The following is a 57,075-nucleotide window of genomic DNA, read 5'->3' on the forward strand; positions in this document are numbered from 1 at the left end:
ACGGACAGCAAACTGAATGCGATTCGCTACAAAAAGGCACTCGATGAAACGGGCCTGGTCACCAGTGCGATCGTCATCTCGCCGCCCGATACGCGCGAGGGCAATTCCGACGTGGATGAAGACACCTTGCCGGAAGTCCAAAAGTGGTGGAAGCAAAACATCGCCGAGTATGGCGCGGACCCAGAGGTTTATGAAAAGCAGATCATCAGCGACTTCGCTACCGATGGTGCGCCGGATTTGCTGATCGTGGTAGACAAATTGTTGACCGGATTTGACGAGCCGCGCAACGCGGTGCTTTACATCGACAAGCCGCTCAAGGGACACAATCTGATCCAAGCCGTGGCGCGCGTGAATCGCCTGCATGATGCCAAGCGCTATGGAGTGTTAGTCGATTACCGGGGCATACTGGAAGAACTGGACACCGCCATCCGTCACTATCAAGATTTGGAAATTACCACCCAAGGCGGCTTTGATATCGCGGACATCGAAGGTCTTTATCATCAATTCAGCACCGAGTACAAACGCTTGCCTGGCCTGTACGACAAGTTGTTCTCTTTTTTTAAGGGCGTCGCAAACCGGCTCGACAAAGAGCAGTACCGGCAGGTGTTGACGCCAAAGTTTGTTGTGGGGCCCGATGGCGATGAGTATGACGAGCGGCAAAAGTTGCGTGACGACTTTTATGCGGCAGTGACCGCGTTCGGTCTTTGTTTGCAGTTGGCTTTATCTTCGCGCAGTTTTTTTGAAGACAAAAACTTTTCCGAAAGCCTGATTGCGCGCTACAAATCTGATTTGCGATTCTTTACAGAACTGCGGCAAACTGCACGCCGCGATGCCATGGAAACGGTCGATTACAGTAGCTATGAAGAGCAAATTCGCAAGCTCGTCGACAAACAGGTCATAGGCATGGAAGTGCGTGAACCTGAAGGCGTGTATCTTGTGCACCAATTAGGTAGCATTGCAGATACTGAACAGTGGTCGGAAGAGAAGACGCGTAATGAAACGGACATCATCCGTACTCGTTTGCGTAAAACCATAGAGCAAGAACTGGCGGACGACCCTTATGCACAGAAGGTGTTTGGGGAACTGTTGAAACAGGCTATCGCCGAGGCAGAAGCCATGTTTGACCATCCTCTCAAGCAATACGCGCTATTTAAGGAGTTTGAGCAGAAACTCGAAGCGCGTCAGACAGAAGGCATACCTGATGTGCTGGCTGAAAAACCGCATGCCAAAGCTTACTTTGGTGTGATGCGTCTGGTTCTTGGAGAGTCCGTTTTTTCGGCACTTGGTCATGTGGCTCAGGAAACATTGATTCAACAGGCTATAGCCATGGATATTTTGGTACGCGATGCCGTTGCAGAGAATTCGCTGAATCCACAAAATATCGAGGCGGCCATACGCAAGGGATTATTGCCCTTGCTGTTTGGCACACTTGGACTGGACAAGACGCTGTTGGTTGTTGAGCAGATCATCCAGATTACTCGCGTAGGCTTGAATCGTTCTGGTGCATGATGACAGCCATGCAATTGACTCAACATAGCATCCATTACGGTGAAGAACTCATCCGTTTCAGCCTGCGCCGCCAGCCATTGCGCACAGCACAGCGTCTGGCGATTCATGTTGAACCGGATGGCAGTGTCTTAGTCGATGCGCCCGAGTCAAGCTCTCTTGAGTCAGTGTTAATTGCTGTGAAAAAACGTGTGCGTTGGATAAGTGAGCACGTTGCTGCAGCCAGAGAAAGATTAAATCATATTCTTCCCCGTGAGTATGTGAGTGGTGAGTCTCTGCATTATCTTGGCAGGCGTTATCGATTGAAAGTGCTTGTTCAAGCTGATGCAGTACCCGAGACGCGCATGCGTGGCGGCTTTATTGTGGTCACTGTACCAGAACCTTCATCAGTCATTATCCAACAAACTTTGGATGCATGGTTCAGGATAAGGGCTCGAGAGGTGTTTCGGATTCGATTGGCGGCAGTGGCGGCGCCTCTACATTGGGTCAAACACTCTCCTCCTACTCGTCTTCAGTGCATGAAAGTGCAATGGGGAAGCTGCTCTCCAGCCGGGCGAATTACGCTTAATCCAATGCTGGTGAAAGCTCCGCGTGAATGCATTGACTACGTTTTACTGCATGAGCTTTGTCACTTACTGCATCACAACCATGGCCCCAAGTTCTACAAAACGTTGGACCGCACCATGCCTGGCTGGCATAGTATTAAAGAAAAATTGGACAATATGGCTGAGGAGATACTGCGTGTTTGATAGGCCAGGTCTGACAACAATCAGATACGGCCTCAACCTTGCGAACTTGATACTAACCTGACAGTATCTGAGGTAACCTCACTTATATGGGCATCAACCAGTGGTCTAGCACGATAGTATCCCCAGGCGTGGTGCCTGAGATGTGATTCTCAAGCGGCTGGCTCGACGCGACCACGATACTCCCCCACCCACCTCACCGACTGCGCAATCCCACCAAATGGAAAGAAATGCAGGCTCACCTTGCCATGCGCTGCTGTCAGGCCGCTGGCCAGGCGGTCGACAAACAGATCCGGCCCCGCCGTGCCGAACAGCTTGCCGATGGAGACGCCGTACTTGGACCACATCGATGCGCATGCGCTGACGCCGCATAAGGCAGCATAACGGGCCAGCACCGCGATGCTCGCGGGGCCGGGCACTCCCACGCGCACCGGATGGTCAATGCCACGCTCGCGCAGCGCTTTCAACCACGCCAGCACGATGTCGGCATCAAAGGCAAACTGCGTGACGATCAAGGGTGTCATCCCGCGCTGGACTATGCTGTGGCACTTGCGTTCGAGCACATCCCACTGTGCTTCCGTGCTCATGACTGGATGGCCTTCCGGGTGACCACCCACGCCGATTACCTTGATGCCCGAGCGCTCGAACACGCCTGTTTCGATCAGCGAGGCACTGTCGGAAAATGGCCCCATCGGGGTCGATGGATCGCCAGCGATCACGAAGCAGCGCTTGACGCCGGCTTCAGCGACCGCGCGCTCGACGAACGACTCAAACTCGGCGAGCGAGGCGATACGGCGCGCAGAAAAGTGCGGCATGGGCTCAAAGCCGAGTCGGCGCACGGCCTGCACGGCGGCCAGCCGCGCCTCGTTGTCTTCGCGTGGCAAATAGGGAATCGAAATGGTGGACGCGGGCAATATCAGTGGCGCCGCTGCGCTCAAGGCAGCAATGTCCTTCGCACTGACTTCCAGGGAATAGGCGTCCGTGATGTGGCTGGCGGGCACCGGAAGCGCTTTGTATTCGACGCAGGCGTTCATCAGTTGGCTTCTTGTGCAGTGGCAATGGCGATCACAGGCTGGCGGGCCAGTGCGATGAAGGCCCGCACGTAGTCGATGGCGATATCCGTCTCGCGTGCGCCCAGGAAGATCTGCTTGGCGACGCCGCGCTCGCCCAGCCGCACAGGCACCACGTCCATCTTGGCCGCGTATTCATCGACCAGCCAGCGCGGCAGGGCGGCCACGCCGCGGCCGCTGGCCACCATCTGCAGCATGATGTCGGTGGTTTCGATGGCTTTGTGGCGCTTGGGCGTGACACCGGCCGGTAACAGGAATTGATTGTAGATGTCCAGGCGCTCGATATCCACCGGGTAGCTGATGAGCACTTCCTGGGTCAGTTGCTGGGGCTTCACATAGGCCGCCGACGCCAGGGCATGGCCCTTGGGCACGACCAGCACCTGCTCGTAGTCGAACACGGGTTCGAACTTCAGCCCCGGCTTGAACAGCGGATCGGGCGTGACCAGCAGGTCGATCTCGTAGCCGAACAGCGCGCCGATCCCGCCGAACTGGAACTTCTGCTTGACGTCCACTTCCACGTCCGGCCATGCGCTCAGATAGGGGGAAACCACTTTGAGCAGCCACTGGTAGCAAGGGTGGCATTCCATGCCGATGCGCAGCGCACCGCGCTCGCCCTGCGCGAACTGGCCCAGGCGTTCTTCGGCCAGGTCCAGTTGCGGCAGCACCCGGTTCGCCACCGCCAGCAGGTACTGGCCGGCCTGCGTCAGGCGCAGGTTGCGCCCTTCGCGCAGCCAGACGTCGGTGCCCAGTTGCTGCTCCAGTTTCTTCATGCTGTGGCTCAGGGCCGACTGGGTCAGGTTCAGCACGCCCGCGGCGGCCGTCAACGACCCTTGTTTTTCGACCTGCTGAACGATGCTGAGGTGGATGCGCTCAAGCATTGAGATGAACCCCATTCATGGATGTATGAAATAAAACCATTATACTTCATCGATTCCCACCGTTATCATCCCTTCCTTTGTTGTCGGCATTTTTCGGCCTTGGCGCATCCATCCATATGAAAGCAAAAATGACACGTCCACTGCGTTTAGTAGGGGTTTCCGGCGGGCTGCAACGCCCGTCCAAGGCTGCCGCCCTGACAGAGCACCTGATGGACCTGATCGCCGACCAAGTCCCGTGCGAACAACGGCTGGTCGAAATGGGGCAGCTGGTACCACAGCTGGCCGGCGCGAGCTGGCGCTCCCATTTGCCCGATACGGTGGAGCGCGAACTTTTAGCGGTCGAGCAAGCGGACATCCTGGTGGTGGCAAGCCCGGTCTTCCGCGGCTCCTACACGGGACTGTTCAAGCACTTCTTCGACTTCATTGATCAGGACGCCTTGATCGACAAGCCCGTCTTGCTGGCTGCCACCGGCGGCAGCGAGCGCCATGCCCTGATGATCGACCACCAGTTGCGGCCGCTGTTCAGCTTTTTCCAGGCACGCACCTTGCCGCTGGGCGTGTACGCGACCGACAAGGATTTCGTCGACTACCGTTTGCAGGACGAGGCCCTGATCCAGCGGGCCACACTGGCGGTGCAACGGGCATTGCCCCTGCTCGAATTGACGCGCCATGCAAGATTGGCCACCGCCGAGGAGGCGGTCGCGGCTTGAAAAGAGCAAAAATTCTACAGCACTGAATACGCAATCAAGCTATTCAGATTTTTTCGCAGAAATCAGGACACCGGATCACAATGAGCAAAGATTTTGAATTTAGCATCAAGAGCATTTCTTTCGATGAAAACTATCATCCATCAGAGAATACGCGCCTGACGACCAACTTTGCCAATTTGGCCAGGGGAACGAGTCGCCAGGAGAACCTGCGCAATACCCTGAAGATGATAGACAATCGCTTCAACAACCTGGCGCATTGGGATAATCCAAACGGAGATCGCTACTCTGTCGAGCTCGAAATCATTTCCGTTGAAATGAATATTGATGTCGAAGGCGGCAATAATCCGCTTCCATTGATCGAGATATTGAAACCGAATATCATCGACAAAAAAACCAAAGAACGCATTGATGGCATTGCGGGGAATAACTTCTCCTCTTACGTGCGCGATTACGACTTCAGCGTGGTGCTGCCGGAGCATAACAATAATAAATCCACCTTCAGCATCCCGGATAATTTTGGCGATTTTCATGGAAAGCTGTTCAAGCACTTTGTAAAATCAAATGCTTACAAAGAGCGCTTCAAGAAGCCGCCAGTGATCTGTATCAGTGCCTCGAGCAGCAAGACCTATCAGCGGACTGAAAATCGGCACCCGATATTGGGCGTCGAGTATCAACAAAATGAATTTTCCTCGACCGATCAATATTTCGAAAAAATGGGGATGCAAGTTCGCTATTTCATGCCGCCCAATAGTTTTGCGCCTCTGGCTTTCTATTTTATCGGCGATCTGCTGCGCGATTACACGAATCTTGAGCTTATCGGCACCATCAGCACGATGGAAACGTTTCAAAAGATTTATCGACCCGAGATTTACAACGCCAATTCCGCGGCGGGACAATTTTATCAGCCTAGCCTGAAGAATCAGGATTATTCATTGACGCAAATTGTCTATGATCGGGAAGAGCGCAGCCAGCTGGCTGTCAAGCAGGGAAAATATACCGAAGAGCATTTCATCAAGCCATATAAAAATGTTCTTGAACAATGGGCTGCCGATTACGCTTTCTAATTAACCAGAATACACGACATTATTTATCATGAAAAAATTATTGCCTACTTCAACTGCCGGCAGTTTGCCAAAACCTTCCTGGCTTGCACAACCTGAAAAACTGTGGTCGCCGTGGAAATTACAAGACGAGGAGTTAATCGAAGGCAAACAGGATGCCTTACGTTTGTCATTGCATGAACAACAGCAGGCAGGCATCGATATTGTCAGCGATGGCGAGCAAACCCGTCAGCATTTTGTCACCACGTTTATTGAACATCTGAGCGGCGTTGATTTTGAAAAACGCGAGACCGTCAGAATTCGCGACCGCTATGACGCGAGCGTGCCGACCGTCGTTGGTGCGGTGAGCCGTCCGAAGCCGGTGTTTGTGGAAGATGCCAAGTTTTTACGCCAGCAAACCAAGCAGCCGATTAAATGGGCGCTGCCAGGTCCGATGACGATGATTGATACGCTGTATGACAGCCACTACAAGAGCCGCGAAAAACTGGCCTGGGAATTCGCCAAGATCCTCAATCAGGAAGCCCGCGAATTAGAGGCGGCTGGCGTCGACATCATCCAATTTGACGAACCCGCATTCAATGTCTTCTTTGATGAAGTGAATGACTGGGGCGTTGCCACCCTGGAACGGGCGATCGAAGGGCTGAAATGCGAAACCGCCGTACATATTTGCTATGGCTACGGTATTAAAGCCAATACGGATTGGAAAAATACGCTGGGCTCCGAGTGGCGTCAATATGAGGAATCGTTCCCCAAGCTGCAGCAATCCAATATCGACATCATTTCGCTGGAATGCCACAACTCGCATGTGCCAATCGACCTGATTGAACTGATTCGCGGCAAAAAAGTGATGGTAGGCGCGATTGACGTGGCAAGCAATATCATTGAAACGCCGGAGGAAGTCGCCGACACCCTGCGCAAGGCGCTGCGGTTTGTCGATGCCGACAAGCTCTATCCTAGCACCAACTGTGGCATGGCGCCCCTGGCGCGTGCAGTCGCCAGAGGCAAACTGAATGCCCTCAGTGCAGGCGCGGAAATCATCCGCAGAGAACTCTCGGCCTGACAGGCTGGTGAAATAAGCTCTCGGCCCGTCGCCCAAGGCGATGGGCCGAATGCTCTCCGGATAGCGCCAATAGTAGTGGGGCGCTGCCATGTAGCTGAACAGGTCAGCGCGTCAATCCCCCATCATTTCCTGCCCAGTATCACCCCTTGACCTTAAACGCCGGCATCGCCTCCGCCAGCCGTCTCCCCATTTCCGCCCCCAGCGCCTGCAGTCCGCTCAGCGGGCGCACCATGACCTCGAAATCGACGATCCGGCCCTCGTCATTGAAGCGTATCAGGTCGATGCCTTTCAGCTGTTTGTCGCCGACGTTCGCACTGAACTCCAGCATCAGGTTCAGGCCGTCGTCGCTGGCGAGCTGCCGGTGATACGTAAAGTTTTCAAACACCTGGATGACCGTGCTCAGCGCCAGGATCAGCGCCGGGGCGGTGGCGTAGGCCGAGATCGACATCGGCGAGCGAAACACCGCGTCCGGATGGACGATCGTGTGGAGCTGGTCAAGATTTTTCTCGGCGACCATGTGGTGCCAGAGATCGAGCGATCTGGCGACTGCGGGATGGATGTTTTGCGGTGCTGGTGACATGCGGCTCTCCTCTGGATTGAACAATCGGGTCATGACGGGGCTTCAAATGCGGGCCGCCAGCGCGGTGCCCTGGCGAATCGCGCGCTTGGCGTCGAGTTCGGCCGCGACATCGGCGCCGCCGATCAAATGCACCGAGCAGCCTGCGCTGCGCAATGCCTCGTGCAGGTCGCGCAGCGGTTCCTGGCCGGCGCACACGACGACCGTATCGACATCGAGCACCTGGGGCTGGCCAGCCACGGTCAGGTGCAGGCCGGCATCGTCGATACGCTGGTAGGACACGCCGGACACCATCGCGACCCGGCGCGCCTTCAGTCCAGTGCGGTGTATCCAGCCGGTGGTCTTGCCCAGCTGCGCGCCGACCTTGGCGGACTTGCGCTGCAGCAGATGCACGCGGCGCGCGGGCGCGTCGACCCGCGGGCTGGCCAGGCCGCCTGCGTGGGCATAGGCCGGGTCGATGCCCCATTCCTGGTAAAACTTGGCGGGCGCCACGGCGCCGCTCTCGCCAGCGTGGGTCAGGTATTCGCTGACGTCGAAGCCGATGCCGCCGGCGCCAATCACCGCCACCCGTGGCCCGACCGGCCGGTCGTCGCGCAGCACGTCCAGGTAGTCCAGCACTTTCGCATGGCCGATGCCGTCGATCGCCGGGACGCGCGGCCGTACCCCGGTGGCCAGGATGATGTCGTCGAAGCCGGCGGCGGCCAGTTCATCGGCGCCGACTTGATGGTTCAGCTTGACCGTCACCTTGTGCAGTTCGAGCTGGCGCCGGAAATAGCGCAGGGTTTCATAAAACTCTTCCTTGCCCGGCACTTTCTTGGCGATGTTGAGCTGGCCGCCGGTCTCGCTGCCGGCGTCGAACAGCGTCACTTCATGGCCGCGTTGCGCCGCCGTGATCGCAAAACTGAGGCCGGCCGGACCGGCGCCGACCACCGCCAGGCGCTTGCGCGCGCTGGCCGGTGCTATCACCAGTTCGGTCTCGTTGCAGGCGCGCGGATTGACCACGCAGGACGTCAGCTTGCCGCCAAACGTATGGTCCAGGCACGCCTGGTTGCAGCCGATGCAGGTGTTAATTTCATCGGCGCGCCCCTGGCGGGCCTTGCGCACGAAGTCGGCATCGGCCAGCAGCGGCCTGGCCATCGACACCATGTCCGCATAGCCGTCCGCCAGCAAGCGCTCGGCGACTTCGGGTGTATTGATGCGGTTGGAGGTCACCAGCGGTATTCCCACCTTGCCCATCACACGCTGGGTGACCCAGGCGTAGGCGGCGCGCGGCACCTTGGTGGCGATGGTCGGAACGCGCGCTTCGTGCCAGCCGATGCCGGTGTTGAGTATGGTTGCCCCGGCCGCCTCGATCGCCTGCGCCAGCGCGATGACTTCGTCCAGCGTGGAGCCGCCCTCGACCAGGTCCAGCATCGACAGGCGGTAAATGATGATGAAGTCCGGCCCGACCCGCTGGCGCGTGCGGCGCACGATTTCGACCGGGAAGCGCATGCGGTTGGCGTAGCTGCCGCCCCATTCATCCTGGCGATGGTTGGTGCGCGCGGCGATGAATTCGTTGATCAGGTAACCCTCGGAACCCATGATTTCGACGCCGTCATAGCCGGCGTAGCGGGCCATGGCGGCACAATGCGCGAAATCGTCGATGGTCTGCTCGACTTCGTCGGCGCGCAGCGCATGCGGCACGAACCGGTTGATCGGGGCTTGCAGGGCGCTGGGGGCGACCAGCCCCGGGTGGTAGGCATAGCGTCCGAAATGCAGGATCTGCATCGCAATCTTGCCGCCCTCCTGATGCACGGCCTGGGTGACGATGCGGTGCTGTTCGGCCTGGTGTTCATTGACCAGCATGGCGCCGCTCTTAAGCGGCCGGGCCCGTTCGTTGGGGGCGATGCCGCCGGTGACGATCAGGCCGACTTCCCCGCGCGCGCGTTCCCGGTAGAAGGCCGCCATCCGCTCGAAGCCATCGGGGGCTTCTTCCAGCCCGATGTGCATCGAACCCATCAGCACGCGGTTTTTCAGGGTGGTAAAGCCCAGATCAAGCGGGGTATTCATGCGGGGGTAATGCGTCATGCGGTCTCCAGGTTATCGCTGATAAGATTTGGCTCAAAAAGGTTCGGGCAACGCTGATAAAAAAGCAAAATGATGGTACGAGGCTATCTTATCAGTGTCAAGATACTTATTTATGATAAGTTGTCTTTTTTCCTTTCATGTTTTTTATATGACAATGAACACCGTGCGCGCCCGTGACACTTACCATGTGGGAAATCTCGCACCACAGTTGCTGAGCGCGGCACGTGACATGCTGGAGCAAGTGGGCCCGACCAAGTTATCGCTGCGCGCCGTCGCCGAGCGCGTCAACGTCAGTTCCGCCGCCGCCTATCACCATTATGCCAACCGCGCGGAACTGATCGGCAATCTTGCCGCACAAGGATTCGACGAGCTGGCCGATGCGATGGCCCGGCGCGACAAGCGTGACAGCGGCATGCAGAAACTGCGCGCCGCCAGCCTGATCTACTTCCGTTTCGCGCGCGCCAATCCGGCCTTGTATCAACTGATGTTCGGTCCGGAATTCGCGACCGGCCAGACCATCGCCGCCTTGTTTACCGCGCGCGAACGGGCGTTCGGAGAACTGAAGAACTCGATCGCCGAGGTGCTGCAGTGCGACCCCCAGGCCGTCGAGGTGCGCCGGGCCGCCCGCGCCGCCTGGTCGTACACGCATGGCTTGGCGTCCCTGGTGATCCACGGCATGCTGCAGATCCCCGCGGGCGTCAGCGAAGAGCGCTTTCTTGACGGCACGTTACAAGGCTACGGCTATCTGTTCCAGCGTGGGGAGCACGAGTAAACGGATCCGCACAAGTCCGGCATTGACGACGCTATTGAACGAAAATATATCTCCCGGTCCCATGCGGTCCCTGGCTCCTGTCAAGCCGTCTTGATCGCAATCGATAGAGAGCGGATTACTGTTTCCAAGCGCGGTTGAGTCCGTTAATTGTGGACGATATGCCGGTCGGCGCATGGCGCGCCATGCGTCGACGAACCACGCAGGTCCACGTTGTCAGTGGGCGCTGTCCCTATCGGACAGGTTGTTAGCCAAAGTAAGTTTGTGTAAAGTATAATAATTTGGCCTGTTGTTTTCCAGCGTGCCTGCGGCTGAAATGTGCGGCGCTGCCTTGCCGTTGCCTCGGTGCGCTTTCCCAACATGATAAGGGGTACTATTTCATGCAAATATCAAACCGATCGAAAGCGGGCGAGCACGCCAAAGTGGGCAAGCTGCTCACCGCAGGCGCCGGCAGCGGCGGCGCCCTCGCCCAGCAGCTCCCCATCCATGCATTCGAGATCCGCGGCTTCCCATGAAAGCCGCCATCAGCCTCATCGAGGTGCCGCCGGAAAGCAGGCTGGGCGTGTTTTTGCCAAACGCGTATTTCTACGACGCCTATGAACTGGAGCGCGAATACGACGCCCGACCCGTGCTGGAAATATATCTGGACGGATTATCGCGCACGCCCGGCTGGGTCCATCTGCTGATGAATCTGCGCAACCGGATCGTGGCACTGGCGGGTTTGAAAAATCTCGGCGGCCTGGCTGCGTTCGATCGCGCAAAGCCGGCAAGCGCCTACCGCGAAGGGGACCGGGTCGGCATTTTCTCGATATTGTACCTGAGCGACGATGAAATCATTTTCGGCGATTCCGACCGCCATCTCGATGTCCGGGTCTCGGTATGCAAGCTGACGCGCCTGGATCGGCCCCGTATCGCGGTGTCCACCGTGGTGCACCTGAAAAATCTGTTGGGGCGCGTCTACATGGTGTTTGTGGCGCCATTACACAAGCGTATCGTTCCGGCGATACTCGCCCGGTTTTGATGGCACGCTCCATCAGCCTGCTTGAGCAGGCCGGGGAAACCATGGAAAACCGCGCGTGCCGAAGGCGTGTCGGTTTTCAATGGCTGTCGCACGGCGTGCAGCGCTGAAGCAGTCCGGGCCCTGCCAGTCCAAGCAGGGCCGCCGGGCTGCCGCCGGTTTGTTTAGCGCGCCGCTGCCGTGTCCCGCGCCGCATGCAATTTCTTGTAGCTGTCGAGCAGGCGGGCATGCCGGTCCAGTCCTTCCAGTTGCATGCTGGTCGGCGTCAGTCCGAAGAAGCGCACGCTGCCGTCGACCGAGCCCATTACCGCATCCATCCGGGCGTTGCCATACATGCGGCGGAAATTGACGATGTAGTCGTCCATGTCCAGCTCGTCGTCGAGCAGTACTTCCAGCGCCACGTTCAAGGCTTGATAAAACAGTCTGCGTTCGACCGTGTTGTCGTTGTATTGCAGGAAGGCGCCGACCAGTTCATGCGCCTCTTCAAATTGCTGCAAGGCGAGCTGGATCAGCAGCTTCAATTCCAGGGTTGTCAGCTGGCCCCAGACCGTGTTTTCATCAAATTCGATGCCGATCAGGGTGGCGATGTCGCCGTACTCGTCCAGCTCGCTGTTTTCCAGGCGATCAAGCAGCGCTTCCAGGCTGCTCTGGTCCAGGCGATGCAAGTTCAGGATATCGGCACGGAACAATAGCGCCTTGTTGGTGTTATCCCAGATCAAATCTTCGACCGGATACACTTCCGAATAACCGGGCACCAGGATACGGCAGGCGGTCGCGCCCAGCTGGTCGTACACCGCCATATAGGCTTCCTTGCCCATGTCCTTGAGGATGCCGAACAGGGCCGCGGCTTCTTCGGCATTGGCGTTGTCGCCGTCGCTGGAAAAATCCCACTCGACAAAATCGAAGTCCGCCCTGGCGCTGAAAAAGCGCCACGAGACGATGCCGCTGGAATCGATGAAGTGTTCGACGAAGTTATTCGGTTCGGTCACGGCTTCGCTGGCAAAGGTGGGCTGGGGCAGATCGTTCAAGCCTTCAAAACTGCGGCCCTGCAGCAATTCCGTCAGGCTGCGTTCCAGCGCCACCTCAAGGCTCGGGTGCGCGCCGAACGACGCGAACACGCCGCCGGTGCGCGGGTTCATCAAGGTGACGCACATCACCGGGTACGTCCCGCCCAACGACGCATCTTTCACCAGCACCGGAAAGCCCTGCTCTTCCAGGCCATGGATGCCGGCCAGGATGCCGGGGTATTTGGCCAGCACTTCCTGCGGCACATCGGGCAAGGCGATTTCGCCTTCCAGGATTTCGCGTTTGACCGCCCGTTCGAAAATTTCCGACAGACATTGCACCTGTGCTTCGGCCAGCGTATTGCCGGCACTCATGCCATTGCTGACGTACAGGTTTTCGATCAGGTTGGATGGGAAATACACGACTGCACCGTCCGACTGGCGCACATAGGGCAGTGAGCAGATGCCGCGCTGCGCATTGCCGGAGTTGGTGTCGATCAGGTGCGCGCCGCGCAACTCGTCATCGGGGTTGTAGATGTCCAGGCAGTAGTCATCGAGTATCTCCTTCGGCAGCGCATCCTTGCGGCCAGGCTTGAACCAGCGCTCGTTCGGGTAATGGACAAATGCCGCATTGGCGATGTCCTCTCCCCAGAACGCGCCGGCATAGAAATGGTTGTTGCTGATACGCTCGATGTACTCGCCCAAGGCCGACGCCAGCGCGCTTTCCTTGGTCGATCCCTTGCCATTGGTAAAACACATCGGCGAGTGCGCATCGCGGATATGCAGCGACCACACATGGGGAATGATATTGCGCCACGACGCGATTTCAATCTTGATGCCCAGGCTCGCCAACAGCCCGGACATATTGGCGATGGTTTGCTCCAGCGGCAAGTCTTTGCCCGCAATATAGGTGCTCGCGCCAGGCGCCGGACTCAAGGTCAGCAAGGCTTGCGCATCGGCATCCAGGTTCTCGACCTCTTCAATCACAAACTCGGGACCGGCTTGCACCACTTTTTTCACCGTACAACGGTCGATGGAGCGCAGGATGCCCTGGCGGTCCTTGGCGGATATATCCGCCGGCAACTCGACCTGGATCTTGAAAATCTGCTGGTAGCGGTTTTCCGGATCAACAATATTGTTTTGCGACAGGCGGATGTTTTCGGTCGGAATATTGCGAGTTTCACAATACAACTTCACAAAATAAGCCGCGCACAAGGCCGATGAAGCGAGAAAGTAATCGAACGGACCCGGCGCCGAGCCATCGCCCTTATAGCGGATAGGCTGGTCGGCGATGACGGTGAAATCATCGAACTTGGCTTCAAGACGTAGCTTATCGAGAAAGTTGACCTTAATTTCCATGAGAATATTCCAGACGAGTGCTTAAAATGAATTAGCCGCTATTATCCGTTCTTTTCGCTGGCAGCGGTTCGAATGATCAGGGAAGCAGGGCCGGGCGTGCGCAACGTCAGTGACGGCATAATGTCAAAGACATAGGGGCCGATACTGTACAACGCCGGCCTGCTCCCTGACGCGTGCGATCGGGCCAGCGGCCCGGCAAACAACTGCACCACGCTGGTCATATTCTGGCCGCCCAGCCCCCGCGCCATCGCTTGCCGGAAATTGCGCCTGTCTGGCGGGGCTGGGCATCGAGCAGTACCTGGCAGCGGGGCAACTGGTGCAGCTTTTTCCGGACTGGCCGGACCGGCGGCATTAGCGCCGGGCCGGACCCGCCGCGGCCGGCGCGAGCCGGTCCAGGAAGGCGCGGGTAAGCGCCGCCACGTCATCAAGCCTGGTATCCATTACAAAATGGCCGCCGTCGAGCACATGCACTTGCGCCGACGGGTTGTCGCGCCGGAACGCGTACGCGCCTTCCGGCGTGAAGGCCAGGTCGTGCTTGCCCCACACCACCAGCGTCGGCAACTGGCGCTGCTTCAGCCATGCTTGCCACTGCGGATACGCGGCCAGGTTATGCTGGTAGTCGTAGATCAGGTCGGCCTGGATGCGCGCCTGGCCCGGCCGGTTCAGGTAGGCATATTCGTCCATCCACAGGTCGGGGTCATACGCCTCGACATGCGGGTCGCTGCCGATGTGGCGCGCGCGTGTCGTCGCCACCGACTGGTGTCCCGCGACGACCTCTTTTTCGTGCGCCGCGCGGTCGGCCCAGAACGGCTTGCGCTTTTCCCAGATGGCGCCGAGTCCCTCGCTGTAGACGTTGGCGTTCTGGAATACCAGCGCCTGGATCGCATCGGGACGCTGCAGCGCCATGCGCATGCCGACCGGCGCGCCGTAATCCTGCATCAGCAGCACGTAGCGCTGCGCGCCGACGGCGTCGGTAAATTTCTGCATCACCTGGGCCAGGTGATCGAAGGTGTAGGCGAAGTTGGCCGGGTCCGGCGCATCGCTGTTGCCGAAACCGGGATAGTCGGGCGCCACCAGGTGATATTGATCGCCCAGCTTGCGCAGCAGGCCGTCGTACATGCGCGACGAGCTCGGCACGCCGTGCAGCAGCAGGAGCGTGGGTTTGCTGGCGTCGCCAGCCTCGCGGTAGGCGATGGTGATGTCGTCCACCTTGACCGTGCGGTAGGCAATGGGAGCGGCTTGCGCGGCACTGGCGAGGACGAGGGTTGCTGCGGCCAAGAGTTTCATTTTTTTCTCCGGTGAGTTGTGTATGGCATGACTGTATCGGGCATCGATCGATTCGGGAACGCCGCGCAGCGAAATGGTGTCTTGCGTTGCGCCGCCGTTGATCACAATTCCAGCACCAGCCGGCCGGGCGCGGCGGCCCAGGAAACGCAGGTGCACATGCCTTCGGCCCGCATCGCCGGCGTCAGGCAGATATCGCGGTGCACAGGCTGGCCGTGCAGCACCGGGGTGTAGCAATTGCCGCACTCGCCACGCTGGCAATCGTAGGAAACGAAGACGCCGGCGGCGATCAACGCGTCCAGTATCGGCGTGCCTGGCGCCACCTGCACGGTGATGTGCGACAACGAGAGTTCGACCGTCAGCATCGTATCTTGCTGCTGCGCGCGGGCGCCGAAGCTTTCGACATGCAGCGCGCCGGCCGGCCATCCCAGCCGGGCGCCGGCTTGCGCCAGTCCCTGCATCAGCAGACCCGGTCCGCATGCGTAACAGCTGTCGCCCGCGCCGTAGCCGCCGAGCAACTGGGCCAGGTCGGCGCGCCCGGCCTGCTGCGACAAGTGCACATGCAGCGTCGCGTGTGGCATGCCGCGCAGCTGGTCCATCAGCGCCAGCCGCCCGGCATTGCGGGCAAGGTAATGCAGTTCGAAGGGCAGGCTCCGGGCGTTCAGCGCATGCGCCATCGAGAGCAGCGGCGTGATGCCGATGCCGCCGGCGATCAGCAGCACGCGCGCGGCCGGCGAGCGCTGGACCAGGTCCGGCGGGAAGCTGTTGAAAGGGCCGCTCAAGCCGACTGCGCTGCCGGTGGCGATCTCGTCGTGCAGGCAGCGCGAGCCGCCGTTGCCGTGCTCTTCGCGCTGCACGGCGATGCGGTAGCGGTGATGGGCAGTCGCCGCTGGCGCCATCCCGATCAGCGAATAGTGGTTCTCGAAGGTGCGTCCATCGCGCGATGCAAAGTGCAGCACGATGTGCGCGCCGGGCAGCCAGCCGGCGACGGCGGCGCCGTCCTGGCGGGCGATATGGAATTCCTTGACGGCGCCGCCGTGCTCGATGATGTGGGTGATGACATGGCTCATGGTTTTGCCTCAGGAGCGCGCTGCGGGGTTGAAGGGGGAAGCGTCCAGGTATTCCCATGCGAGCGGCTGTGGCGTGTCGCGCAATATCCAGCGCTCGACCTTGAAGTCCCAGTAGCGCCGGGTGCCGCCGGTTTCATTGTCAGGATCGTCCTGGTCCCAGCGGATCACGGCGCTGCCGCTCAGTTGCAGCAATTGGCCGTGCACGAAATCCGGAATGCACAGGCCGGCGCGCGGATCGATTGCGAAGTTGCCCAGGGTGTTGAACAGGCTGTTGCCGCTGAAATCGGGAATCCGCAGCGTGCTGTCGTCCAGCACCTTGACGAAGCCGGCGGCACCGCCCCGGTGCGACGCATCGGCGCCGCTGCCGGCGTGGCGGCTGGCGACGAACATGGTATCGGCCAGCCGGACGATGCCGGCCACCGTTCCGCGCAGTACCGTGCCGTGCGCGACTTGCACCGGCAGTTTTGGTTCGCCAGACTGGCGCAGGTGACGCCGCTGGATGTATTTCGGACAGTTCGGATAGGCCTCGCGTATCGCCACCTCGACGCCCTGCGCGTCCAGCCGCCGTACCGTGCCGTTGACGCGATAGCGGCGCCGCGAGCCGAGCTCGATAAACAGCATGCCGAGCTCGGACTGCCTGCCGAGGTTGTCCCATAGCGGGTCGGACTGGTCGCGCTGATGGGCTGCCACATCGATCAGGATGGAACGGCCATCGCCGGTCTGCAGGAAGCCCGGTTTGCCGAACAGCAGCGAAGTCCACACATCACCGGCCGCATCGACGCTGGCAAGAGCGACCATGGACTGCTTGGCGATGAAGGGCCGGGCGCCGGCAATCACGGTATCGCTGAGCAGGCCGATATTCCGGTCCGCCATCGCCGTTTCACCGGCCAATTGCTGTACCGCGCGTTCGCCGGCATGGAAGCTGTTACTGTTGTTCATGGCACTCTCCTTGTCTGTGGCAGCGTGGCGGGCCGGGGCTGCCGGCATCGATTGCTGTTGACGCTATTTTGCGGAATAATGTCGCAAGCAAGAATAGGTGTTCAAAACAAGTCACTATTTCGCCAAGGGTAATAAATGGATCAGATCCACTTGATGCATGTCTTTGCCGCCGTCGGCGACGAGGAGAGTTTCGCCGCCGCCGCGCGGCGCCTGAACCTGTCGCCCGCCGCCGTGACGCGCGCCATTTCCGCACTGGAAGAGCAACTGGGCGTGAAGCTGTTGCTGCGCACCACCCGCAGCGTTCGGCTGACGGAAGCGGGACAGCGCTACCTGGACGATATCCGCAGCATCCTGGCCAGCATCGCGGAAGCGAATCAGGCGGCGGCGGGCGTGAACTCGACGCCCAAGGGGAATCTCTCGGTCACCGCGTCTGTACTTTTGGGCAAAAATTTCATCATGCCCAGCATCACCCGCTACCTGAAGGAATATCCGGAGGTCGATGTGTCGGCCTATTTCCTGGACCGGGTGGTCAATCTGGTCGACGAGGGCATCGACGTGGCGGTGCGCATCGGCCATTTGCCCGATTCCAGCCTGAAGGCGCTGCGCGTCGGCCAGGTGCGCCGGGTGGTGTGCGCGGCGCCGGAATACCTGGCGAAAAATGGCGTCCCGCAGCATCCGGCCGACCTGCTGCGCCATACGATCATTGCGGCCAGCGGGATTTCGCCGCGGGTCGAGTGGAAATTTGGCGGCGGGGACGATCCGACGATGGTGCGCATGAAGCCGCGCCTGACCGTCACCAGCAACGACGCGGCGATCGACGCGGCGATCTCCGGTCTCGGCATCTGCCGGCTGCTGTCGTATCAGATCGCCGACGAGGTCGCGCAGGGGCGCCTGAAAATCGTGCTGGCCGACTATGAGGAGGCGCCGTGGCCGGTCCATGTGCTGCACCGGGAAAGTAAATTCGGTTCATCCAAGGTGCGCAATTTTATCGACCTGCTGGCAGCGAATTTGCGTGCCCATCCCTCTTTGAATGAAGTCGTCAGTATTCCCCATGGCGAAACAATGAATTGAGTCAGGCGTCATTCCTATCCCCTTTCGCAATACCTAGAATGGCCTGATCCGCTGCATGACGCAGCGGCACACCGCACTGACCATCCACTGAAAGGGAATACCATGAAAGCAGCCATCATCATCCTGTCCGATCCAAAAGCCGGCGAAGAGGCGCTGGGCCGCATGTTTAACGGCCTGGCCGCCGCGTACGACTTCAAACAAAAAGGCGCCGACGTCGGCATTTATTTCCAGGGTACCGGCACGCGCTGGCCGGGCGTGCTGGCCGAGGCCTCGCATCCGGTGCACGCGCTGTACCAAGCGGTGCAGGATAACGTGGTGGGTATTTCCTGCGGTTGCGCCGACGTGTTCGGCGCCCGGGAAGACGCCGAAAAAGCGGGCTTCGACCTGATCACCGACAACAGCGTGCCCGGCACGTCCGGCCTGCCCAGCATCGCGCGGATGGCGGCCGACGGCTACGCGGTGTTCACGTTCTAGGGCGTGCTCATTTTCCAGCCTCTTGGCAGGTTCATCGCTGCAAGCGCGCCGCCACAAAGCGGCCTGGAATTGCCCGGCGTGAGCGCCGCCGAAGCGGACGATCCTGGCAAGTCGATACCAGCGGCCACCAACCAGGTGGTTCACCGCATTCTGCCGTTCTATATCGGCTCGGCCGGCATCCTGCTGGCGCTGCATCCATGGCACATGCTGGCCACCAACGGCAGTTCGCACCAGTTTCAACGGAGATTGAAGAACCGTCCGGCCCGGTTGATGGCGCGGGACGGCACCATCGTTAGCCGCCTGTTCGTCGGCATCTGCCAAGCTCTGCGCAGGAGTGACTGTCGGTACTGCCGGGCGATCTGTTTCTGGCGCTGTCTGGAATGACTTGCCCACTGCCGCCGGGGGCAGTGGGTTTCCGATTTATTGTGTTGCTAGTGCCACAATCAGTGACGTTGATGTCGTTGTAATAATGCAACGTTTAATAATCTTCATGCAAATAATCTTCATTTTCATGCCGCGATCTTCTTCGGGTTCTTTTTACTTGCAAATCGCGCTCATGACTTGATTGCATAAGTAATTGTTTTTAATGGAGGTCGGTGGCACTGCAGTATTGATCTATATCAAAATGTCCATAAGAAATCTCTCACAATCTCACTTTTTAAAATTATTGACATAATAAAAACTAATATGGACATGATTTTTTATTGAGGTTATGATTTTTATGCACTGATTCAGGTGCCTATTTTTTAAAAGGGAGAGAATATGGAAGCTGTTATTAGCCAAGAATTTGATTTTGAAATCCTCGAAATGAGCGAAGCTACTGCAATGGAAGAAATGGGCGCATCGTCGACCATTTGCGCTGGCTCGACTTGCACCAAGGCCGTAGAGCAAGAAAGTTCCTGCTAAGAACCTGTCTTCGCAGGCAATATATTCCTGCTGAATAGGTTTTAAGTGCTTTACTTCCTGCAACGCCGGTCATTTACCGGCCGGTTTGCAGGCAGGTGCCGCTCCCCGGCCTGGAGTTCGATGGCAGGGGAGCCTCATATTTTTCCCCGAAATAACGTGATGCCATGCCGAAAATATTATTAGACGATATATATAACGTTCGGCCCGATATATTTATAAAAGGTGCGGAAGACAGATTGCATGTGCAATACGCCGGTAAAAACTTTATTCTGCGTTTACAGCATGATGTTATTAATTCGTTATATGACTGTCTCGGCCTGGTCGATGGTATACGTCCGATGGGGGAAGTATTAACGGCGATACCGCCTCAGCACCATGCCAGCGCCCTGAAGTTTATGGATTTCCTGGCGAGCAAGCATGCCGCATTCCGCGTGACGAATGTCGATGACGAGCTTGAACTTGCCGCAGTGAAAGATACTCTGAACTATTTGCGTTTGTACAGCGACGATAGTTCCGCCACCTTCCGCCGCTTTGAACAGGGCCGCATTTTGATCGTCGCTGGCGGTTTTGCGCTAATGAGCGCGGTGAAAACCTTTGCCCGCCTCGGCACGCGCATGCTGACCGTGATCGATACCGCCGTCGACGGCCAGCCTCGCTGGAGCGTAGCCGAGCTGCAGCGGTGCTTTGCCGAATTGCGCCGCTGGCCCGATGCCGAGCTGCATGTCATATCGCCGGCGGGGCTGGCGCCGATGCCCTCTTTCGACCATGTGTTGCACGTGGTTCGGGACGCCGTCGCCGTGCACCAGCGCATATTGACGCAGTGCGCCGCTACCGAGCAATTGATCGCCGTCTACGTGAATGGCAATCTGTGCCTGCTGCGCAGTGACGATTACCTGCGTGTCGGGGGGCATCCTGGCGAGGGCGGCGCCGTGTCCCAGCCCGGTGAGCTGGTTGCTGGAGCGACCGCTTCGCTGTTTTTCTTCGATAACCTGTGCAATATTCGCCGCGTCGATGCCGGACGCTATCAGTATTACAAGCTGAACGGTGAAAATGCCACGCGCTTCGGCCACCTGTATCGCTTGCTGCCGCTACTGGATGGTCTGACCGGCGATGCTGCGCCCGCAGTGGCTCGCCCATCGTCCGCACCGGCGGTTGCGGTGGAATTGGAGCGCCTGCTGCATCAACCATTGTTCCCGCTACAGCCGTTGCTTGAACGCACCGATCCAGCGAGCCACATCAAGCTGTATTCCACGGTATTGTCCTGGCACGATGGGCGTACCCTGGTTGCGGCCGGCCGTCATAGACGGCAATGCGAGGCCAATCTGTTGGCGCAGCTAGTGTCACTGCATGGTCTCTGGTTCGATCAAGGCTGCGCCGTCGAGGCGCAAGCCGCATCCGAGTTGCGCGCCAAACAACTGCAGGCTGAGCAGGTGGTGCAGCCGCTGCGCTCCGGCCAAGCCGCGCAACGGCGGCCATGCACTGTGGAACTTGGGGCGTACGAAACGTATATCGAGTTCTGCATCAACGCCGTCTTTGGCCAGCGCGTGCGCTGGTTCGTGCTGCCGACCGCCGACGCACGGTTCAGCGCCTGCACCGTATTGTGCGCCGGTCACACGACGCTGTTCCTGCCGCATGGCGGTGAATTGCCGCCGGACTTGCGCGAGGCCGCCTTGCTGGCCTTGTACGCGGCGTTGTGGCAACAGCGCAATGGCATCGCGCCGATCCAGGATGTGCTGGTCGCTGCGAGCCCGTTCCTGGCGCTGACCGAACCTGTCGCCGCCGCATGAGCGCCGCGTTACCGTTAGCCGACTACCTTGCGCGCAGCCCGCTGCGCCGGCGGCTGGTGCTGGTGGCGAACCTGCAGGCCGCCGCTACGGCCGTCGCTCCGGAGCTGCCGCATATTGTCATCATCGCCACCGGCGATACGCTGGCGCTGTTGCCGCTGCGCGGGGCCCGCTTGCCCGAGTTGCAGGCGGTGCGCGCCTTTTCCAGCGATTTCGCCACATTCCCGCGCTTCCAACGCCGCTGGCGTTGGACTGCCGTGCTGCAGATCCAGCTTGACGTACTGTTGGGCGAGCTGCTGGCGGCGCTCGACAGCGGCGTTGGCGCTGGCATGTACCTGTATCTGAATGGCGCCTTCAGCCGCAAGTATTTTCCATCGTCCCAGCCAGCCACGACGGCGCACGCCGCGGCGTTGCCGGCGCCCGATAACGAATCGTGCCGCGCCGGCAATGCTCGCCTGGAAGACATCCTGGCAGCCTTCGGCAACGCCTCGCTGCACGGCACATCGCTGCATGCCACTCCGGGGCATGACAGTTACCACTGCTATTCGCAGCAGCATCGCATGCTGGGCATCGGGCGCGGCGGCACGGAGCGGCAGATGAGGTGCGGCGCGGTATTTGAATATTGCGAGCGCTGGGCCGGCCTGGCCAGGCCGGACAACTGCGTCACCGGCAGCCATGCCGGCTTGCGGCAGCAGGCGCTGGCGCCGGAGCAATTGCTGGGACTGAGCGAGGAGCAATGTCAGCGCCTGGTGCCGGGATTCCAGCGCGACCGTGCGATGGAATGGCTGCCCGCGCGCCTGGAAGACGATGGTGGTGCCGCGCTGGTGCCATTGGCCATGGTCAACTACTTGCTCGATCCTGGCGTACCGTTCAGCCGCTATCAGAACAGCAATGGCTGCGCGCTCGGCAACTCATTCGAAGAAGCCGCGCTGTTCGGGGCGCTCGAAGTGATCGAACGCGATGCGCTGCTCACTATGTGGTACAGCCGGTCGACGCCGCCGCGCATCGATGTGGTGGCCACCACGTGCCAGCATACCGCCGGCTTGTTGATGCTGCTCGGGCTGGCCGGTTACGACGTGTTGTGCTTTGACATCACGCTCGACTTGCCGGTGCCCAGTACGCTGGTGCTGATGCTCGGGCGCGACAGCGGCAGGTTGGCCGCGTTCGTTACGGCGGCCAGCCATCCGCATGCTGCCGTCGCGCTGCGTTCGGCGCTGGCGGAAGCGCAATCGCTGATCGGATCGGCGGAGCGTAATTTCGCCCGCCACCAGCGGCGCCTGGAGCGCGATCCGGCCGAGCTGCAGCGACTGCGCAACGACAGCCAGGCCTTGTACTACGGCCACGCGGCACAGCGCCATTGTTTCGACTTTCTCGGCGGCGCCACGCCGTCGCTGGACTATGCCGATTTTATCGCGCGTCACCTGATCGAGCCATGTGCCGCGCCGGCGGCGTACCGGCGGCTGTGCGGGCAGGCCGCCGACGCAGGCTATCGCCTGGTCTCGGTCGACAATACGCCGGCCATGCTGCAACCGCTGGGACTGGCCAGCGCGCGCGTGTTCATACCCGGCACGATACCGCTGGCCTTTGGAGACCATTGCGCCGCGGTGCCGGCGCAGCGGCTGCAACGCGCGGCGCGCCGCGCTCCCTGGGTGCGTCTCGACGCCGATTTGTCCGCTCCCCTGATCCACCCGCTAGGATAAGTATCCCATGATCACGCCGACCGGCCGCCTGGCCGAAGACGAATTCGCTTTCCGTTATTTGTCGCCCAGCGAGGCGATCACCCACGCCAGGGCGCCGGACCGGTTCGAGCAGAACCACCAGTTCGTTCGCGGCGCCGGCGGCCAGGGCCGCGACGTCGACTTGTCGGCCCTGTTCCGCGCGCTGGTGACCGGGCAGGAGGCGCCGCGGGGTGAATTGCGCCAGCGCTTGCTGACCGTGCTGCTGCAGGTACACTTGCCGGGCAGCGTGACGCCGCTGACCGGCTACGGCCTGCATGCGAGCTATCCTTCGCCGCGTGGCTACTATCCGATGCAGTTCCTGCTCGAGGAGCGGGCGCGGGAAGCGCTGTGGCATGTGGACATGGATGCGCTCAGCATGCGTCATCTCGGCGCCGCGCCGGCCGGCATCGGCGACGACGCGCCGTATGCCTTGTGTATTAAAACCGATTTCGACATCTACGCGCCGCTCTACAATTTGTTCCGCAAGTCGCTGTTTGCACTTGAATGCGGACATTTCTTGTCCGAATTCCTGCTGCTGGCGGGGCAACTGGGCATCGGCGTCGCTCCGCAGGTGGCCGCCGGCGCGATCAAGCTGCTGCTGCGCGAGGATGGCTCCACCGAGCCCGTGTCCGACCCGCTGGCGGCGCACCGCCACTTCGCGCGCGAGCGCAACAGCGGCCGCTTTTTCCGCGGCTTCTTTCCCGCGCCATCGACATTCTGCCAGCAGCATCTGGCACAGCTCACGGCCGCCATCGGTGACGCGGTGCGCGAGGCCGTGCGCCTCTTCCCCGGTGCGCAGCGGCTGAAGCTGACCGCCAAGCTGTGCCTGCGCGCCAGCCCGGGGGTAGCCGCAGGCATCTATCGGGTCGACCCGGACGGCCTGGCCTGCCTGACGCCGGACGATCCGATCGACCACTGCGAACGTCTGTATAACTATCCCTCATTCAACTTCCGCTTCGTCCCCGCGATGGTGTTCTGGTGTATCGATGAACTCGCCTATGCATGTGCCGACGACGCTTTCCTGGAAATGAACCTGGTGCTCGGCTTTCTTAACCAGCAGTTGATCCGCGTGATCCTGGACGGCGAAATGCTGGGCCGCCCCTTCCGCAGCTACGACCAGCTCGGCATCGACCGCTTGCTGCGCAACGCCGACGATGGGGTGCGCACCTACTATGGCTTGATGGTGGTGCGCAACCGCTGCGGCGACGCGCTCGGTGTGCTGCGATGAGTACATCCTCGACGCTGGTGCCGTACGTGGTGGTGCGCGCCAATAATCTGCCGCTCGACAGCCTGTCCGCGCTGATGGGGGCGCAGCAATCGGAACAGCGGCTGGCCGCGCTGCACACGGCCAGGGAGCGGCTCGACGCCATGCGCGGGCAGGTGTGCGCGCTGCTGTTCGAGCTGGCGTCCACCGGCTGCGCCGAGTATCGCCTGATGATCGCTGCCAAGCGCGCCATCTTCAGCCGCGCCGCCATCGCGTCGGTGCTGGCGCGCTTCGGCAAGTTACTGGCAAGCCATGACGCGCTGCTGCCCTGGCTGCGCCAGGCACAGGCGGTGCAGCAGCAGGAAGCGGCGCTGCTGGCGCTGTTCGATCGCGCCACGGAGGATGCGCGCGCCGCCGCGCGCGTCCTGGTGCGCCAGCCCAGCTTCCTGCAAGGACTGGCGATGACGCGCGGCCAGGTCTATCGCGCCGCGCTGGCCTACGCCGGCAGCGTCAGCGTGCAGGGCAAGAAAGCGCTGAACGACGAGGAAACGCTGTTTCGCTACCTGACCCGCGGCATTGCCAAGGTCAGTCCATTCTCGTCGTTCACCTCGGTGGGCTTCGCGCCCTTGCAGGCAGGTGCCGAGGAACGCGCCACGCTGCTTCGCTCGCGCCGCAGCGAGGATCGTTTCAGCCTGGATCGGGCGACCTTGATGAAGCTGTTCGAGCGGTTTCTGCTGCGCCATTACGCGCACTGGCGTTTCCGCCTGACAGAAAACTGCCGCGAGGTCGATGGCGAACAGCACTATTACCTGTTCGGTGATCGTGCCGATGTCTATCCTTACCGTACCTCGTTCAGCAAGACGCGCTTTCCGAACGTGGCCTTGTTCGCCGCCGAGGACGGCCAACCGGGCTGGCTGTCCTGGAATACCATTGCGCAGCGGCTGCCGGCGGGCGCCGATCCCGCCGCGGTGCTGCAAAAATGGCTGATGGCGGGGGTGTTGAACTTTCAGCCCCGCCTCGACGAGGAAAGTGCCCACCTGCTGCAGGACTTTCTGGCCATCGCCCGCAGCGTCGCCGCAACTGATGCGTCGGCGGCGCCGGTGGCAGAGGTACTGGCGGAGATGGACACGGCATACAGACAATTTCCAGGCGCCGATCCGGCCACGCTGTTCGAGCGGGTCGACGCCTTGCACGGCGGGCTGCAAACCCTGTCCGCGCTGCTCGGCTGGCCGCTGGTCAAAACCGGCGGCCTGGTATATCACGACAGCTACCTGCCCGAGCTGGCCCCGCTGTCGGAGGCGATGGTGGGCAATTACGGCGCGCAGATCCGCGAATTCGTCGCGCACTACCTCGGCTACAACTTCAACAGCGGCTATTCGGATGCGATGCTGGCCACGCTGCGCGCGGCGCTGGCCGGCGGCCGCACGATGAAGGTGTTCGACTTCTATGAACTGGTACAGCAGACCGTGGCGCGCCATGCTGCCGACCGGGTGCAACCCGAGAGCAAGACGCTGCGCCTGATCGGCTTGTACGAGCAGATCTGGGCGCGCCGCGGCGCCGCCGAGATCGTGCTCGACGCCGTGCCCGCCGCGCCGGCGCGCGGCATCTCCTTCGCCGCTTACGGCCACCTGATGGACGGCTGCTTTGTGCTCAATAATATCGATAGCGGCTACTTGCGCTGTTATTCGCGTTTCTTCACCTTCGGCGCGTCCGGCGACGTGCTGGAGCAGTGCCGCGCCGCCTATGGCGCCGAGCTCGAGGAGGCCTACGATATTTATGACACCTTCGGCTTCAACACCGCCTTCCGGCCGCGCATCTGCGGCCGCCGCATCTGGCTCGATGGCGCGCCGGACAGCGGCGGCGCCGATGTCCGGCTCTCCGAGCTAAGTGTGCACTGGCCCGAGCAAGCGGCTTATCCGGTGTTGAGCGCCGGGCCCGGCGGCCGGCCGGTACACCTGCGCCAGACCGGCCTGTTCGTCAAGGAACTGTACCCGCGCCTGCTGGAGATGCTGATGCGTTTCAGCATGGCCGACGCGCCGTGCTATTTCGCCTTCCGTTTCGGACTGCACAAGATGGTGGCCGATGCCGGCCAGCGCGGCGTCATCCGGATTCCGCGCATCCGCTACCGCGATGTGGTGCTGTCGCGCCAGCAGTGGTGGGTCGACCGGGACAGCCTGCCGCAGCGCGCCGCCGGCGAAGAGGCGGCCCGCTATCTGCTGCGCCTCGACGCCTGGCGCCGCGCGCATGGCTTGCCGCAGCGCGTGTTCCTGCGGCGTCACCTGGCCGCCAAGGTGCTCGACCGCGACGTTTCCAACGGCAAGAAACCGGTGCTGCTGGACTTCGCGGCGCCGATCATGGCGCGCATGACTGGCCGTATGTTCTCCAGCGCGTTCGACCTGGCCTCGCTCGAGGAAGTGCTGCCCGACAGCGACAACGCGTATGCATCCCATGGCGGCCAGCGCTACGCCAGCGAAATCATCTTTGAAGTAACCCCGGGTACGCCCACCTTGTGACAGAAACGCTATGACCAACATCGATTTCACCGACGACGACGTACGTAAATCCCTGCTCCGCTTTTCATTGCCGATGATGCTGTTGGCGTTGATGGATTACGCCGGCATGTTCATCAACCTGGGCTGGCTGATGGCGCTCACCGACGAGAGCGACTTGCCCGCGACCTTGCGCATCTCGGTGGCGGTGGTGGGCCTGCTCGAGGCGGTGCTTGGCGGCCTGCTGGCTGCGATATACATCTACGCTAACCAGGCATTCGGCCGTAAAGACCATGCCACGGCGCGCTACCTGATCAACTTCGGCTTCGGTTGCAGCCTGGTCATCTCCGTTCTGATCGCCGCCAGCGGCGGCGTTTGGGCTGCGGGCCTGATATCGATGTTCGGCGTCGACGCGGATATCAAGCAGCAGGTGCTGCGCTACCTGCAAGTCTACTGGTTCGGCTACGTCATCATCATGCTGCATATGTACGCAGGCCTGCTGGCGCGCATGGCGGGCGCGGTGGTGGTGATTCGCCGCTTCAAGATCACCAGTTTCATGAGCGCGCTGGTGCTGAGTCCGTGCCTGATCTGGCTGGCGGTGCGCCACGAATACGATCCGATGCAGGCTGCTGCCCTGGCGTTGATCGGCTCGCGCGCGTGCGGCCTGCTGGTATTGGCGTACGACATGGGCAAGCGCGCCGTCTTCCCTTTCCGGCTGGGCGTGGAATTGCGCGTGCTGCCGCTATTTAGCGAATGGAAGCCGATGATCAAGCTGGGCGGCGCCGAAACCCTGAACGCGTTTTCGCTCAAGCTGTCGTTCTACCTGCTGTACCTGATGCTGTCCTACTTCGAGGCCGGTACGCTGGAAGCGGTCACCATCTCGCAGTATTTCACCGGTTTTGTGCAGACCGTGCTGATGGGCGCGATCACGTCGATGATTCCGTTTGCCGCGCAAAACGGCGGTTGCGGCAAGATTGCCCATATCGGTACTGGCGTGCGCTGGATGGCGATGCGCGTGTTCGTGCTGTGCGTGCTCCTGATGCTGCCGTTCATCCTGCTGGCGCCGCTGTTCATGCATGTCTTTATTCCCGACCCTGCGGTGGCCGCCAAGGCGCTGGACTATATCCGCATCACCTCGCTGCCCTGGGCGTGCCTGATGGCGTCGTTCCCATTCCTGTTTGCCATTATCGGCCTGGGCGATACGCGCGGCACCCTGGCACTGACCATCTGGTCCATGTACATCTGCACGCTGCTGCCGGTGCTGGCGGTACGGCTGCTGATCGGCGGCAGCGTGCAGGCCGCGGCCTGGGCCGAGGCGGTGGCCGCGGTGCTGACCTTCCTTGGCTGCTATCTGTACTATGTCGGCAAGGAACGCCAATTGTTGCGACAGGCCCCGGCCGCCCCGGCCTCCAGCGGCGCTTCCGCACCGGTCTCCGCGGAGGCCGCGTGAAATGCTTCGTGGTGATGACGCCGCAAAGCGCCGGCCGGTTGCCGGTGCGCGAATCGTGCCGCAGCGTCATGCATGGCACGCCGGTTGACTTTGCCGTCATCGAGAAAGACGACATCGATTTCGACGCCGGCGACGAGCGGCATGCGCACCATGTGCTGATACGCGTGCATGCGTTTTCGTGCAACTACCGCGAGCAGGCGCGCTTCCTGAACGTGGCGCGCCAGGACGATGGCAAGGGCTACCTGGTGCTCGGCTCGGAGTTTGCCGCCACGGTAGTCAAGACGGGGCCGCTGGTGCAGGGCTTCAAGCCGGGCGACCGGGTGTTTGGCAACGGTTCGGTCGACGACAGCGCCGGCCATCTGGGGCTGACCACCCAGCGCGGTTCGGCCGAGCTGCAGATCTGCCATGAAGCCAAACTGATGCGTTTCCCCGATAGCATGCCGCTGGCCGAAGCCGCCGCCTTCAGCGTCGGCGCGCAGACCGCGTATGCGCTGGTGCGCCGGCTTGAGCTGCGTCCGGAGCACCATGTGCTGGTGACGGCCGCGGCATCGAATACCGCGCAGTTCGCGATCCACGCCTTGCTGGCCAAGGGGCACCGGGTGCACGCGCTGACCACTTCGCCGCACATGCGCGCCCACCTCGCCGAACTCGGCGTCGAGGGCTGCTGCGTGCTGGACCGCAAGCAGCCTCCCCATGATGCGCTGGCCGCCTACCTGGCGCAGCATGGCATGGCCAAGTTCGACGCGGTGATCGATCCGTTCATGGATGTCTATCTGCGCAAGCTGGTGCCGCATCTGCAGCGTGGCGGCAAGTACATTACCTGCGGCGTGTACGAACAGTTCAGCGCGCCCCATGACCCGTTCGCTTATCGCGGCCTGTCGCTGGACGAGATGTTCAGCCTGATCATCCGCAAGAACCTGCATGTAATCGGCAACAACCTCGGCGACCGCGCCGACCTAGAGGCGGCCTTGGCCGATTACAGCGCCGGGCGCCTGCCGGTGGCGCTGGACGCCGTATTCGGCGCCGGCCAGCTGGAGCCGTTTATTGCCCGTTCCTACCTGGCCGGCGACCGGCTCGGCAAAGTCGTCTTCGATTACCGCACCACCCACACAGGAATCCATTCATGATCAAAGCCCTCCTTACGCTGGCGCTCGGCGCCAGTACGGCCGCCGCCGCCGCCGCCCCGTCGCCGCTCCAGCATATCCGCATCGATGCCGGCGGCGTCGACGTGGAATTAATCGACGTGCCGCCTGATACGCCGCCTGAACTGAGCTACCGTGCCCAGGGAACCTGCCAGCCGGAAGTGGAAATCACCACCGTCGGCGAAGTGCTGCAGGCGCGCCATCTGAAAAGCTGCCATGGCAAGGGCGATCACGAAGGAACCGTATTCACGCTCAGGCTGTCTGCCCAATCGAGTTTCTCGCTGGAGCTGGGCGCCGGCGGTGTGCGCATCAGCGGCGGGATGGCGCAATACAAGCGCATCGACCTGGCGGTCAAGGTCGGCGGCATCCATAACCACCGGCGCGACCTGGCGCTCGAGCGGCGTCGCCCGTTCCTGGTCGGCGCGGCGGCCAGCCTGCAGCGCGACACGGGCGAACAGGCGATGCAGGTGGCGCTCACATATGGCGGCATCAGCCTGTATTAAATTCACCTGCCCAGTTAACCGATCCCAAGGAAATACGCGATGCAAAAACATATCATAGGCGGCTTGCTGCACCTGGCCGCGGCGTGCTCGGCGCCGGCGGCGCTGGCCGAAGAAACCACGCTCGACCTGAGCCGCGGGCACTTCCTGGTGCGCATGGACGCCGGCGTCGAGTCGTACGCGCTGCGCGCCCTGCCGCAGCCGCACGCCTGCCTGCCCGCGCTGGCGCTGGAACGGCAGGCCGGCGGGGCTTATCGCGTGGTCAGCAGCGATCCTGATTGCCAGACTGAGCCCTACGCCGAATTGCTGCTCAATCCGGACTGGAGCCCGGCGCTGCATATTCAGCTCAGCGGCGGGCAGATCGACTTCGCCTCGTCGCTGTGGGACAGCCTGTCGACGCTGCAGGCCAGCGTCTCGATGGGCGACATTTTCGGGCCCGACGGCGTGCAGCGCTATCGCTTGCTGGGCGCCAGGCTGGCGCTCGACCGGCAACGCGTGGGAATCCGTTTGCGGGTGTCGGTGGGCGCCGGCCAGATCACGCTGGACATGCCGCCGCGGCAAAGCTTGTCGAGCCGATGAACGCGGCGCTGCCCGAGCAGGATGGCCGCGGCTGGAGTTCGCTGCATGTCTTCATTCACGATTTTTCCCGGCTGACCCATTTCATCCAGACCTGTCTGGCCGGATTGCCGGCGTCGTTGCGCGAGCATTGTTTTTTCGTGCGCTACTGGCTGGGCGGCCCGCACCTGCGTATCCGCTTCCGCGACGCGGCCCTGTTGCCCACGCTCGAAGCGGCGGTCAGCCGTTACTGGGAAGAACATCGGTTTGTCGCCGCGCTCGACCCCGAGCTGTTTTACCGCGGCTACGCCAGCCACCTGGAGACGGAAAAGGAACGCTATTGGCACGCCAATGGCAGCATGCACCTGATTGCCTACCAGCCCGAGACGGCGCGCTACGGCGGTCCTGCCGGTCTGGCCCTGTGCGAAGACGAATTTATCAGCGATAGCCGGGTGATGCTGGCCATGCTGCGGCAGGAAGCGCCGGCGCAACTGGAAAAGATCCTGTTCGGTTACTGCCTGATCCATGGCCACATCCTTGCCCGGCATGGACTGCACCGCGATTATCTGCGTTTCACGTGCGGCAGCGCGCAGGCGGACGCGGTGCGGCGCCACGTCGCCCTGCGTTCGGCCGGCAAGATCCCGCCATTGCATGCATCGCTGCTCGCGCAGCATGACAGCGTGCTGCGCGGAGCGTACTTCCCCGAGTATCTGCTGCCGCTGGGGCAGCGCCTGGGCACGCTGGTGGCCCGGCTGGCCGACAGCGGCTGCACCGGCATCCCGGCGATTTGCACGTCACTGCTGCATATGTCGTTCAACCGCGCCGGCGTCACGCCGGCCAAGGAAGCGAATATCCGGCTGTTCTCCTTTTACGTCCTGAATGAGGCCTATCAATGAAGTTCATGCAGCTGCGGATCAACTACACGGAAAACCATGGCCGCTTTTACCATGAATTGCTAGTGCCGCTGCAGCGCTGGCTGGCGGAGCGCTATTTCTATCGCTGGAACATCGCGCGCGGCTGGCAAAACGGCCCGCATTATCTGCTGACGCTGGACGCCGGCGCACCGTTCTACCGCGATGCGTGGCAGGCGGCGCTGCTCGAGCGCAGCAATACCTTCCTGCAGCGCTGTCCATCGTCTCCGCTCGACGCCGCCGCTCACCGGGCGCTGCAAGTCCGGCTCAATACGCTGGAGGCGGCCGGTATCGATCCGGATGTGATTGAACCGAATAATACGGCGAGTGTGCACATGACGACGCTGGAGCAACTGGCGGCGAAGTACGAGTCGCCGCAGCAATGGCGCAGCGTATTCGACACGCAGATCCGCCTGCACAAGGCCGTGGTGGCGCATTGGTCCGGCGCCGATGGCGGCATCAACGAGCGCTTCGCATTCGAATTGATGGTCATGCTGGCCTGCGTTTATCCGCCCGCGCCATCCGACGATCCCGAGGTGTTTGAGTATAACGGCTTCCTGTCGTATCACTCGAACTATGTGTTCTGGCGCCACGGTCTCAAACCCGAACAGCAAGCCATCATCGATCGCCGTTTCAGCGATGGGTATGGCGCCGCGCACGGCAGCTATCTGTGCTGGCTGGACGCGCTGGAAGCGGACCTGGCGCAAGCGGGCCACCGCAGCAGCGAATTGGCGCAGGCGCTGGTGGCGAGCTTCCTTGAGCATTGCCAGCTGGCCCGGGATGGCGTGATCCATGCGCGCTCGCCGTTTGCGCGCGAACGCCTGGCGGACCAGCAGCAGGTGTCCGCCTTCCACCAGCGCTATTTTTATGACGAGGATGGCGGCGCCAGGGCATTCGGCCTGGAATTCAGCGCCTATCGCTGGCTGCTCAACATTGTTTACCGTACTTTGCCGCTGCTGAATATTTCGCCGATGACGCGCCAGATGCTGAACTACGCGCTGAACCGGCTGCAGCAGGAACAGGCGCCGGCGATCGGCCGTATTCGCGTCGCCATGCTGACAAGCGGCACGCCGGCCGCCCCTATCATGAAAGCGGCCGCCTGACAGGCGCCGCGCCCACTCCTGAAAGACGAGGAATCTCATGCGCATGACCAAACTGAACCTCCTGATTGCCTGCCTGCTGCTGCTGGCGGGCCTGGCCGCCGCCTGGAGCGTGTACTTCTCGACGGTGCGCGAGCAGCAGCCGGCCTATCTGGAATTGCCCAAGCCGGCAACGCCGGCATCCGCCGGCAAGATCGAAGTGATCGAATTTTTCTGGTATGGCTGTCCGCATTGCTATAAATATAATGATGTGCTGGATGCGTGGGTTGCAAAGCATGCCGACCGTATCACCCTGCGCCGGGTGCCGTTCGCCGTGCGCGACAAGCAGATTCCCCAGCAAAAAATGTACTATGCCTTCGATGCGCTGGGTAAACTGGATGACATGCATGCGCTGATCTTTGAGAAAATCCATCTCGGCCACAAGCCCTTGAACACCGACGACAGCATCAGCGTTTTCGCGCAAGAGCAGCGCATCAGCAAGGAGCAATGGCAGGCCGCCTACCAATCGCCGCAAGTGCAGGAAAAGATACAAGAGGCCGACAGGCTGCAGCACGATTACAAGGTGGAGCGGGTGCCGTCGGTGGTCATCGGGGGACGCTATCTGACCTCGCCCGGCATGGCTGGCATGAAGCTGCCTTACTGGGGGCAGACCGACGAAATGCGCTACAGCGCGGCGGAGAAGATCATGGATGAATTGCTCGCCAGGGTAGAGCAGGAAGGGCGTTTGCGCTGATGCCGTTCCGAACGCAGCGATGCCGCCTGCTGCTGCTGCTGCTTGCCGGCACGATGTGCGCCGCCACGGCCCGCCATGCCGCCGCTGCCGGGCCGGTCAAGATGGAAACCGTCGAAGTGCGCGCCGATACCTCGGGCTATGACGCGCGGCGCGACGACACCGCCAACAAGGTAGTGGTCCAGCATGACGAAATCATGAAATTTGGCGACACCATGGTGAGCGATGTGCTCAAGCGGCTGCCCGGTATCACCGTTAGCGGCGCGCCCGGGCGCGGCGGGGAAATCCGCATGCGTGGATTGGGCAGCGGTTATACCCAGATCCTGCTCAACGGCGAACGGGCCCCGGCCGGCTTCTCGATCGACTCGCTGGCGCCGGGCGTCATCGAGCGCATCGAAGTGCAGCGCGCGGCCAGCGCGGAGTTTTCCACCGAGGCCATTGCCGGCACCATCAACATCGTGCTGAAAAAGGCCATCGGCACGGCGCAGCGCGAATTCAAGCCCGCTGTTGGCGGCGGTGGCGGCTATTTCATGCCGGGTTTTAACCTGCAGTTGTCCGACCGCAAGGATGACATGTCGTATTCGCTGGCGGTCAACGGCGTCTACAATCATATCCGGCGCGACAATCCGTCCTGGGACGAGGCCGACGACGAGACTGGAACGGCCACGCTGCGGCGCGCCAGCGGCAACCGCAGCGACGGCATCTTCCGTGGCCTGTTTCTGGTGCCGCGGGTGAGCTGGACGCTGGCCGGCGGCGATACCCTGACGCTGCAGGCCTTCGTCAACGCGACCCGCTTCAGCCAGGACAGCGCCATCCACACCGCGACCACCCTGGGGGCGCCGCCGCCCTATCCCGGCAGCGACGACACAATACGCGACAGCGGCGCACTGCTGCGAACGGACTTGAGCTGGATGCACAAGCTGGGCGGCGGCGCCAAGCTCGATAGCAAAGCCGGCTTCACCGTGTCCGGCAACGACAGCGATCTCGATCAGACCGGCTTCTTCACCCCGGCCGTGCCGACGCTGCGCCGCCGTGTCGGCATCCACTCCGTCGAGCGCGGCTTGAGCTGGACCGGGAAATATCTCAGCACCGCGGTGAACGCCCACGCGCTGTCGCTGGGCTGGGACAGCAGTTACAGCCGCCGTGCCGAGGATCGCAGCCAGCGCGACAGCGTCCCGTCCGGCTGGGTCGAGGCCGGCAATGAAGACAGCGCGGCTCAAGTGTCGAGGCTGGCGTTGTACGCGCAGGACGAGTGGGATGTCAGTCCGGCTTACGCGCTCTATATGGGGGCGCGCTGGGAAGGTATCCGCGTGCGCAGCGATGTGAACGGCTACGCCGGCACCAGCAGCAGCCATGTCTGGAGCCCGTTGCTGCAGATGCTGTACAAGATACCCGGCACCAAGTCGGATCAGTTGCGGCTGGCGCTGACGCGTACTTACAAGGCGCCCGCCGCCGCCAACCTGACGCCGCGCCGCTTGCTGTCGATCAATAACAGCCCGACCGAGCCTGACCGCCAGGGCAATCCCGGGCTGCGTCCCGAACTGGCGCTGGGGATCGATGCTTCTTATCAGCATTATTGGGCTGAGCGGGCCTTGTTCTCGGCCAGCGTATCGGGCCGCGGCATCAGCAACTACACCCGCACGGCATTGTCGCTCAGCGATGGGCGCTGGATGGCGATGCCTGTCAACGATGGCGGCGCGCGTACCTACAGCGTCGAACTGGAGGTGAAGTTCCCGCTGCGCACGCTGTGGCGGGCGGCGCCCGCGCTGGATGTGCGCGCCAGCGCCAGCCGCAATTGGTCGCGGGTTGAATCGGTGCCGGGGCCGGACAACCGCCTGGACCAGCAGACTCCGCTGTCCGCCATGCTGGGCGCGGATTACCGGATCGGCCAGGTCTCCGTGGGCAGCAGCCTGACGTTCAAGAACGGCGGTCCGGTACGCATCTCCGACACGCAAGCGGCTTACCAGTCTGTGCGGCGCGACCTGGATGCGTATGTGCTGTGGAAGGTGAGGCCGAAAGATCATCTGCGATTCGGGCTGTCGAATATTTTGCGGCAGGACCAGGTCTCGGAGAAAATCTACCTGGACCAGGGGGGGGTACTACGCCGCATTTCGCTTGCTCCGGGCACGCTGCAGGCGCGCCTGACATGGGAGATGGTTTTCTAGGCCGGACTGCGGCGCATTTCTCGGCATTCCCCTTCTCACCTCCCTCCGGCGACAGCCTTCCCTTCGATCCGTAGCGGCGCCACGCGCCGTACGGCCGTCACTATCCGATCGATCGCCACGCGGCGCGAACCCGTTAAAAGATTCCTAAAAAGATTGATCCAGAATGGCGACACACCCGCCGGGCAGGATTTTCCTGCTTTCCACATCTCATCCACAGGAGTGACAGATGTCGCACACAGCATTATTCAGTGACCGTTTGAGCGTCGTAGCGCAAGCAGGCCGGCGACTGCCTTTTTTGATCGGCGCCACGCGGCGTCCGGGCATGCTGTGCGCGGCGCTGGCCGCGCTGCTGGGCTGTTTGCCGGCCGCCGCGCAGGAAGCCCCCGCCAGCGCATCGGCCAGCGTCGCGCAATGGGGCCTGGGCTTCAGCGCCGGCAGCCTGCGCAAGCCCTACAAGGGCGTCGCCAATCAAACGGTGGGAGTGCCGATCGTGCTGTACGAAAACCGCTGGCTCAGCGCCGCCGGGCCGCTGGTCGATCTCAAGTTGCCAGTCACGGGGCCGGTTTCCTTCCGCCTGCGGGCCCGCTATGAACCGGGCGCCGGCTACGATGCCGGCGACTCGGCCGCCCTGTCCGGCATGGAACACCGGAAAACCGGCTTGTGGCTGGGCGGCGCCGTGCTGTGGCGCAGCGCCATCGCCGACGTCGGCGCAGAATGGCTGGCCGACGCGTCCGGCTACAGCAAGGGACAGCGCGCCACATTCAGCGTGCAGCGCCGTTTTCCGATGGGGAATTTCTCTGTTACGCCACGCCTCGAAGCCAGCTGGCTCGATCATAAGAATGCGAGCTACTATTATGGCGTACGGACCGGAGAAGCCGTGGCCGGCCGCCCGTTCTACGAAGCGGGCAGCACCGTCAATACGCGGCTGGGAGTTCGGCTTGACTATCGCATCATGCCACGCCACGCAGTGTTTTTCGATGTCAGTGCAACACGCCTGGGCAGCGAGATCAAGGACAGTCCGATCGTCGACCGCGCCAGTGCGTCATCGGCCTTCGTGGGCTATACGTATCTGTTTTGAGATAGTCTATCCGGGGTAAATACATGAACATCCTGCTGGTCGAAGATGACGCCTTGCTGGCCGACGCGATCTGCGACGGCGTGCGCCAGCAAGAGTGGGCCATCGAACACGCCGCCAACGCGGACACGGCCAAGGCCGCGCTGCTGAACCACGCCTACTCGGTGATCGTGCTCGATATCGGTCTTCCCGGCGCGTCCGGCTTGTCGGTGCTGCGCTGGATGCGCGAGCGCTACGATGCGACGCCGGTGCTGATCATCACCGCGCGCGGCCAGCTCAGCGAACGCATCAAGGGACTCGACGACGGCGCCGACGACTATCTGATCAAGCCGTTCGAGTTCGATGAGTTGCTGGCCCGCCTGCGGGCGCTGATCCGGCGCAGCAAGGGGCATGTGGTCGGCTGCCTGTCGTGCGGCGAGGTGCGGGTCGATCCGGAAAAGCGCATCGTCACGCGCGGCGGCGAGCGGGTGGTGCTCAGCGCGCACGAATACCGCACGCTGCTGGTGCTGATCGAACGGCCTGGCCGGGTGGTCACCCGCGACTACCTGCAGCAAGCCGTGTATGGCAATCACATGTCGGTCGAGAGCAACACCATCGCCGTGTTCATCCATCAGCTGCGGCGCAAGCTGGGCGACCATATCGTCGTGACGGTGCACGGTCATGGCTACATGATCGGGGAGCCGCAGGCATGACCGGTTCGCTGAAGGGACGCATGATACGGGCGCTGGTCTGGTGGGTGCTGTGCGCATGGAGTATTTCGCTGGGCACCACCTACATCATCACGACCAATAGCCAGACCAGCAACTGGGACGACAAGCTGCAATCGATCGCCATCAAGCTGTTGCAGATGACGCCGGCCGATGCCCATGCCAACGGCGCCGCCTTGCAGGCGCGGCCCGAAGTGGTGGCCAGCAACGATGAACTGACGTTCCAGGTATGGGGCGACGGCAAGCGCCTGCTGGCCAGCACGCCGGGCGCGCCGCGCACGCCGTTGCGGGCCGATTTCCACGACGGGTTTTCGAATGTCGGCATCGGCGGCCAGAACTGGCGCGTGTATGCGGTATCGGACCGCAGCGGCCGGTTCCAGGTCCAGGTCGGCCACGACCGCAGCATGATCAATACGGACTTCCAGAAGCATTCGCTGAAGGCGGTATCCCTTGCGGCGCTCGGCATGGCCTGCGCCGGACTGATGATGTGGTGGGCCGTCAGCCGGGCATTGAAGCCGCTCGCCAAGGTCGAGCAGGCGACCCGCGGCCGCTCGCGCTTCGACCTGACGCCGCTGCCGACCGGGTCGCTGCCGTCCGAGCTGCTGCCGCTGGTCGACTCCTTCAATCATGTGCTGGCCCATCTGGACCAGGCCATCAACGCCGAGCGCCAGTTCATCAGCGACGCCGCGCATGAATTGCGCACGCCGCTGGCCGCGTTGCAGGCCCAGCTGGAAGTGGCGATGCGCGCCAGGACCGACGAGGACAGAAGCCAGGCGCTCAGGAAAGTACTGGTCGGCGTGCAGCGCAGCAGCCGGTTGTCGGACCAGTTGCTCGACATGGCCCGCCTCGAAGCGGGCAACCGCGCGCCGCTGCGCGCGCGCTGCGACTTGAAGGACATCGTGCGGCATGTGGCGAGCGAGTTCGATTTCAGCGCCAGCCGCTTGCAGCGCTCGATCGAGCTGGCGCTCGAACCGTGTCCGGTCTGGTGCGATGTCGACGAGATCGGGATCCTGCTCAGGAACCTGGTCGATAACGCGCTGCGCTACACGTTTCCAGGCGGCCGGGTGCGCATCAGTTGCGGCCTGCGCGGCGACGGCGACGCAGGCAAGGCGTTTCTCGAAGTCGCCGACGACGGCCCGGGCGTGCCGGCCGCGGAACAGGACGCCATCTTCATCCGCTTTTACCGCGTGGCCGGCAATGGCAATGTGCGCGGCAGCGGCATCGGCCTGTCGCTGGTCGGGCGCATCGCCAGCACGCATCATGCGTGGATCGAAACCGGCGCCGGCTTCGGCGATCCGGGATTCAGCGTGCGGCTGCTGTTTCCGCCATGCGGCGCGCCGGCTTGATTGTCATTCATTTCATCATTCATTTTAATCTTCATGTCAGGAACATCCACCATGATGCACTGGTTTAAACGAGCATTCATCTCATTCATCGCCGCCGTGTCGGCCAGTACGCCACTGAGTGCGGCGGCGACCGAACAACTGGACGACGCCGCGCGCCAGGAGCTGCTGCAAAGCGGATCGGCGCAACAGTTCGTCAAGCTGCCGCTGGGTATCATGCATGTGCGCGCCGACGGTCCGCTGGACGGGCCTGTGGTACTGCTGGTGCATGGCGGCGTAGTCGGCGGATTCGGTTTCGAGAAATGGCGCAAGCCATTGGCCGACGCGGGCTTCCGGGTGCTGGTGCCGGACCTGTTCGGCTACGGCTATTCCGACCGGCCCAAGCTGCCCTATACCCGGCAGTTTTACGTCGACCAGATCAGGCAGCTGCTCGACGCGCTGGAGATCAGGGAACCGGTGGCGATTGTCGGCGCATCGCTGGGCGGCGCCATCGTCACGGCCTTCACCGCGCAAGCGCCGGCCCGCGTCAGGTCGGTGGTGCTGATGGCGCCGGCCGGCGGCGGCCGGGTGCCGGTGGTCAATCCGGTGCTGCTGTGGCCGGTGGTCGGCGATACGGTATTCCACTTTTTCGGCGCCAGCAATATGCGCACGCTGATGGACAAGGCGTATGCGGATTCGCCGGACCGGGCCAGCATGGCGCAATGGATGGCGTCGCAGACCCGCTACCGGGGCTTTGCCGAAGGCGTGCTGAACACGCTGCGCAACTACGACGCGGCCTGGCAGCCGGACGATTATGCGGCGCTCGGCCAGACCGGCATCCCGGTGCTGGCGCTGTGGGGCACGGCCGATACCGTCAATCCCTACGCGCAAGCGCAGGTATTGGCGCGCGCGGTGCCGCAGATGAAAATCGTGCCGCTTGAGGGCAAGGGGCATGCGATTACCTTCGGCGCATCGGAGCAGGTGCTCGATGCGGTGCTGCCATTCCTGAAGACCGCCACGGCGCAGCGCAGCGCCGACTGGCTGTCCCGCTAGGGCATTAGCAGGCGTATCTGCCGGCAGCATGCGTGGTTGCTTTACTTGTAACATTTTCTGATGCAACCTTATTGGCCATAATACGATATCATCTTCCTGGGCGTGACTGGATTGCCAGTGTAAACGCTAACTTTTTGCTACCAGGATTATGACTATCTACAGTTTTCTTGACGACTACAGCGAAGGCGCGCATCCACACATCCTGCAGGCGCTGGTTGCCAGCAATATGGTGCAACAGGCGCCGTATGGCGAGGACGCCTATTCATACGAAGCGAAGGCACGGATTCGGGCGCATCTCGGGAATCCGGAGAGCCAGGTCTTTTTTGTCGCCGGCGGCACGCTGGCCAACCTGGCGATGATCGCCAGTTTGCTGCGTCCGCATGAGGCGGTGATCGCGGCGGCGTCGGGGCATATCGTCCTGCGCGAAACGGGCGCCATCGAAGCGACCGGCCACAAGATCATTACCGTCCCGCCAGTCAATGGCAAGCTGACGCCGGACAGCATCCGCGCCGCCTTTGACGCGAACCAGCAGTTCCCGCACATGGCCAGGCCGCGGCTGGTGTATATCTCGAACGCCAGCGAGATCGGCACGCTGTACACCAAGGCCGAACTGCAAGCCATTTCCCAGCTGTGCCGCGAGCGCGGCCTGCTGCTGCTGCTCGATGGCGCGCGTCTCGGCGCGGCGCTCAGCGCCGACCTGAATGACCTGACGCTGGCCGATATCGCCCGCTTGACCGACGCGTTCTGGATCGGCGGCACCAAGGTCGGCGCGCTGCTGGGCGAGGCGATCGTGATCCCCGATCCGGCGCTGGCGCAAGACTTTTCGTTTCACATCAAGCAGCGCGGCGGGCTGATGGCCAAGGGACGATTGCTTGGCCTGCAGTTTCATGAGTTGTTCGGACCGGAGCAGCTGTTTTTCACGCTGGCGCGGCACTCGACCGTGATGGCGAAAAAACTCGGCGACGGCATTGTCGCGGCGGGATACCGGATGTCTGCCAATATCGAGACCAATCAGATTTTCCCCATCTTGCCGAATGACTTGATCGCCTTCCTGAAGACCTCATTCTCCTTCTATGTGTGGGAAAAACACAGCGAAGAGGAATCGGTGGTCAGGCTGGTGACATCCTGGGCGACCGAGGAACAACAGGTCGAGCGTCTGATCGCAGCGATCAGCGGCTGGACCGCGACCTGATGCATCGTGATTGCATTCGATGAGCGCGCCATAAATCAACTATAAATCAGCCATTAATGATAATGAAAAAGAGACAAAAACAATTGGCTGCATATGTCGTCATGGCATTATGTATTTCTCCGCTGGCGGCCAAGGCGCACACCAAACCGGAGGCGCAAGATCCATCCTGGGTGGCGAAATCAAACCGGTACACGGCATTGCTGATGAACCTGGATAAAAAATATTCACCGGAACATTGGTCCGCGGAAGGGGCCGCACCCTATGACAGTGAAATATCGGTGCCCAGCCCGGCCAATCAGGCGACACAGAGAAAAGAAAAGCAGTTGCTGTTGAATAGTTATATCGCCAGCTTGCGTACCGAACAGGATCTTGCAGTCAAACATGATCTGAATATTTTAATTAATAATATACAGCTGGATCTACGCCGGCATGATTTTGAAAAGGAACACATCGTTCCTTTCATGAATGCGGCGGCGATGATGTACGGTGGCCTGAGCGTATTACTGAATGATGAAATACCTGCGGCAAGACGTGACGCGGCTGTCATCAGAATGAGAAAATATGCGGGGATGGAAAAAGGTTATCGTCCATATGCCACGTTATTGCGCGAACGTACTGCACGGCAGATCGCCGGAAAGGATATGGTCTATCCACCCGTGCAACAGATAGAAGCGGGGTTGTCACGCAATGCGATTCTGATCGGCAGGATAGAAACACTCTGCAAGGAATATAAACTGAGCGGATGGGAAGAGCCGTATCAGAAAATAAAAGCCCAGGTAGCGGAATACGATCTATGGGTGCGCCAGCATGTGCTGGTTAAAGCCCGCCAGGATGCACGCCTTCCGCCAGAGGAGTATGCGCTTGCACTCGAAGCATCCGGCATTGATATCCCGCCTGCTGAACTGGCCGCTTCGGCACATGCCGCATTTACCAGTATTCAGCATGACATGCAGCAGATTGCAAAGCAGATCGCTGAACAGCGGCATTTGCCTTCTGCCGATTACCGTGATGTGATCGCCGAGCTTAAAAAGGAACAGATCCATGGCGATGCGATCCTTCCCTTGTATGAAGGGCATCTGAAAGAGATTGAAGAGATTATCCGCAAGCAGCAGCAGCTGACCCTTCCGGATCAACCGGCGATTGTCAGGATGGCTAGCGCGGCGGAAACCGCAAAAATGCCGGCGCCAAGCATCGTGCCGCCGTCTTTCCTGAATAATACAGGGCAGCGCGCCCAATTCATCTTGCCGTTCAATCCGCCTGTGGCGCCGGGAGGAAAAGAGACCATCAAGTATGATGATTTTACCTTTGATGCGATTTCCTGGGATCTTATTGCCCATGAAGCAAGGCCTGGCCATGATCTCCAGATTGACAAGTTAATAGACAATAAAATGTCGCAGGCACGTTACCAGTATGCCGCCAATTCAACCAATGTCGAAGGATGGGGTATGTATGCACGGTATATTATCGCGCCTTATATACCGCTCGAAGGCCAGCTGATGTCGCTGGATCAAAGATTGCTTTCTGCCGCCAGTGCTTTCCTGGAAGTGGAACTACAAGCTGGAAAGGTAACGCAGCAGCAAGCCGTCGAGATATTGACGAACGACGTGGTATTGTCAAAAGGCTTTGCGCAGAAGCAAGCGGCCGGCTATTTATCGATCACGCCGGAACAATCCAATGCCGGCTATTTCCATGGTTTTAGCAAGTTGATCGATTTAAGGAAAGAAACAGCGGCCACTCTGGGCAATCAGTTTAATGTACGGCGCTTCCATGACTTTATCCTTGCGCAGGGATTGCTGCCGCCAGCGCTGATACGGGACGCGGTCATGAAAGAATTTGTGCCGTCAGAAAAAAATAAATAAGTTAAAGCGTCATTTGGCGGCCAGTGCCGCCTCTTCTATGACCTTGGCCACGGCTTCCGGTTGCGAGATGTACAGCGCATGGCTGGCCTTGATTTCAGTGACCTTGCTGCCGGCGCGCTGATACATCCAGCGCTGCAATTCCGGCTTGACGATGCGGTCGTCGCTGGCCACGATGCCGTAACTGGGCGTGCCGCGCCATGCCACCGTGCGCGACTGGCCGCCCAGCGCGGTGGTGGTCGCGTGCTGTTGCGACACCGCCATGTAGGCGCTGCTTGTTTCGGGCAGGTCGGCGGCGTAGTCGCGCCCAAAGTAGGCCGGGTTAATGAAGACAAAACCGTCGAAGGTGGTGCGCAGGCTGTCGTTCGCGGGCGGCATCGAGTTGGCCAGTTGCGACACGCTTTCGGACACGTCCGGCGCATAGCCGGCCACATACACCAGCGCCTTCACCTTTTTGTTGCTGCCGCCGATGGTGATCACGGAACCGCCGTAGCCGTGGCCGACCAGTACCGCCGGCCCGTCGGCGTACATCAGCTGCTTGTCCAGCGCGACGGCGTCTTCCTGCAGCGAATGCAGGGTATTTTGCACCACGCTGACGTTATAGCCCTTCTGGTACAGGATGTCATGCACCGCGCGCCAGCCCGAGCCGTCGACAAACGCATCGTGGACGATGATGACGTTCCTTGCGCCGGGCGGCCGGATGCGTTCCTGCGCGCCGGCGCCGCTGGTGAAAGCGGCGCATGCGATGGCGCTGGCGATGACGGCGTAAGTTCTCTTCATGTACATTTCCTTGCTGGTGAGGGTGGTGGTCGACAGGGGCTGCGCGAGCCCGAAAGAAGCGTCGCCAGTATGGCAAGGCCATGTATCTGTTGTATGTCTGCCATGTATCTGTTGTGTGTCGGGATACGTTGCGCCGACAGCGCAGATCGATACCCTGGCCTTGACCGGGGAATGAGGTGATGCGGTATTGACCGTTGTCGGCGGAGGGCGCCGCTGGCAGCCGATGGGGCAGGATGCGCAACTGTTTTTTGCAGCTGCGGCCTGTCTTGGCCGCGCTGCTGAACCGATCCCCGGCAGCGGCGATGCATTTCCTGCCCGGATCGGTATTTAAAGCTGGGCGCTGCTTTGCCGGGTGCAGGGCGCCAGTTCGACCCGTTCGGACGGCGCCCCGTGCGCGGTGGCCAGTACCGGCTGGGCGGCGGCGCTCTGCCATGCGATGCGCGGCCACCACGGCGTCATGCTGGCGCTGTCCGACGGTTCGACGCTTTCGCCGGGACGCGGCAGCAGCACCGGCACGCCGCGGCAATCGGCGGCGGCCAGCACCCGTTCGGCCGGTTCGGTCCACGCATGCTTGGCCAGCTTCAGCAGCGCCCAGTGCACCGGGATCAGGTACTTGCCGCGCACCAGGCGGTGCGCCTCGACCGCCTGTTCCGGTCCCAGATGGGTATCCGGCCAGTTGGCGTCGTATTGACCGGCCTCGATCAGAGTGACGTCGAACGGGCCCAGGCGCTCTCCTATCTTGCCCAGCTCGTTGTGAAAACCGGTGTCGCCGGAATACCAGGCGCGGTGCCGCGCGCCGATGATGGCGTAGCCGGCCCACAGGGTTTGATTGCTGCCTGGCGAAGTCCGCCCGGACGCATGGCGCGACGGCGTCGCCACGATTTCCAGGCCGCCAACATGGGCCGATTGCCACCAGTCCAGTTCGACGATGCGGTCTGGCGGGATGCCCCAGCGCAGCAGGTGCGCGCCGACGCCCAGCGGCACGACGAAGATATTGCTCCACTCCTTCATCGCGACGATGCTGGCCTGGTCCAGGTGATCGTAATGGTCATGCGAAATGACGACTGCGTCGATCTTCGGCAAGTCCTTCAGCGCCACCGGCGACGGATACCAGCGCTGCGGGCCGATCCAGCCGAACGGCGACGCGCGCTGGCTGTCGAACGGGTCGATCAGCACCTTGTCGCCATCGATTTCCAGCAAGGCGTAGGAATGCCCGAACCAGGTGACGCGCAATCCCGACGCGGGCGCCTGGGCGAAGCTGGCCGCCGTGTCGTGCACCACCGGCAGCGGCGCGTCCGGCGTCTGGCCGGCCGGCGACGGACCGAACACCAGTCGTGTCAGCGCGCCGCGCAGATTGGCCCAGATCGGTTGCGGATTGTCGAAGTGGTCGCCATGCCATTGCGGCGACTGGCGCAGTTCGGCCAGCCGCGCGCCGTCCGGCGTCGCGCCGATGGCGGCGCAGCCATTCAGCGCCAGCGCCGCCAGCACACCGGCCGCGCATAACAAGGCGGGCGCGGCCCAGAGCAGGGAGCGCCGGGAGCGCCGCCGTGCCGGCTGCGGCTTGGGGGGAAAGAGAGGTATCGGCTGGCTCAAGTCGGGCTTTCTGGTCGGGCAAGGTTATAAAAAGTTGCAGGTCCGGCATCGACGCCGCAGCCCGAGTCTAGCGCCGGCAAGCCGGCGCGGGAATACTTGCCCATCCGTATTACTTGCGTGTGCGTACGGAATTCTCGCCGCATGGCATGGCCAGCAAGACTTGCCTCGCGACAGCTGTGGTGGCTTGAATTGATGGAAATCAATTGTGCGAGTGCCGGCTTATAGTATATTAATGAAAAAACATGCTTGTGCGGCCTCGACCGCCAGCGGTTTTTCCCGATAGCGATTGCGCCCAGCGCAAAAAGGCGAGCACGGCAAATTGCCGGCTGGTCTTTATTCGGTTGCCTGCCCCCTCCTTTTCCTATTTTCTTTGCCATGTTTGCCTGCCTTGATGGCGGGCCAGCCGCATGCCTGCTACATATTGCTTTTCTGAATATCGTATATATGGAAAATAAATTGCCGCATGGAATTTTGATATGCTATTTTCACATCTAATTTAGTTAACATTACGCTGCAGTAATTGGCGTGATGGCCGGCCGGATCCGGAGAAAATCCTGTGGTTCGGGGGGGAGCTTGAACGTTGTACGCCAATCTGGGAATCCACATGAAAGTAGTGAATACGCCATACCCTTCCGCGTTGCCCAAGATCGGTTTAGTACTGGGCGGCGGCGCGCCGAATTCGACCTTGATCGCTGGCGCGCTGGCCGCTTTTGTCGACCAGCAAATCGAGTTCGACGTGATTTCCGCGTCCGGCGCCGGCGTCTTGATGGGCCTGCTTTATACCGCACCGAAGGATGGCGCGCCGCGCCAGGCCTTGCAGCGCTGGGCCGATACCGGCGTGGCCGACAGCATTTACAAGATGCTCCCGATCAATTACAAGATATTCCAGAAGCCGGGCACGCAGGCCGATGTCTTCCGCGGCATGTTCCCGTTTTCCAGCGTGCCGGGGGTCTGGGCGGACTGGACCCAGTTGATGATGTCCTCGCTATCGCCGTCGGACCTGTCGATGAACAGCCTGGGCCTGTGCGCGCACCTGCCGCAGCTGGAACAGTCGGTCGACTTTTCCGCCGTGCCATCGATGCGGCCGGCGTTTTACATCAACGCCTATAACCTGACGCAGCAGCGCATGCAGATCTGGGGCAAGCACGAGATCAAGGCCGTGCACGTGCGGGCGGCGCTGTCGTTCCCCTTCCTGTATGCGCCGACCGAGATCGGCGGCGACGACTACATCGAAGGCGCGGCGCTCGATACGCTCAATTTCGATCCCTTTATCGAAGGCAAGGGTGAGCATGCCGATACCGACACCCTGGTGATCCTCGACATCCTCGGCGACGAGCGGCTGCTGCGCAAGCCGCGCAACCTGTACGACGCGTGGGTGCGCTCGATCATCACGCCGCTGGTGAAGATCGCCAAGACCGAGCAGCGGCTGTTCGAACTGGAGCACAACACCGATGCGGCCACCGGACGCGCCAAGCGGCGCATCCTGAAGCTGGACTTGATGGGCGGCATCCCCGAGGAGCACTGGCCCGACACGCTGGACTGGTCGACGTCGAACATGCAATTGCTGTTCGATGTGGGTTACCAGGCCGGCGTACGGCTTTGCCACGAGCATGGCGATGTGCTGCGGCGCATTGTCGCGCAAGCCCCGCTGGCTGCGTGACGATCGCTCGGCCAGCGCCTGACGTTTTTTTCTTTCCTGTTCCGCCTGGCAGCGGCTGGCTGCGGCATCCACCGCAGCCAGACCACCGGCCGCCTTCTTTCAGCAAGCCATCCATATGAAAATTACCAAGCAACTGATCCTGACCCTCTCCATCGCCCTGCTCGCCCTGATTTGCCTGGGCGCCGGCGGCGCGTGGCAACTGCAACGCGCCCAGCAGCGTTTCGACACGGTGCAGAGCCGTATCATTCCCAGCATCCAGGGCTTGAATGAAGCCAAGGCCGCGCTGACCGACAGCCGGCTGGCCGGCTACCGCCTGTCGGTGTTCTCGAATCTGGAAGACAAGACGGCGCTGAATAAATCGCTGGCCGACGCCAACCAGGCGTTCGACTCGATCGTCGAAAAATATCGCGCGGAACGCATCTATGACGAGACCGACCGCAAGATGCTGGACGCCGACAAGGCCGCGATGGATGTTTACCGGCAAGCGCTGGCGCCGTTCTTTACCGCCGCGTATGCGGGCGACATGGATGGCGTGCGCGCCACCTTGCTGGCAGGTACGCCGCTGGCGCTGGCCGCCGCCGCCGCCAAGAAAAGCATGGATGACCACCTGGCCTATAACAACAAGCTGATCGACGACGTCAAGCAGGAAAGCCTGGACGCCTACGACACCGCGCTGTACGGCATGCTGGCGGTGCTGGCCGGCGTGCTGCTGCTGACGGGCGCGATGGCGCTGCATATCTACCGCGTCATCAGCGGCGGACTGGGCAATATTCAGCACACGCTGGAGCGGGTCGGCGAATCGCTCGACCTGTCGGCGCCGATGCCGGTCGCGCGGATGGATGAAGTGGGCCTGACGGCGACCGCGTTCAACAAGTTATTGGCGCGCATCGTCGAAGTGATCGCCACCGTGCGCATGTCGGCCGATACGGTCAGCGTCGCCGCGCGGCAAATTACGGCCGGCAATGCCGACTTGTCTGTGCGTACCGAACAGCAAGCGTCGTCGCTGGAAGAAACCGCCGCCAGCCTGGAACAGCTGACCGCCGCCGTCAGGCAGAATACCGAGCATGCGCAGCAAGCCAACGGCCTGGCGCTGTCGGCGTCGGCGGTAGCCGTCAAGGGCGGCGCGGTGGTGGCGCAAGTGGTCGACACGATGGGATCGATCAATGAATCGGCCAAGAAAATTGCCGACATCATCGGCGTGATCGACGGGATTGCGTTCCAGACCAATATCCTGGCCTTGAACGCGGCGGTCGAAGCGGCCCGCGCCGGCGAGCAGGGACGCGGCTTTGCCGTGGTCGCCACCGAAGTGCGCAACCTGGCGCAGCGCAGCGCGGCGGCGGCCAAGGAAATCAAGTCGCTGATCGGCGATTCGGTCGATAAAGTCGCGGCCGGCAGCGTGCTGGTCGACCAGGCCGGCGCCACGATGGAAGAGATCGTTTCCAGCATCAAGCGCGTGACCGACATCATGGGCGAAATTTCTTCCGCCAGCCACGAGCAAAGCGCCGGCATCGAGCAAGTCAACCAGGCGATTGCCCAGATGGACCAGGTGACCCAGCAAAACGCCGCGCTGGTCGAGGAAGCGGCCGCCGCGGCGGAAGCGCTGCAAGAGCGGGCCACCAGCCTGGTCGGCGTGGTGGCGGTATTTACGTTGCGCGACGATCACGCGGGCGCGCTGCTGCGGCCGGTCGAGACCACGCTGCTGCCGGCCCCGGCCCATCAACAACTGCCATACCGCCGCGCAGCATAATACGCCGTTACACCAGATTAATGACGACGTCGATATTGCCGCGCGTCGCTTTCGAATACGGGCAAGTCTGGTGCGCCGCGTCGGTCAGCGCGCGCGCGGTGTCCGGCGCGATGCCCGGCAGGCTGACATTCAGGCGCGCTTGCAGGAAGTAGGCGCCGTCCGCCGTGACCAGGTCGACTTCGGCGTCGACCGCCACATCTTGCGGCAGCGCGATATGCAGCGCGCGCGCCGCCAATCCCATCGCACCGATAAAGCAGGCCGACCAGCCAGCGGCGAACAACTGCTCCGGATTGGTGCCCTCGCCGGCCGTGCCTGGCGACGACAGCTTGACGGCCAGCCGGCTGTCCGAGCTGTGCGAGGCGCCGTCGCGGCCGCCGGTGGTATGGGTTTTACCTGTGTACAGTACTTTTGCGCTGGAAGTCATGATGGGTCCTTGATCAATGTAATAGGGTTTATATCGTATCCGATTGAATCGGGTAAGTCGAATAATACGCGAACGGCAGGATATGTCAATACTTTCGACTAAATCGCATCCGATATATAATGCTAGCACGATCAGAAGCTGTTTTGATGCCTAGAAGGAAACAAATGAAAACCACCGACCCGGCCGACCAAGCCGACCCGCGCAGCGCGAAACTCGCCGACTTCCTGTGCTTTGCGATTTATTCCGCCAACCTTGCCTTTGGCAGGGCCTACAAGCCCATCCTTGACGAGCTGGGCCTGACCTATACCCAGTACATCGCGATCATCGCCTTGTGGGAAGAGGACAACCAGACCGTCGGCGGCCTGGGCGAGAAGCTGTTTTTGGAGTCAAACACCTTGACCCCGATCCTGAAGAAGCTGGAAGTGATGGGTTATCTGCGCCGCCAGCGCGACCCTGCCGACGAGCGCCAGGTGCTGGTCAGCCTGACCGATACCGGCCGCGACTTGCGTGAAAAGGGATTTGGCATGAACCTGGTGGCGGCGTGCGGTTTGACGGCGGAGGAATTTCCGAAGCTGCAGAAAGCGGTGGTCAAGCTGCGTAACAACCTGGTCAAGGATACCCAGCAAAATAAGTGAGGTAAATAAGCGAGGTAAAAAAACCGGGAACCCGGAACCCCTGGCAAACGTCCACGGCAAGGTGCATTGCCGCCATGGCCGTTTTGTCAGGCGCTCTTCGCCCCCGGTGAAGAGGAGACAAGTAAGAACTTGCCTTGGACACTGGTCAAACGCTGATATTGATCCTGGCCGGCCTGGCGGCGCTTTGCTGCTGTTGCAGCTCGATTTGCTGCTTGGTGAGTTCGGCGATCTTCCCCTCCAGCGCTTCTTGGTCCTGCGGCGACATCTGCGCCACCTGCTCCTCCGTCAACCCCAGGCGGTTCAGGATATCGGCGCGCATGCGCTGTGCCGGCGTCATCTTGACGTAGGCTTCCAACTCGTCGGCCGCCGATTTTTTCGGAACCTTGGGGCCATTCACGGCCTCTTGCAGCACGGCGTCAAAACTCTTGCCGTCGGTTTTCTTGCCGGCGCCGGCAGGCGCCGCTGCGCCGGACACGGGATTGATCGGTGCGATACTCATGGTTGATCCTTTCTGCGTTGGTTAGTAACAGTTTAACGAAGCCGGGGGCCATGGTAAATCAGATGCGTCAGGTGCGTCAGGTGCGTCAGGTGCGCCATTTGCCGTTGCGTACCAGTTCGGCGACTGCATCGGCGAACGCCTGCGGCGCTTCCTGCGGCAGGTTGTGGCCGGCGCCCGGAATTTTACGATGGCTGCGCGGACCGCTGAAACGGGCCGCCGATGCGCTGCCGTCGGTGGCCGCGATGACGCCGTCGTCGATGCCGTCGAGGGTAATCGACGGCACGCTGATGGCCGGCAGCAGCGCGAGCTTTTTCTCGGCCGCTTCATAGTCCGGATAACCGGGCGCCAGGCCGAGCCGGTGGCGGTAGGAATGGATCACGATGTCGACATAATCGGGGTTGTCGAAGGCCTGGGCGGCGCGCTCGAAGGTGGCGTCGTCGAAATGCCAGCTGGGCGAATTGTTTTTCCACAGGATACGCGCCAGGTCGCGGCGGTGCGCTTCCAGCCCGGCCCGGCCGCGCTCGGTCTGGAAATAATACTGGTACCACAGGCCCCACTCGACGTGCGTCGGCGCCGGCGCGGCGGCCCTGGCGATGTCCTGGATCAGGTAGCTGTTGACCGACACCAGGCCGACGCAGCGGGTCGGCCGCAACGCCGCCGCGACGCAGGCCGCGCGGCCGCCCCAGTCGTAGCCGGCCAGCACCGCTTCCGGAATGTGCAGCGCATCCATCAGCGCGATCACGTCGGCGCCGAGGGCCGCCTGCTGGCCCGAACGGGGCGTGTCCTTGTCGAGGAAACGGGTGCTGCCGTGGCCGCGCAAGTGCGGCACGACGACCCGGTAGCCCTGCGCCGCCAGCATCGGCGCGACGTCGACATAGCTGTGCATATCGTACGGAAAACCGTGCAGCAGAATCACCGGGCGGCCCTCTTCCGGCCCCACTTCGTGGTAGCCGATATCGAGCAGTTCGGTCTGCACCTGGCGTACGGGCATTACCTGGCTGGCGCTGCTTTTCCGGCCGGCCGGGGCGGGTGCGGCGAGCGCGGAAGCCATGCCGCCCAGCGTCAGGCCGGCCGCGCCAGTGGCGGCGGACAGCAGGAAACGGCGGCGCAATAACAGATGGTCTGACATGATTTTTTCCTTTGATATCGATGAATATGCTTGAGTAGGGGGCGCTTACGCCGTGTTTATGCGATGCCGGTGATCAGTTCGCCGGCCAGCCAGCCGGCCAGCAGCGCGCCAGCCCTGGCGATGCCCGCTTCGTCGCCGAGGCGTTCGACCAGCCAGTCGCACAGCGCGGCGAAGCTGCCGTCTTGCCGCAATTGCAGCAGCGCCTGGTATTCCAGCAGATCGACCTGTTTCAGGCACGACTGATAGCCGCGGCGCCACACCAGCAAGCCGCCCGGCTGTTCCAGCATGGCGCTTTCCGGCACCGCTTCCTGCTGCCACAGCGCCGACCAGATCTGTTCCGCGTTGGTGGTCGCGGCATGGCTGGCCAGCGACGGCGCCAGCCGCAGCCGGACGCTATCCCAGTCGACCGCGGCCAGCGCATCGAGCGCCAGCGGCGCGGCGTCGGGCGCGACGAAGGCCTCGGCCAGCGCCTGTTCGATCCAGGCCAGTTCATGCACGTCCGGATTGTCCGGGAAGTGCGCGTTCAGGGTCCGGTGAAAGTCGACCGCGTAGGCGTCCAGCGTCCACGAATGCGGCGGGTGCGTGTCGATATGCTCGATCGCCGCGGCCAGGAAGGCGTCCGCGCCGATCCAGCCGCGCACCTGCGGGAACGACGCTTCCAGGCAGCCGACCAGCTGGGCGCGGTAATTATTCTGGTACACCGCCAGTCCCGGCGACGCGCCGCAATCCGGGCAGGAACCCGAGTTGACGCTGAGGCGCTGCGCCGCGTCGGCCGATGCGCTGACCAGGAAGGACTGGAAATCGCGCTGCAATTGGGCCAGTGTCATACCGTTTCCTCCATCCGCGCGCGCGCATCCAGCGTGCCCAGCGTGCGCGCCACCGACAGCTCGGCCATCAGATCGGGCAGCGGCGGAATGTCGGCGTCGCGTTCGATCATCGTGGCGACCGGGCCGAGCAGCGAAATCGCCCGGGCGTACAGTGACCAGACATCGCCGCACACCGGGCTGTCATGGGTATCGATCAGCAAGTCCGGGCCTTTGCTGTGGCCGGCCAGGTGGATCTGGCGCACCCGCTCCGCCGGGATGCCGTCGAGGAAGGCAGCGGCGTCGAAACCGTGGTTGCTGGCGCTGACGAACACATTGTTCACGTCCAGCAGCAGGTAGCAGCCGGTGCGCTTCGACATCTGCGCCAGGAATTCCCACTCGCTCATCGACGCGCCGTCGAAGGCCAGGTAGCTCGATGGATTTTCAAACAGCATCGCCCGGCCCAGGGTGTCTTGCGCCAGCGCGATATTGGCGCAGACGATATCCAGCGCTTCCTTGGTATACGACACCGGCAGCAGGTCGTGCGAGTTGAAGCCGCCGAAACGCGACCAGCTCAGGTGGTCCGAAACGAACAGCGGTTCGACCTCGTCGGCCAGCGCTTTCAGGCGCCGCAGATAGTTGCGGTCCAATCCATCCGCCGAGCCGATCGACATCGACACGCCATGCAGCGCGACCGGATGGCGCTCGCGGATCTGGCGCAGGATATGGCGCGGCTGGCCGCCTTCGACCATGAAATTCTCGGAGATGACTTCGACAAAATCGACTGGCACCGAAGTCTCCAGGAAGTCGCGGTAATGCTCTTTGCGCAGGCCAAGGCCGTAGCCTGAAAATGGGGGGATGGATGCGGACATCATGCGTACTCGGTTAAAAGGAAAAAGGTGGGGCCCGGCCTGGAGCACAGGCCGGGCCGGGCGGCGCTTATTTCGGTTCGGTCAGGGTGCCGCCGGCGGCCAGGCATTCGGTCTTGGTCTTGACGATGACGCCTTCGCCCTTGCAGGTGTTCAAGCCCTTGCAATCGTTCTTGGCGGTGGCGCACAGGCTGGTGCCCTTGCAGGTGTTGACGCCGTAGCAGCGGCCTGGCTGTTCCTTGTCGGCGGCGTGGGCGGCCGGCGCGGCGATGGTGGCGCTGGCCATGGCGATCAGGGCTGCTGCGGCGGCGAGGCTGACGCGGGAAGTGATGTGGTTCATGATGTTCTTTCAATCTCTGTAACAGGTGGATACGGCTCGATATTGCCCGGTGCGGCGCACCGGGCGCGGCTGGTTTACTTGACGCTCAAGGCGGCTTCCTCGATCACTTTCGCGACCGCTTCCGGCTGAGAAATGTAGATCACATGGCTGCCCTTGATTTCAGTGACCTTGGCGCCGGCGCGCTTGAACATCCAGCGCTGCAGGTCGGGGCTCAGCGCCCGGTCTTCGGTCGGCAGGATGGCGTAGCTCGGCTTGTTGCGCCAGGCGGCGACCCAGTTCTGGGTGCCCAGCGCCGCAGTGGTGATCGACACTTGCGACACCGCCATGAAGTCGCTGCGGTTGGTGCTCAGGTCGCCGGCGAAATCGACGCCGAACCTGGTCTTGTCGACGAACAGGTGGCCGTCGCGGGTCGGATGCACGTCGTTGCTTGCCAGCGGCATCGACGCCAGCAATTGCGACGCGCTTTCGCCGACGTCCGGCATCAGGCCGGCGACATACACCAGCGCCTTCACTTTGCCGCGCTCGCCGGCCACGGTGATCACCGAGCCGCCGAAGCTGTGGCCGACCAATACCACCGGACCGACTTGCTGGTCGAGGATTTCGCGGGTCGCGGCGACGTCGTCGTCGAGCGAGTTGTGCGATGGCTGCACCACGGTGACCTTGTAGCCCTTGTGGAACAGGATGTCGTGCACCACGCGCCAGCCGGAGCCGTCGACGAAGGCGCCGGGCACGATGACGATGCTCTTGGCGGCGCCGGAAGTGGCGGCGTCAGCCGCCTCGGCGCCGAACGATGGTGCGCTGAACGCCGCAGCGACGGCGATGGCCAGCAAAGGCAGTACTTTTTTCATGGCGATTCTCACGAGGTGGCTTTCAAGGTGCCATAACCCTTCGGCGTTTTGATCTTGGTGCACGTGCCTTTTTCAACCAGGGTCCAGGCGTCGCCCTGGTAATCGGCCTTGGCGGTGCCGGCACAGGAAGTGCCCGCGCCGGCGGCGCAATCGTTGTGGCCGGCCAGCGATACGCCGAAGCATTTTTCCATCGGCTTGGCCGCATCGGCGGCGTGTGCGCCGGTGGCCAGCGTCGCCAGCGAGAGTGCCAGGGTGGCCGCTACGGCCGCGTATTTGGTTTTCATGATTGATCCTGTTTTAAAAAAAGTGAAGGTTAAAACGCTTATTTCGGCTCGGTCAGGGTGCCGCCGGCGGCCAGGCATTCGGTCTTGGTCTTGACGATGACGCCTTCGCCCTTGCAGGTGTTCAAGCCCTTGCAATCGTTCTTGGCGGTGGCGCACAGGCTGGTGCCTTTGCAGGTGTTGACGCCGTAGCAGCGGCCTGGCTGTTCCTTGTCGGCGGCGTGGGCGGCCGGCGCGGCGATGGTGGCGCTGGCCATGGCGATCAGGGCTGCTGCGGCGGCGAGGCTGACGCGGGAAGTGATGTGGTTCATGCTTGTTTCTCCTTGCTTGGTGGTTGAAAGGGCACTGCTAAATGGGTGAATCGAACAATCGGTACGGCAAAAAATTACGCGGCCTTGCGGCGCCACAGCTGGTCCAGCGACCACTTGCCGCCGCCGTGGGCGACCAGCGGCAGCAGCAAGCCGGCCCAGGTCAGGTGCGTCGGCCAGGCGTCGGGATAGACGAAGATCTCGATCACCACGGTCATGCCGAGCAGCGCGGCGGCGGCCGAGCGGGTAAACAGTCCCAGCACCAGCAAGACCGGGAACAGGTGTTCCGAACAGGTCGCCAGTTGCGCGGCCAATCCCGGCGGCAGCAGCGGCAGCATGTATTCCGAGCGGAACAGTTCGTAGGTCGATGGCTTGATGGTCATGAAGCCTTCGACCTTGGTGCGTCCCGACAGGAAGAACACGGCGGCGATGCCGGCCCGCGCCACCAGCAGTTGCAGCGATGCCGGTATCAGGCGGTTCAGCAATGCGCCCGGATTCCAGCCGCCGGCCGGCTGGCGGTCTTGCGCGTTTTGCGCCGCTGGAAAGATCAGTTGGTCGTAGGGTGGTTTCATGATGTCGCCTTCAACGATGCGAGGGGGGCTGTAACAGCCGGGTAGATATGTTGGATGGTCATTTTCTGGTTTCCTGTGCTGATGCCGCCAAGGGCTGGTTTCCTGATTGCTTTTTGCCGTTTCCGGGTGATTGAACCGGGTTCGTCTTTTTAATTCGCATCCGATTCAATCGGATGAGTTGGATAATACGGGGTGAATTTCAGCATGTCAAGCATTTCCGATTAAATCGTATCCGAGTTGTTTATATTTGCACTCATGGGCCGCCGGGCTGGCGTGCTGCGGCGCTGTGGGATTTAGCTGTCCGGGGCCAGTGTCAGGCGCGCTTCGAGGCCGCCGCCGGGGCGGTTGTGCAGCGCCAGCGTGGCGTTCATCGCCAGCGCCAGCTGGCGCGCGATGGCCAGTCCGAGGCCGGTGCCGCCGCTTTCGCGGTTGCGCGACGCTTCCAGCCGGTAGAACGGCTGGAACACCGCTTCCAGCTGGTCTTGCGGGATGCCGGCGCCGCGATCGAGCACCGAGATCGTCACCTGCCCGCCGGGGCCGGCTTGCAGCGTCACTTCGGCCGCGCCGGCATACTTCAGCGCGTTGTCGATCAGGTTGGTCATGATGCGCCGCAGCGCCTGCGGCCGTCCCGTCAGCGCCCTGCCTATGCGGCCTTGCAGCGCCACGTCCTGGCCGGCGTCGAGATAGTCGAAGGCCAGGCTTTCGAGCAGCGCATCCGGGTCGATCCGCAGCGGCACCTCGGCCGCCGCGTGCAAGGTGCGGGCATAGGTCAGCCCCTCGCGCACCAGCGCCTGCATCTCCGCCAGGTCGCGCTGCAGCGATTCGCTGTGCGGACCCTGCTCCATGGTGTCGGCGCGCAGCCGCATGCGGGTGATCGGGGTTTGCAAGTCGTGCGAAATGGCCGCCAGGATTTGCATCCGCTCATGCATGTAGGTGGCGATCCGGTCCTGCATGGCGTTGAAGGCGCTCGCCGCATGGGCCACTTCGGTCGGGCCGTCTTCCGGCAGGCGCGCCGGGTTCAGGTCCGGCCCCAGCGTGTCGGCCGCCTTGGCCAGTTGCGCCAGCGGACGGGTGGCCAGCCGCACGCCGAGCCAGGTACAGGCGGCGATCAGCGCCAGCTGCACCAGCAGCAGCAGCGGCACCCACGGCGCCAGCGGCATGCTGTTCAGGCGCAGGTCGATGGTCAGCGGGCTGCCGTCGCTCAATTGCAGGTGCACTTGCAGGCGGTTGCCGAAACCCGGCAGCAGGTTGGCGTGCACCGGATAGCGGGTGCCGACGGCGTTGGCGATGGCCTGCGCGACCAGGCTGCCGTGTTGATCGTCGGTTTCCGGACCGCTGACGCCCGGCCCCAGGATGAACTGGTAATTCATGCGTTCCAGGCGCGCCAGCCAGTCGCCGCGCTCGGCGGCCGGCAAGCGTTCCAGCAAGGCCACCGAGCTGACGATGTCGCGCTCCAGGTAGCCCAGCATCAGCTTGGTGGTCGCTTGCGAACGCTCATAGGCCACCAGGCTGAACGACAGCGCGTGGGCCAGCACCAGGCCGGCGAACAGAATCAGCGTCAGCCGCGCAAACAGCGAGCGCGGCCATAAACTCCAGGACCGGCGGCTCATCGGAATGTCTCGCGGATTTCGACCTTGGCCGAGAAAATATACCCTTCGCTGCGCAGCGTCTTGATATAGCGCGGTTCGCGCGCATCGTCGCGCAGGCGCTGGCGCAGCCGGCTGATCAGCAGGTCGATCGAGCGGTCGTACTGGTCGGCGTCGCGGCCCTGGGTCAGGTTTAGCAGCTGGTCGCGCGTCAGCACCCGCTGCGGATGGTCGAGCAAGACCCGCAGCAGGCGGTATTCGGCGCCGCTCAAGGCCACCATGGTGCCGTTGGCGTCGAGCAGGTGGCGCGCGGTGGTATCGAGCTGCCAGTCGCCGAAGCCGAGCAGTTGCACCGCCTCGGTCTGCTGCAAATTGGGCGGCAGCATGCGCGCGCGGCGCAGTACCGAGCGGATCCGCGCCAGCAGTTCGCGCACCGCGAACGGCTTGGCCAGGTAATCGTCGGCGCCCATTTCGAGGCC

At 62.0% G+C, this 57,075-nt stretch carries 53 protein-coding genes and 1 pseudogene (2 of these 54 only partly in view); 32 read left to right on the forward strand and 22 right to left on the reverse strand.

Going from position 1 to position 57,075, the window contains the following annotated elements; genetic code table 11:
• Positions 1-1,509, forward strand: partial view of a type I restriction endonuclease subunit R gene (locus GJA_RS24620; RefSeq protein ID WP_038497655.1) — the 3' end only. 1,797 nt of this gene lie to the left of the window's left edge; the window shows 1,509 of its 3,306 coding nt (coding positions 1,798-3,306); the start codon falls outside the window, past its left edge; its stop codon occupies positions 1,507-1,509.
• Positions 1,510-1,517: 8 nt separating this feature from the next.
• Positions 1,518-2,255 carry a M48 family metallopeptidase gene (locus tag GJA_RS26950; RefSeq protein ID WP_242404624.1) on the forward strand — a complete coding sequence of 246 codons (738 nt, stop codon included), beginning with the start codon at positions 1,518-1,520 and terminating at the stop codon, positions 2,253-2,255.
• Between the two features lie 149 nt (positions 2,256-2,404).
• On the opposite strand, the gene GJA_RS24625 is transcribed toward GJA_RS26950, so the two are convergent.
• Positions 2,405-3,286: a methylenetetrahydrofolate reductase gene (locus GJA_RS24625; RefSeq protein ID WP_038497656.1), complete on the reverse strand. Its 882-nt coding sequence runs from the start codon at positions 3,284-3,286 to the stop codon at positions 2,405-2,407.
• The gene (locus GJA_RS24630) at positions 3,286-4,200 is read right to left on the reverse strand and encodes a LysR family transcriptional regulator (RefSeq protein WP_038497657.1); all 915 of its coding nucleotides are present in this window, start codon (positions 4,198-4,200) and stop codon (positions 3,286-3,288) included. The genes GJA_RS24625 and GJA_RS24630 overlap by 1 nt, the downstream gene beginning before the upstream one ends.
• Before the next feature lie 128 nt (positions 4,201-4,328).
• On the opposite strand from GJA_RS24630, the gene msuE reads away from it, so the two are divergent.
• The 3 genes from msuE to GJA_RS24645 all read left to right on the forward strand — a co-directional run bounded on the left by msuE (position 4,329) and on the right by GJA_RS24645 (position 7,031).
• Entirely contained in the window at positions 4,329-4,910 is a 582-nt protein-coding gene (gene msuE, locus GJA_RS24635) for an FMN reductase (RefSeq protein WP_038497658.1), read from the forward strand.
• Positions 4,911-4,990: 80 nt separating this feature from the next.
• Positions 4,991-5,974, forward strand: coding sequence for a DUF1852 domain-containing protein (locus GJA_RS24640; protein ID WP_038497659.1), 984 nt, complete (start codon positions 4,991-4,993; stop codon positions 5,972-5,974).
• A 28-nt stretch (positions 5,975-6,002) separates the two neighbouring features.
• Positions 6,003-7,031: a methionine synthase gene (locus GJA_RS24645; RefSeq protein WP_038497660.1), complete on the forward strand. Its 1,029-nt coding sequence runs from the start codon at positions 6,003-6,005 to the stop codon at positions 7,029-7,031.
• Positions 7,032-7,170: 139 nt separating this feature from the next.
• On the opposite strand, the gene GJA_RS24650 is transcribed toward GJA_RS24645, so the two are convergent.
• Positions 7,171-7,611 (reverse strand): nuclear transport factor 2 family protein, encoded by a 441-nt coding sequence (locus GJA_RS24650; RefSeq protein ID WP_038497661.1) that lies wholly within the window; start codon positions 7,609-7,611, stop codon positions 7,171-7,173.
• A gap of 42 nt (positions 7,612-7,653) precedes the next feature.
• A complete protein-coding gene (locus GJA_RS24655) occupies positions 7,654-9,675 on the reverse strand; it encodes an oxidoreductase (RefSeq protein ID WP_038497663.1) in 2,022 nt (673 codons plus the stop codon).
• A gap of 148 nt (positions 9,676-9,823) precedes the next feature.
• On the opposite strand from GJA_RS24655, the gene GJA_RS24660 reads away from it, so the two are divergent.
• Together GJA_RS24660 and GJA_RS24665 are read left to right on the forward strand one after the other, a co-directional pair.
• Positions 9,824-10,447 (forward strand): TetR/AcrR family transcriptional regulator, encoded by a 624-nt coding sequence (locus GJA_RS24660; RefSeq protein WP_038497664.1) that lies wholly within the window; start codon positions 9,824-9,826, stop codon positions 10,445-10,447.
• A gap of 508 nt (positions 10,448-10,955) precedes the next feature.
• Positions 10,956-11,465 carry a DUF2867 domain-containing protein gene (locus GJA_RS24665; RefSeq protein ID WP_038497666.1) on the forward strand — a complete coding sequence of 170 codons (510 nt, stop codon included), beginning with the start codon at positions 10,956-10,958 and terminating at the stop codon, positions 11,463-11,465.
• 161 nt (positions 11,466-11,626) lie between these two features.
• Here the strand turns inward: GJA_RS24665 and GJA_RS24670 are convergent, their stop codons facing one another.
• The 4 genes from GJA_RS24670 to GJA_RS24690 all read right to left on the reverse strand — a co-directional run bounded on the left by GJA_RS24670 (position 11,627) and on the right by GJA_RS24690 (position 17,118).
• The gene (locus GJA_RS24670; protein ID WP_038497668.1) at positions 11,627-13,825 is read right to left on the reverse strand and encodes an OsmC domain/YcaO domain-containing protein; all 2,199 of its coding nucleotides are present in this window, start codon (positions 13,823-13,825) and stop codon (positions 11,627-11,629) included.
• Between the two features lie 351 nt (positions 13,826-14,176).
• On the reverse strand, positions 14,177-15,112 hold the full coding sequence (locus GJA_RS24680; RefSeq protein WP_038501026.1) for an alpha/beta fold hydrolase: 936 nt from the start codon (positions 15,110-15,112) through the stop codon (positions 14,177-14,179).
• 101 nt (positions 15,113-15,213) lie between these two features.
• A complete protein-coding gene (locus GJA_RS24685; protein WP_051781301.1) occupies positions 15,214-16,179 on the reverse strand; it encodes a PDR/VanB family oxidoreductase in 966 nt (321 codons plus the stop codon).
• Between the two features lie 9 nt (positions 16,180-16,188).
• Positions 16,189-17,118 carry a pyridoxamine 5'-phosphate oxidase family protein gene (locus tag GJA_RS24690; protein ID WP_038497672.1) on the reverse strand — a complete coding sequence of 310 codons (930 nt, stop codon included), beginning with the start codon at positions 17,116-17,118 and terminating at the stop codon, positions 16,189-16,191.
• Between the two features lie 135 nt (positions 17,119-17,253).
• On the opposite strand from GJA_RS24690, the gene GJA_RS24695 reads away from it, so the two are divergent.
• The 22 genes and pseudogenes from GJA_RS24695 (at position 17,254) to GJA_RS24800 (ending at position 42,525) form a co-directional block, all read left to right on the forward strand.
• A complete protein-coding gene (locus GJA_RS24695) occupies positions 17,254-18,189 on the forward strand; it encodes a LysR family transcriptional regulator (RefSeq protein ID WP_038497674.1) in 936 nt (311 codons plus the stop codon).
• Positions 18,190-18,291: 102 nt separating this feature from the next.
• Entirely contained in the window at positions 18,292-18,663 is a 372-nt protein-coding gene (locus GJA_RS24700; RefSeq protein WP_038497676.1) for a DsrE family protein, read from the forward strand.
• Positions 18,664-18,666: 3 nt separating this feature from the next.
• Positions 18,667-18,888: pseudogene (locus GJA_RS28405) on the forward strand (hypothetical protein); the annotation flags it as partial.
• A 537-nt stretch (positions 18,889-19,425) separates the two neighbouring features.
• The gene (locus GJA_RS27920) at positions 19,426-19,569 is read left to right on the forward strand and encodes a thiopeptide-type bacteriocin (RefSeq protein WP_156484100.1); all 144 of its coding nucleotides are present in this window, start codon (positions 19,426-19,428) and stop codon (positions 19,567-19,569) included.
• Positions 19,570-19,733: 164 nt separating this feature from the next.
• Complete coding sequence (locus GJA_RS24715) at positions 19,734-21,356, forward strand: hypothetical protein (protein WP_144241634.1); 1,623 nt, start codon at positions 19,734-19,736, stop codon at positions 21,354-21,356.
• Positions 21,353-23,053 (forward strand): YcaO-like family protein, encoded by a 1,701-nt coding sequence (locus GJA_RS24720; RefSeq protein WP_038497684.1) that lies wholly within the window; start codon positions 21,353-21,355, stop codon positions 23,051-23,053. Before GJA_RS24715 ends, GJA_RS24720 begins: the two co-directional genes overlap by 4 nt.
• 7 nt (positions 23,054-23,060) lie before the next feature.
• Positions 23,061-24,299, forward strand: a complete 1,239-nt coding sequence (locus tag GJA_RS24725) for a hypothetical protein (protein WP_038497687.1) — start codon at positions 23,061-23,063, stop codon at positions 24,297-24,299.
• Positions 24,296-26,788 carry a lantibiotic dehydratase gene (locus GJA_RS24730; protein WP_051781302.1) on the forward strand — a complete coding sequence of 831 codons (2,493 nt, stop codon included), beginning with the start codon at positions 24,296-24,298 and terminating at the stop codon, positions 26,786-26,788. Before GJA_RS24725 ends, GJA_RS24730 begins: the two co-directional genes overlap by 4 nt.
• Positions 26,789-26,798: 10 nt before the next feature.
• Positions 26,799-28,214, forward strand: a complete 1,416-nt coding sequence (locus GJA_RS24735) for an MATE family efflux transporter (RefSeq protein WP_038497693.1) — start codon at positions 26,799-26,801, stop codon at positions 28,212-28,214.
• Complete coding sequence (locus GJA_RS24740) at positions 28,211-29,341, forward strand: quinone oxidoreductase family protein (RefSeq protein WP_051781303.1); 1,131 nt, start codon at positions 28,211-28,213, stop codon at positions 29,339-29,341. Before GJA_RS24735 ends, GJA_RS24740 begins: the two co-directional genes overlap by 4 nt.
• Complete coding sequence (locus GJA_RS24745) at positions 29,338-29,859, forward strand: hypothetical protein (protein WP_038497696.1); 522 nt, start codon at positions 29,338-29,340, stop codon at positions 29,857-29,859. Before GJA_RS24740 ends, GJA_RS24745 begins: the two co-directional genes overlap by 4 nt.
• Before the next feature lie 39 nt (positions 29,860-29,898).
• Positions 29,899-30,435, forward strand: a complete 537-nt coding sequence (locus tag GJA_RS24750; RefSeq protein WP_038497698.1) for a hypothetical protein — start codon at positions 29,899-29,901, stop codon at positions 30,433-30,435.
• Positions 30,432-31,307, forward strand: a complete 876-nt coding sequence (locus GJA_RS24755; protein WP_038497701.1) for a lantibiotic dehydratase C-terminal domain-containing protein — start codon at positions 30,432-30,434, stop codon at positions 31,305-31,307. Before GJA_RS24750 ends, GJA_RS24755 begins: the two co-directional genes overlap by 4 nt.
• A complete protein-coding gene (locus GJA_RS24760; protein WP_038497704.1) occupies positions 31,304-32,425 on the forward strand; it encodes a hypothetical protein in 1,122 nt (373 codons plus the stop codon). Before GJA_RS24755 ends, GJA_RS24760 begins: the two co-directional genes overlap by 4 nt.
• A 37-nt stretch (positions 32,426-32,462) precedes the next feature.
• Positions 32,463-33,155, forward strand: coding sequence for a thiol:disulfide interchange protein DsbA/DsbL (locus GJA_RS24765; RefSeq protein WP_051781304.1), 693 nt, complete (start codon positions 32,463-32,465; stop codon positions 33,153-33,155).
• The gene (locus tag GJA_RS24770) at positions 33,155-35,317 is read left to right on the forward strand and encodes a TonB-dependent receptor plug domain-containing protein (RefSeq protein ID WP_144241635.1); all 2,163 of its coding nucleotides are present in this window, start codon (positions 33,155-33,157) and stop codon (positions 35,315-35,317) included. The genes GJA_RS24765 and GJA_RS24770 overlap by 1 nt, the downstream gene beginning before the upstream one ends.
• A 226-nt stretch (positions 35,318-35,543) precedes the next feature.
• A complete protein-coding gene (locus tag GJA_RS24775) occupies positions 35,544-36,395 on the forward strand; it encodes a MipA/OmpV family protein (RefSeq protein WP_051781305.1) in 852 nt (283 codons plus the stop codon).
• 23 nt (positions 36,396-36,418) lie between these two features.
• A complete protein-coding gene (locus tag GJA_RS24780) occupies positions 36,419-37,084 on the forward strand; it encodes a response regulator transcription factor (RefSeq protein WP_038497707.1) in 666 nt (221 codons plus the stop codon).
• Positions 37,081-38,445: an ATP-binding protein gene (locus tag GJA_RS24785; RefSeq protein WP_038497710.1), complete on the forward strand. Its 1,365-nt coding sequence runs from the start codon at positions 37,081-37,083 to the stop codon at positions 38,443-38,445. Before GJA_RS24780 ends, GJA_RS24785 begins: the two co-directional genes overlap by 4 nt.
• A 51-nt stretch (positions 38,446-38,496) precedes the next feature.
• Positions 38,497-39,474, forward strand: a complete 978-nt coding sequence (locus tag GJA_RS24790) for an alpha/beta fold hydrolase (RefSeq protein WP_038497713.1) — start codon at positions 38,497-38,499, stop codon at positions 39,472-39,474.
• 148 nt (positions 39,475-39,622) lie between these two features.
• A complete protein-coding gene (locus GJA_RS24795) occupies positions 39,623-40,666 on the forward strand; it encodes a threonine aldolase family protein (protein WP_174525967.1) in 1,044 nt (347 codons plus the stop codon).
• A 62-nt stretch (positions 40,667-40,728) separates the two neighbouring features.
• On the forward strand, positions 40,729-42,525 hold the full coding sequence (locus GJA_RS24800; protein WP_167541146.1) for a DUF885 family protein: 1,797 nt from the start codon (positions 40,729-40,731) through the stop codon (positions 42,523-42,525).
• 9 nt (positions 42,526-42,534) lie between these two features.
• On the opposite strand, the gene GJA_RS24805 is transcribed toward GJA_RS24800, so the two are convergent.
• Together GJA_RS24805 and GJA_RS24810 are read right to left on the reverse strand one after the other, a co-directional pair.
• Positions 42,535-43,302 (reverse strand): alpha/beta fold hydrolase, encoded by a 768-nt coding sequence (locus GJA_RS24805; RefSeq protein WP_242404625.1) that lies wholly within the window; start codon positions 43,300-43,302, stop codon positions 42,535-42,537.
• Positions 43,303-43,629: 327 nt separating this feature from the next.
• Positions 43,630-44,895, reverse strand: coding sequence for an MBL fold metallo-hydrolase (locus tag GJA_RS24810; RefSeq protein ID WP_197539812.1), 1,266 nt, complete (start codon positions 44,893-44,895; stop codon positions 43,630-43,632).
• Between the two features lie 604 nt (positions 44,896-45,499).
• On the opposite strand from GJA_RS24810, the gene GJA_RS24815 reads away from it, so the two are divergent.
• A complete protein-coding gene (locus GJA_RS24815) occupies positions 45,500-46,555 on the forward strand; it encodes a patatin-like phospholipase family protein (protein WP_051781307.1) in 1,056 nt (351 codons plus the stop codon).
• Positions 46,556-46,670: 115 nt separating this feature from the next.
• Entirely contained in the window at positions 46,671-48,302 is a 1,632-nt protein-coding gene (locus GJA_RS24820) for a methyl-accepting chemotaxis protein (RefSeq protein ID WP_038497722.1), read from the forward strand.
• A 7-nt stretch (positions 48,303-48,309) separates the two neighbouring features.
• Here the strand turns inward: GJA_RS24820 and GJA_RS24825 are convergent, their stop codons facing one another.
• A complete protein-coding gene (locus tag GJA_RS24825; protein ID WP_038497725.1) occupies positions 48,310-48,726 on the reverse strand; it encodes an organic hydroperoxide resistance protein in 417 nt (138 codons plus the stop codon).
• Between the two features lie 164 nt (positions 48,727-48,890).
• Here GJA_RS24825 and GJA_RS24830 point away from each other — a divergent pair, with 164 nt between their 5' ends.
• On the forward strand, positions 48,891-49,361 hold the full coding sequence (locus GJA_RS24830) for a MarR family winged helix-turn-helix transcriptional regulator (protein WP_038497728.1): 471 nt from the start codon (positions 48,891-48,893) through the stop codon (positions 49,359-49,361).
• Between the two features lie 145 nt (positions 49,362-49,506).
• Here the strand turns inward: GJA_RS24830 and GJA_RS24835 are convergent, their stop codons facing one another.
• The 11 genes from GJA_RS24835 to GJA_RS24885 form a co-directional block, all read right to left on the reverse strand.
• On the reverse strand, positions 49,507-49,860 hold the full coding sequence (locus tag GJA_RS24835) for a hypothetical protein (RefSeq protein ID WP_051781308.1): 354 nt from the start codon (positions 49,858-49,860) through the stop codon (positions 49,507-49,509).
• A gap of 85 nt (positions 49,861-49,945) precedes the next feature.
• Positions 49,946-50,989 carry an alpha/beta fold hydrolase gene (locus tag GJA_RS24840; RefSeq protein WP_167541147.1) on the reverse strand — a complete coding sequence of 348 codons (1,044 nt, stop codon included), beginning with the start codon at positions 50,987-50,989 and terminating at the stop codon, positions 49,946-49,948.
• A 56-nt stretch (positions 50,990-51,045) separates the two neighbouring features.
• Complete coding sequence (locus GJA_RS24845; protein ID WP_038497731.1) at positions 51,046-51,816, reverse strand: HvfC/BufC N-terminal domain-containing protein; 771 nt, start codon at positions 51,814-51,816, stop codon at positions 51,046-51,048.
• Complete coding sequence (gene bufB / locus GJA_RS24850; protein WP_038501059.1) at positions 51,813-52,664, reverse strand: MNIO family bufferin maturase; 852 nt, start codon at positions 52,662-52,664, stop codon at positions 51,813-51,815. The genes GJA_RS24845 and bufB overlap by 4 nt, the downstream gene beginning before the upstream one ends.
• A gap of 67 nt (positions 52,665-52,731) precedes the next feature.
• Complete coding sequence (gene bufA2 / locus GJA_RS24855; RefSeq protein WP_038497735.1) at positions 52,732-53,001, reverse strand: BufA2 family periplasmic bufferin-type metallophore; 270 nt, start codon at positions 52,999-53,001, stop codon at positions 52,732-52,734.
• A 74-nt stretch (positions 53,002-53,075) separates the two neighbouring features.
• Complete coding sequence (locus GJA_RS24860; protein WP_038497739.1) at positions 53,076-53,849, reverse strand: alpha/beta hydrolase; 774 nt, start codon at positions 53,847-53,849, stop codon at positions 53,076-53,078.
• Between the two features lie 8 nt (positions 53,850-53,857).
• The gene (locus GJA_RS24865; RefSeq protein WP_038497741.1) at positions 53,858-54,133 is read right to left on the reverse strand and encodes a BufA1 family periplasmic bufferin-type metallophore; all 276 of its coding nucleotides are present in this window, start codon (positions 54,131-54,133) and stop codon (positions 53,858-53,860) included.
• Between the two features lie 38 nt (positions 54,134-54,171).
• A complete protein-coding gene (gene bufA2, locus GJA_RS24870; protein ID WP_038497735.1) occupies positions 54,172-54,441 on the reverse strand; it encodes a BufA2 family periplasmic bufferin-type metallophore in 270 nt (89 codons plus the stop codon).
• Between the two features lie 74 nt (positions 54,442-54,515).
• The gene (locus GJA_RS24875; RefSeq protein WP_081905565.1) at positions 54,516-55,010 is read right to left on the reverse strand and encodes a DoxX family protein; all 495 of its coding nucleotides are present in this window, start codon (positions 55,008-55,010) and stop codon (positions 54,516-54,518) included.
• Between the two features lie 293 nt (positions 55,011-55,303).
• Positions 55,304-56,620, reverse strand: a complete 1,317-nt coding sequence (locus tag GJA_RS24880; protein WP_038497744.1) for a sensor histidine kinase — start codon at positions 56,618-56,620, stop codon at positions 55,304-55,306.
• A protein-coding gene (locus GJA_RS24885; protein WP_038501065.1) for a response regulator crosses the window boundary here: on the reverse strand, positions 56,617-57,075 show its 3' portion. Its footprint extends 282 nt past the window's final position; only the last 459 of its 741 coding nucleotides appear in the window; its start codon lies off the right edge, out of view; its stop codon occupies positions 56,617-56,619. The genes GJA_RS24880 and GJA_RS24885 overlap by 4 nt, the downstream gene beginning before the upstream one ends.

This window comes from Janthinobacterium agaricidamnosum NBRC 102515 = DSM 9628 (assembly GCF_000723165.1).
Taxonomy (GTDB): Bacteria; Pseudomonadota; Gammaproteobacteria; order Burkholderiales; family Burkholderiaceae_D; genus Janthinobacterium; species Janthinobacterium agaricidamnosum.

Excerpts from the sequence above, each read along its gene's own strand:
- GJA_RS26950 (WP_242404624.1), top strand. The coding sequence starts at position 1,518 with ATGCAATTGACTCAACATAGCATCCATTACGGTGAAGAACTCATCCGT.
- GJA_RS24625 (WP_038497656.1), bottom strand. The coding sequence starts at position 3,286 with ATGAACGCCTGCGTCGAATACAAAGCGCTTCCGGTGCCCGCCAGCCAC.
- GJA_RS24630 (WP_038497657.1), bottom strand. The coding sequence starts at position 4,200 with ATGCTTGAGCGCATCCACCTCAGCATCGTTCAGCAGGTCGAAAAACAA.
- msuE (WP_038497658.1), top strand. The coding sequence starts at position 4,329 with ATGACACGTCCACTGCGTTTAGTAGGGGTTTCCGGCGGGCTGCAACGC.
- GJA_RS24640 (WP_038497659.1), top strand. The coding sequence starts at position 4,991 with ATGAGCAAAGATTTTGAATTTAGCATCAAGAGCATTTCTTTCGATGAA.
- GJA_RS24645 (WP_038497660.1), top strand. The coding sequence starts at position 6,003 with ATGAAAAAATTATTGCCTACTTCAACTGCCGGCAGTTTGCCAAAACCT.
- GJA_RS24650 (WP_038497661.1), bottom strand. The coding sequence starts at position 7,611 with ATGTCACCAGCACCGCAAAACATCCATCCCGCAGTCGCCAGATCGCTC.
- GJA_RS24655 (WP_038497663.1), bottom strand. The coding sequence starts at position 9,675 with ATGACGCATTACCCCCGCATGAATACCCCGCTTGATCTGGGCTTTACC.
- GJA_RS24660 (WP_038497664.1), top strand. The coding sequence starts at position 9,824 with ATGACAATGAACACCGTGCGCGCCCGTGACACTTACCATGTGGGAAAT.
- GJA_RS24665 (WP_038497666.1), top strand. The coding sequence starts at position 10,956 with ATGAAAGCCGCCATCAGCCTCATCGAGGTGCCGCCGGAAAGCAGGCTG.
- GJA_RS24670 (WP_038497668.1), bottom strand. The coding sequence starts at position 13,825 with ATGGAAATTAAGGTCAACTTTCTCGATAAGCTACGTCTTGAAGCCAAG.
- GJA_RS24680 (WP_038501026.1), bottom strand. The coding sequence starts at position 15,112 with ATGAAACTCTTGGCCGCAGCAACCCTCGTCCTCGCCAGTGCCGCGCAA.
- GJA_RS24685 (WP_051781301.1), bottom strand. The coding sequence starts at position 16,179 with ATGAGCCATGTCATCACCCACATCATCGAGCACGGCGGCGCCGTCAAG.
- GJA_RS24690 (WP_038497672.1), bottom strand. The coding sequence starts at position 17,118 with ATGAACAACAGTAACAGCTTCCATGCCGGCGAACGCGCGGTACAGCAA.
- GJA_RS24695 (WP_038497674.1), top strand. The coding sequence starts at position 17,254 with ATGGATCAGATCCACTTGATGCATGTCTTTGCCGCCGTCGGCGACGAG.
- GJA_RS24700 (WP_038497676.1), top strand. The coding sequence starts at position 18,292 with ATGAAAGCAGCCATCATCATCCTGTCCGATCCAAAAGCCGGCGAAGAG.
- GJA_RS27920 (WP_156484100.1), top strand. The coding sequence starts at position 19,426 with ATGGAAGCTGTTATTAGCCAAGAATTTGATTTTGAAATCCTCGAAATG.
- GJA_RS24715 (WP_144241634.1), top strand. The coding sequence starts at position 19,734 with ATGCCGAAAATATTATTAGACGATATATATAACGTTCGGCCCGATATA.
- GJA_RS24720 (WP_038497684.1), top strand. The coding sequence starts at position 21,353 with ATGAGCGCCGCGTTACCGTTAGCCGACTACCTTGCGCGCAGCCCGCTG.
- GJA_RS24725 (WP_038497687.1), top strand. The coding sequence starts at position 23,061 with ATGATCACGCCGACCGGCCGCCTGGCCGAAGACGAATTCGCTTTCCGT.
- GJA_RS24730 (WP_051781302.1), top strand. The coding sequence starts at position 24,296 with ATGAGTACATCCTCGACGCTGGTGCCGTACGTGGTGGTGCGCGCCAAT.
- GJA_RS24735 (WP_038497693.1), top strand. The coding sequence starts at position 26,799 with ATGACCAACATCGATTTCACCGACGACGACGTACGTAAATCCCTGCTC.
- GJA_RS24745 (WP_038497696.1), top strand. The coding sequence starts at position 29,338 with ATGATCAAAGCCCTCCTTACGCTGGCGCTCGGCGCCAGTACGGCCGCC.
- GJA_RS24750 (WP_038497698.1), top strand. The coding sequence starts at position 29,899 with ATGCAAAAACATATCATAGGCGGCTTGCTGCACCTGGCCGCGGCGTGC.
- GJA_RS24755 (WP_038497701.1), top strand. The coding sequence starts at position 30,432 with ATGAACGCGGCGCTGCCCGAGCAGGATGGCCGCGGCTGGAGTTCGCTG.
- GJA_RS24760 (WP_038497704.1), top strand. The coding sequence starts at position 31,304 with ATGAAGTTCATGCAGCTGCGGATCAACTACACGGAAAACCATGGCCGC.
- GJA_RS24765 (WP_051781304.1), top strand. The coding sequence starts at position 32,463 with ATGCGCATGACCAAACTGAACCTCCTGATTGCCTGCCTGCTGCTGCTG.
- GJA_RS24770 (WP_144241635.1), top strand. The coding sequence starts at position 33,155 with ATGCCGTTCCGAACGCAGCGATGCCGCCTGCTGCTGCTGCTGCTTGCC.
- GJA_RS24775 (WP_051781305.1), top strand. The coding sequence starts at position 35,544 with ATGTCGCACACAGCATTATTCAGTGACCGTTTGAGCGTCGTAGCGCAA.
- GJA_RS24780 (WP_038497707.1), top strand. The coding sequence starts at position 36,419 with ATGAACATCCTGCTGGTCGAAGATGACGCCTTGCTGGCCGACGCGATC.
- GJA_RS24785 (WP_038497710.1), top strand. The coding sequence starts at position 37,081 with ATGACCGGTTCGCTGAAGGGACGCATGATACGGGCGCTGGTCTGGTGG.
- GJA_RS24790 (WP_038497713.1), top strand. The coding sequence starts at position 38,497 with ATGATGCACTGGTTTAAACGAGCATTCATCTCATTCATCGCCGCCGTG.
- GJA_RS24795 (WP_174525967.1), top strand. The coding sequence starts at position 39,623 with ATGACTATCTACAGTTTTCTTGACGACTACAGCGAAGGCGCGCATCCA.
- GJA_RS24800 (WP_167541146.1), top strand. The coding sequence starts at position 40,729 with ATGAAAAAGAGACAAAAACAATTGGCTGCATATGTCGTCATGGCATTA.
- GJA_RS24805 (WP_242404625.1), bottom strand. The coding sequence starts at position 43,302 with ATGAAGAGAACTTACGCCGTCATCGCCAGCGCCATCGCATGCGCCGCT.
- GJA_RS24815 (WP_051781307.1), top strand. The coding sequence starts at position 45,500 with ATGAAAGTAGTGAATACGCCATACCCTTCCGCGTTGCCCAAGATCGGT.
- GJA_RS24820 (WP_038497722.1), top strand. The coding sequence starts at position 46,671 with ATGAAAATTACCAAGCAACTGATCCTGACCCTCTCCATCGCCCTGCTC.
- GJA_RS24825 (WP_038497725.1), bottom strand. The coding sequence starts at position 48,726 with ATGACTTCCAGCGCAAAAGTACTGTACACAGGTAAAACCCATACCACC.
- GJA_RS24830 (WP_038497728.1), top strand. The coding sequence starts at position 48,891 with ATGAAAACCACCGACCCGGCCGACCAAGCCGACCCGCGCAGCGCGAAA.
- GJA_RS24835 (WP_051781308.1), bottom strand. The coding sequence starts at position 49,860 with ATGAGTATCGCACCGATCAATCCCGTGTCCGGCGCAGCGGCGCCTGCC.
- GJA_RS24840 (WP_167541147.1), bottom strand. The coding sequence starts at position 50,989 with ATGTCAGACCATCTGTTATTGCGCCGCCGTTTCCTGCTGTCCGCCGCC.
- GJA_RS24845 (WP_038497731.1), bottom strand. The coding sequence starts at position 51,816 with ATGACACTGGCCCAATTGCAGCGCGATTTCCAGTCCTTCCTGGTCAGC.
- bufB (WP_038501059.1), bottom strand. The coding sequence starts at position 52,664 with ATGTCCGCATCCATCCCCCCATTTTCAGGCTACGGCCTTGGCCTGCGC.
- bufA2 (WP_038497735.1), bottom strand. The coding sequence starts at position 53,001 with ATGAACCACATCACTTCCCGCGTCAGCCTCGCCGCCGCAGCAGCCCTG.
- GJA_RS24860 (WP_038497739.1), bottom strand. The coding sequence starts at position 53,849 with ATGAAAAAAGTACTGCCTTTGCTGGCCATCGCCGTCGCTGCGGCGTTC.
- GJA_RS24865 (WP_038497741.1), bottom strand. The coding sequence starts at position 54,133 with ATGAAAACCAAATACGCGGCCGTAGCGGCCACCCTGGCACTCTCGCTG.
- bufA2 (WP_038497735.1), bottom strand. The coding sequence starts at position 54,441 with ATGAACCACATCACTTCCCGCGTCAGCCTCGCCGCCGCAGCAGCCCTG.
- GJA_RS24875 (WP_081905565.1), bottom strand. The coding sequence starts at position 55,010 with ATGAAACCACCCTACGACCAACTGATCTTTCCAGCGGCGCAAAACGCG.
- GJA_RS24880 (WP_038497744.1), bottom strand. The coding sequence starts at position 56,620 with ATGAGCCGCCGGTCCTGGAGTTTATGGCCGCGCTCGCTGTTTGCGCGG.